49 protein-coding genes, 1 tRNA gene and 1 pseudogene (1 of these 51 running past the window's edge) are annotated in these 57,233 nt (G+C 62.8%); 28 read left to right on the top strand and 23 right to left on the bottom strand.

The genetic code is table 11. The annotated features are described in order from the left end of the window. Positions 1–12: the 5' portion of a carbohydrate ABC transporter permease gene (locus NKJ78_RS28595; RefSeq protein ID WP_023672163.1), read on the bottom strand. 849 nt of this gene lie to the left of the window's left edge; only the first 12 of its 861 coding nucleotides appear in the window; it begins with the start codon at positions 10–12; the stop codon falls past the left edge of the window. A gap of 203 nt (positions 13–215) precedes the next feature. Further along, positions 216–1,484, bottom strand: coding sequence for an ABC transporter substrate-binding protein (locus NKJ78_RS28590; protein WP_023726709.1), 1,269 nt, complete (start codon positions 1,482–1,484; stop codon positions 216–218). Positions 1,485–1,590: 106 nt separating this feature from the next. On the opposite strand from NKJ78_RS28590, the gene NKJ78_RS28585 reads away from it, so the two are divergent. Further along, the gene (locus NKJ78_RS28585; protein WP_023706782.1) at positions 1,591–2,460 is read left to right on the top strand and encodes a helix-turn-helix domain-containing protein; all 870 of its coding nucleotides are present in this window, start codon (positions 1,591–1,593) and stop codon (positions 2,458–2,460) included. 239 nt (positions 2,461–2,699) lie between these two features. Here NKJ78_RS28585 and NKJ78_RS28580 read toward each other — a convergent pair whose 3' ends face one another. The 5 genes from NKJ78_RS28580 to NKJ78_RS28560 all read right to left on the bottom strand — a co-directional run bounded on the left by NKJ78_RS28580 (position 2,700) and on the right by NKJ78_RS28560 (position 6,681). Next, on the bottom strand, positions 2,700–4,088 hold the full coding sequence (locus NKJ78_RS28580) for a HAMP domain-containing sensor histidine kinase (RefSeq protein WP_352460940.1): 1,389 nt from the start codon (positions 4,086–4,088) through the stop codon (positions 2,700–2,702). Positions 4,089–4,144: 56 nt separating this feature from the next. Further along, entirely contained in the window at positions 4,145–4,816 is a 672-nt protein-coding gene (locus NKJ78_RS28575; RefSeq protein ID WP_023740151.1) for a winged helix-turn-helix domain-containing protein, read from the bottom strand. Positions 4,817–4,936: 120 nt separating this feature from the next. Continuing rightward, the gene (locus tag NKJ78_RS28570) at positions 4,937–5,557 is read right to left on the bottom strand and encodes a cytochrome b (RefSeq protein ID WP_245261217.1); all 621 of its coding nucleotides are present in this window, start codon (positions 5,555–5,557) and stop codon (positions 4,937–4,939) included. Then, positions 5,558–6,358: a COG4705 family protein gene (locus NKJ78_RS28565; protein WP_031195614.1), complete on the bottom strand. Its 801-nt coding sequence runs from the start codon at positions 6,356–6,358 to the stop codon at positions 5,558–5,560. Positions 6,359–6,423: 65 nt separating this feature from the next. Beyond that, a complete protein-coding gene (locus tag NKJ78_RS28560) occupies positions 6,424–6,681 on the bottom strand; it encodes a hypothetical protein (protein WP_352460938.1) in 258 nt (85 codons plus the stop codon). A 229-nt stretch (positions 6,682–6,910) separates the two neighbouring features. On the opposite strand from NKJ78_RS28560, the gene NKJ78_RS28555 reads away from it, so the two are divergent. Continuing rightward, a complete protein-coding gene (locus tag NKJ78_RS28555) occupies positions 6,911–7,543 on the top strand; it encodes a methyltransferase family protein (RefSeq protein ID WP_352562759.1) in 633 nt (210 codons plus the stop codon). Here NKJ78_RS28555 and NKJ78_RS28550 read toward each other — a convergent pair. Together NKJ78_RS28550 and NKJ78_RS28545 are read right to left on the bottom strand one after the other, a co-directional pair. After that, the gene (locus NKJ78_RS28550) at positions 7,537–7,752 is read right to left on the bottom strand and encodes a hypothetical protein (protein WP_023672157.1); all 216 of its coding nucleotides are present in this window, start codon (positions 7,750–7,752) and stop codon (positions 7,537–7,539) included. The two genes, NKJ78_RS28555 and NKJ78_RS28550, sit on opposite strands and share 7 nt — an antisense overlap. Next, positions 7,749–8,504, bottom strand: coding sequence for a COG4280 domain-containing protein (locus NKJ78_RS28545; protein WP_352460934.1), 756 nt, complete (start codon positions 8,502–8,504; stop codon positions 7,749–7,751). The genes NKJ78_RS28550 and NKJ78_RS28545 overlap by 4 nt, the downstream gene beginning before the upstream one ends. Before the next feature lie 59 nt (positions 8,505–8,563). Here NKJ78_RS28545 and NKJ78_RS28540 point away from each other — a divergent pair. Next, a pseudogene (locus tag NKJ78_RS28540) lies at positions 8,564–8,750 on the top strand (ABC transporter permease); the annotation flags it as partial. Between the two features lie 90 nt (positions 8,751–8,840). Next, a complete protein-coding gene (locus NKJ78_RS28535) occupies positions 8,841–9,842 on the top strand; it encodes a LacI family DNA-binding transcriptional regulator (RefSeq protein WP_023740149.1) in 1,002 nt (333 codons plus the stop codon). A 6-nt stretch (positions 9,843–9,848) separates the two neighbouring features. Here the strand turns inward: NKJ78_RS28535 and ocd are convergent, their stop codons facing one another. Continuing rightward, on the bottom strand, positions 9,849–10,910 hold the full coding sequence (gene ocd / locus NKJ78_RS28530; protein WP_023740148.1) for an ornithine cyclodeaminase: 1,062 nt from the start codon (positions 10,908–10,910) through the stop codon (positions 9,849–9,851). Then, on the bottom strand, positions 10,907–11,842 hold the full coding sequence (rocF, locus tag NKJ78_RS28525; RefSeq protein WP_023740147.1) for an arginase: 936 nt from the start codon (positions 11,840–11,842) through the stop codon (positions 10,907–10,909). Before rocF ends, ocd begins: the two co-directional genes overlap by 4 nt. Positions 11,843–11,988: 146 nt before the next feature. Here rocF and NKJ78_RS28520 point away from each other — a divergent pair, with 146 nt between their 5' ends. From NKJ78_RS28520 to NKJ78_RS28505, 4 genes are all read left to right on the top strand, one after another. Then, the gene (locus NKJ78_RS28520) at positions 11,989–12,429 is read left to right on the top strand and encodes an Lrp/AsnC family transcriptional regulator (protein ID WP_023685065.1); all 441 of its coding nucleotides are present in this window, start codon (positions 11,989–11,991) and stop codon (positions 12,427–12,429) included. A 589-nt stretch (positions 12,430–13,018) separates the two neighbouring features. Then, the gene (locus NKJ78_RS28515) at positions 13,019–14,233 is read left to right on the top strand and encodes a glycosyltransferase family protein (protein WP_023740146.1); all 1,215 of its coding nucleotides are present in this window, start codon (positions 13,019–13,021) and stop codon (positions 14,231–14,233) included. Between the two features lies 1 nt (position 14,234). Beyond that, positions 14,235–15,479, top strand: coding sequence for a glycosyltransferase (locus NKJ78_RS28510; RefSeq protein ID WP_023740145.1), 1,245 nt, complete (start codon positions 14,235–14,237; stop codon positions 15,477–15,479). Continuing rightward, complete coding sequence (locus NKJ78_RS28505; protein ID WP_023740144.1) at positions 15,476–16,624, top strand: glycosyltransferase family protein; 1,149 nt, start codon at positions 15,476–15,478, stop codon at positions 16,622–16,624. Before NKJ78_RS28510 ends, NKJ78_RS28505 begins: the two co-directional genes overlap by 4 nt. On the opposite strand, the gene NKJ78_RS28500 is transcribed toward NKJ78_RS28505, so the two are convergent. Continuing rightward, positions 16,602–17,273 carry a class I SAM-dependent methyltransferase gene (locus NKJ78_RS28500; protein WP_081726163.1) on the bottom strand — a complete coding sequence of 224 codons (672 nt, stop codon included), beginning with the start codon at positions 17,271–17,273 and terminating at the stop codon, positions 16,602–16,604. The genes NKJ78_RS28505 and NKJ78_RS28500 overlap by 23 nt on opposite strands. Positions 17,274–17,539: 266 nt before the next feature. Here NKJ78_RS28500 and NKJ78_RS28495 point away from each other — a divergent pair, with 266 nt between their 5' ends. The 3 genes from NKJ78_RS28495 (at position 17,540) to NKJ78_RS28485 (ending at position 21,719) form a co-directional block, all read left to right on the top strand. After that, positions 17,540–20,254: an ABC transporter transmembrane domain-containing protein gene (locus tag NKJ78_RS28495; RefSeq protein WP_023706793.1), complete on the top strand. Its 2,715-nt coding sequence runs from the start codon at positions 17,540–17,542 to the stop codon at positions 20,252–20,254. Between the two features lie 34 nt (positions 20,255–20,288). After that, positions 20,289–20,756 carry a cyclic nucleotide-binding domain-containing protein gene (locus NKJ78_RS28490; protein ID WP_023672144.1) on the top strand — a complete coding sequence of 156 codons (468 nt, stop codon included), beginning with the start codon at positions 20,289–20,291 and terminating at the stop codon, positions 20,754–20,756. 111 nt (positions 20,757–20,867) lie between these two features. After that, positions 20,868–21,719, top strand: coding sequence for an MBL fold metallo-hydrolase (locus NKJ78_RS28485; RefSeq protein WP_023706794.1), 852 nt, complete (start codon positions 20,868–20,870; stop codon positions 21,717–21,719). Position 21,720: 1 nt separating this feature from the next. On the opposite strand, the gene NKJ78_RS28480 is transcribed toward NKJ78_RS28485, so the two are convergent. Further along, positions 21,721–22,479, bottom strand: coding sequence for a polysaccharide deacetylase family protein (locus NKJ78_RS28480; RefSeq protein WP_352460931.1), 759 nt, complete (start codon positions 22,477–22,479; stop codon positions 21,721–21,723). After that, the gene (locus tag NKJ78_RS28475; RefSeq protein WP_352460930.1) at positions 22,476–23,564 is read right to left on the bottom strand and encodes a glycosyltransferase family 4 protein; all 1,089 of its coding nucleotides are present in this window, start codon (positions 23,562–23,564) and stop codon (positions 22,476–22,478) included. The genes NKJ78_RS28480 and NKJ78_RS28475 overlap by 4 nt, the downstream gene beginning before the upstream one ends. A gap of 74 nt (positions 23,565–23,638) precedes the next feature. Between NKJ78_RS28475 and NKJ78_RS28470 the strand changes: the two genes are divergently transcribed. The 7 genes from NKJ78_RS28470 (at position 23,639) to NKJ78_RS28440 (ending at position 33,209) form a co-directional block, all read left to right on the top strand. Continuing rightward, the gene (locus NKJ78_RS28470) at positions 23,639–24,817 is read left to right on the top strand and encodes a DUF3095 domain-containing protein (RefSeq protein WP_031196755.1); all 1,179 of its coding nucleotides are present in this window, start codon (positions 23,639–23,641) and stop codon (positions 24,815–24,817) included. 303 nt (positions 24,818–25,120) lie between these two features. Next, complete coding sequence (locus tag NKJ78_RS28465) at positions 25,121–26,461, top strand: adenylate/guanylate cyclase domain-containing protein (RefSeq protein ID WP_352562758.1); 1,341 nt, start codon at positions 25,121–25,123, stop codon at positions 26,459–26,461. 151 nt (positions 26,462–26,612) lie between these two features. After that, the gene (locus tag NKJ78_RS28460) at positions 26,613–28,508 is read left to right on the top strand and encodes an ABC transporter ATP-binding protein (protein WP_023710305.1); all 1,896 of its coding nucleotides are present in this window, start codon (positions 26,613–26,615) and stop codon (positions 28,506–28,508) included. Beyond that, positions 28,505–30,403, top strand: a complete 1,899-nt coding sequence (locus NKJ78_RS28455) for an ABC transporter substrate-binding protein (RefSeq protein ID WP_352562757.1) — start codon at positions 28,505–28,507, stop codon at positions 30,401–30,403. Before NKJ78_RS28460 ends, NKJ78_RS28455 begins: the two co-directional genes overlap by 4 nt. Positions 30,404–30,405: 2 nt before the next feature. After that, the gene (locus NKJ78_RS28450) at positions 30,406–31,404 is read left to right on the top strand and encodes an ABC transporter permease (protein WP_352460926.1); all 999 of its coding nucleotides are present in this window, start codon (positions 30,406–30,408) and stop codon (positions 31,402–31,404) included. Further along, positions 31,401–32,582 carry an ABC transporter permease gene (locus NKJ78_RS28445; RefSeq protein WP_031198424.1) on the top strand — a complete coding sequence of 394 codons (1,182 nt, stop codon included), beginning with the start codon at positions 31,401–31,403 and terminating at the stop codon, positions 32,580–32,582. Before NKJ78_RS28450 ends, NKJ78_RS28445 begins: the two co-directional genes overlap by 4 nt. Before the next feature lie 147 nt (positions 32,583–32,729). Further along, on the top strand, positions 32,730–33,209 hold the full coding sequence (locus tag NKJ78_RS28440; protein WP_023672134.1) for a class I SAM-dependent methyltransferase: 480 nt from the start codon (positions 32,730–32,732) through the stop codon (positions 33,207–33,209). A gap of 15 nt (positions 33,210–33,224) precedes the next feature. Here NKJ78_RS28440 and NKJ78_RS28435 read toward each other — a convergent pair whose 3' ends face one another. Continuing rightward, positions 33,225–34,640, bottom strand: coding sequence for an adenylate/guanylate cyclase domain-containing protein (locus NKJ78_RS28435; protein WP_023685078.1), 1,416 nt, complete (start codon positions 34,638–34,640; stop codon positions 33,225–33,227). Between the two features lie 226 nt (positions 34,641–34,866). Here NKJ78_RS28435 and NKJ78_RS28430 point away from each other — a divergent pair, with 226 nt between their 5' ends. From NKJ78_RS28430 to NKJ78_RS28420, 3 genes are all read left to right on the top strand, one after another. Then, positions 34,867–35,763 (top strand): hypothetical protein, encoded by an 897-nt coding sequence (locus NKJ78_RS28430; RefSeq protein ID WP_352460924.1) that lies wholly within the window; start codon positions 34,867–34,869, stop codon positions 35,761–35,763. A 136-nt stretch (positions 35,764–35,899) separates the two neighbouring features. Continuing rightward, on the top strand, positions 35,900–36,418 hold the full coding sequence (locus NKJ78_RS28425) for a GNAT family N-acetyltransferase (protein WP_023698122.1): 519 nt from the start codon (positions 35,900–35,902) through the stop codon (positions 36,416–36,418). After that, positions 36,418–37,791: a hypothetical protein gene (locus NKJ78_RS28420; protein WP_352460923.1), complete on the top strand. Its 1,374-nt coding sequence runs from the start codon at positions 36,418–36,420 to the stop codon at positions 37,789–37,791. Before NKJ78_RS28425 ends, NKJ78_RS28420 begins: the two co-directional genes overlap by 1 nt. Before the next feature lie 20 nt (positions 37,792–37,811). Here NKJ78_RS28420 and NKJ78_RS28415 read toward each other — a convergent pair whose 3' ends face one another. Next, on the bottom strand, positions 37,812–39,575 hold the full coding sequence (locus NKJ78_RS28415) for an adenylate/guanylate cyclase domain-containing protein (RefSeq protein WP_023702561.1): 1,764 nt from the start codon (positions 39,573–39,575) through the stop codon (positions 37,812–37,814). Positions 39,576–39,865: 290 nt separating this feature from the next. On the opposite strand from NKJ78_RS28415, the gene NKJ78_RS28410 reads away from it, so the two are divergent. Together NKJ78_RS28410 and NKJ78_RS28405 are read left to right on the top strand one after the other, a co-directional pair. Next, positions 39,866–43,150 (top strand): adenylate/guanylate cyclase domain-containing protein, encoded by a 3,285-nt coding sequence (locus NKJ78_RS28410; RefSeq protein WP_023672128.1) that lies wholly within the window; start codon positions 39,866–39,868, stop codon positions 43,148–43,150. 19 nt (positions 43,151–43,169) lie between these two features. Beyond that, on the top strand, positions 43,170–43,850 hold the full coding sequence (locus NKJ78_RS28405; RefSeq protein ID WP_023672127.1) for a redoxin domain-containing protein: 681 nt from the start codon (positions 43,170–43,172) through the stop codon (positions 43,848–43,850). A gap of 20 nt (positions 43,851–43,870) precedes the next feature. Here the strand turns inward: NKJ78_RS28405 and NKJ78_RS28400 are convergent, their stop codons facing one another. Both NKJ78_RS28400 and NKJ78_RS28395 read right to left on the bottom strand, forming a co-directional pair. Beyond that, positions 43,871–45,898, bottom strand: coding sequence for an SAM-dependent methyltransferase (locus tag NKJ78_RS28400; RefSeq protein ID WP_352562756.1), 2,028 nt, complete (start codon positions 45,896–45,898; stop codon positions 43,871–43,873). Positions 45,899–46,222: 324 nt separating this feature from the next. Next, positions 46,223–46,297: transfer RNA gene (locus NKJ78_RS28395), tRNA-Gly, on the bottom strand. A gap of 216 nt (positions 46,298–46,513) precedes the next feature. Between NKJ78_RS28395 and NKJ78_RS28390 the strand changes: the two genes are divergently transcribed. From NKJ78_RS28390 to NKJ78_RS28375, 4 genes are all read left to right on the top strand, one after another. Next, positions 46,514–47,011, top strand: a complete 498-nt coding sequence (locus tag NKJ78_RS28390) for a prolyl-tRNA synthetase associated domain-containing protein (RefSeq protein ID WP_023672125.1) — start codon at positions 46,514–46,516, stop codon at positions 47,009–47,011. Between the two features lie 80 nt (positions 47,012–47,091). Then, on the top strand, positions 47,092–48,099 hold the full coding sequence (trxA, locus tag NKJ78_RS28385; RefSeq protein ID WP_023736734.1) for a thioredoxin: 1,008 nt from the start codon (positions 47,092–47,094) through the stop codon (positions 48,097–48,099). A gap of 111 nt (positions 48,100–48,210) precedes the next feature. Beyond that, on the top strand, positions 48,211–48,882 hold the full coding sequence (locus NKJ78_RS28380; RefSeq protein WP_023685086.1) for an LON peptidase substrate-binding domain-containing protein: 672 nt from the start codon (positions 48,211–48,213) through the stop codon (positions 48,880–48,882). A 30-nt stretch (positions 48,883–48,912) separates the two neighbouring features. Next, positions 48,913–49,155 (top strand): Trm112 family protein, encoded by a 243-nt coding sequence (locus tag NKJ78_RS28375; protein ID WP_023687636.1) that lies wholly within the window; start codon positions 48,913–48,915, stop codon positions 49,153–49,155. A 121-nt stretch (positions 49,156–49,276) separates the two neighbouring features. Here NKJ78_RS28375 and NKJ78_RS28370 read toward each other — a convergent pair whose 3' ends face one another. From NKJ78_RS28370 to NKJ78_RS28360, 3 genes are read right to left on the bottom strand one after another with little or no spacing between them, the layout of a single operon-like run. Then, positions 49,277–52,549 (bottom strand): error-prone DNA polymerase, encoded by a 3,273-nt coding sequence (locus tag NKJ78_RS28370; protein WP_023740132.1) that lies wholly within the window; start codon positions 52,547–52,549, stop codon positions 49,277–49,279. Continuing rightward, on the bottom strand, positions 52,546–54,024 hold the full coding sequence (locus NKJ78_RS28365) for a DUF6504 family protein (protein ID WP_023740131.1): 1,479 nt from the start codon (positions 54,022–54,024) through the stop codon (positions 52,546–52,548). The genes NKJ78_RS28370 and NKJ78_RS28365 overlap by 4 nt, the downstream gene beginning before the upstream one ends. After that, positions 53,966–55,003: an ImuA family protein gene (locus tag NKJ78_RS28360; protein ID WP_023740130.1), complete on the bottom strand. Its 1,038-nt coding sequence runs from the start codon at positions 55,001–55,003 to the stop codon at positions 53,966–53,968. The genes NKJ78_RS28365 and NKJ78_RS28360 overlap by 59 nt, the downstream gene beginning before the upstream one ends. A 229-nt stretch (positions 55,004–55,232) precedes the next feature. Between NKJ78_RS28360 and NKJ78_RS28355 the strand changes: the two genes are divergently transcribed. Further along, complete coding sequence (locus NKJ78_RS28355) at positions 55,233–55,655, top strand: metallopeptidase family protein (protein ID WP_023702572.1); 423 nt, start codon at positions 55,233–55,235, stop codon at positions 55,653–55,655. A 163-nt stretch (positions 55,656–55,818) separates the two neighbouring features. On the opposite strand, the gene NKJ78_RS28350 is transcribed toward NKJ78_RS28355, so the two are convergent. Together NKJ78_RS28350 and NKJ78_RS28345 are read right to left on the bottom strand one after the other, a co-directional pair. Further along, on the bottom strand, positions 55,819–56,025 hold the full coding sequence (locus NKJ78_RS28350; protein ID WP_023673921.1) for a DUF1737 domain-containing protein: 207 nt from the start codon (positions 56,023–56,025) through the stop codon (positions 55,819–55,821). 63 nt (positions 56,026–56,088) lie between these two features. Further along, complete coding sequence (locus tag NKJ78_RS28345; RefSeq protein ID WP_023740129.1) at positions 56,089–56,985, bottom strand: HpcH/HpaI aldolase/citrate lyase family protein; 897 nt, start codon at positions 56,983–56,985, stop codon at positions 56,089–56,091. Positions 56,986–57,233 lie beyond the last annotated feature (248 nt).

Raw genomic sequence — 57,233 nt, 5'->3', positions numbered from 1 at the left:
CTGGTAGCGCATGGTTTCCTCCTCCTTCCTCTTTCCCGGTTGATATCCGGCGTGTTGTTAGCCGGCGGACGCCGCCGGCAATTGGCGAACTGTTGGGCGAGAGCGTCCCTTTCCCCGCCACTATACGGGGAGAGGATGCCGGCAGGCAGGTGAGGGGCAGCGCCAACAGTCCGGCAAATTGCCCTATATCTGGCCCGCCAGCATCACCGCCTTGGTCACTTGATCGGCAGTCCCGTCGCCGAAGCGATCTGGCTGGCGGCGTCGTCGAGGGCGGCCTTGGCATCGGGATAGCCGCCGCCGAGATATTTGGTCTGCACGGCGCGCATGATGATTTCGGCGTCGCTCTGGAACGGCGTGCCGCGGCTCGGCACCACCTTGGGCAGCGTGGCGAGAATGTCCTTCCACACCGCCTGGCCGCCCCAATAGGGCAGGCCTTGCGAGACGTAGGGGTCGTCGAGGGCCGAGATCAGTGACGGCACCAGGCCGAAATCCCTGAGCATGGTAATCTGGCCTTCATTGGTCTCGAGCGTGTATTTCAGATAGGCGTAGGCGGCCTCCTTGTTCTTCGAGGCTGAGGTGATGGCGAGCGACGAGCCGCCGAGATTGGCCGCGCGGGGGCCGTCGGCGGTCAGGCTCGGCATTAGGTAGACACCCCATTTGCCGTTTTCGCCGGCGGATTCGGTGCGGATGGTGCCCTCATACCAGCCGCCATAGACCTGGGTGGCGACGGTGCCGGCGGTGTTGTTGGTGATCTTGGTGCCCCAGTCGGCCGACGAGATGATGCCGGCGTCCTTCATGTCCTTGATCTTGGCCAGCGTGTCGACGCATTTCGGCTGGTTGACGGTGATCGACTGCCCATCGGCGGCGAAATAGCCGCAGCCCTGTTCGTTGGAAATCATGCGGAAGAATTCGGTGTCGCCGTTGAAATCGGCATTGGTCATGGTGACGCCGGGATTGGCGGCCTGGACCTTCTTGCCGGCGGCGATGAAATCGTCCCAGGTCTTGATCGAGGCTGGATCGACGCCGGCCTTCTCGTAGAAGTCGCGGCGGTAGAAGGCGGCGACTGGGCCGGAATCCCACGGCATGGCATAGGCCTTGTCGCCGACCTCCAATTCGGTGCGCTTGAAATCCGGGAATTTCTTCTGGTCGTCGGCGGTGTAGCCCAGCGTGTGCAAATCGACGAAGCAATCGGGGAACTGGCTCCAGTAGTTCTCGGCCTCGCCGTTTTCGATCGAGACGATATCGGGCAGGCCGACGCCGCCGGCCGCACAGCCGGCGATCGACTTGTCATAGGTCGGCTGGTTGCCGAGATCCTGAACGGTGACCTTGACGTCGGGATACTGCTTGTTGAAGCCGGCCACCGTGGCCTTCAGCGACGAAGCCGCGATATTCCAGCTCCAGATCGTGATTTCGCCGGACTGCGCCAAAGCTGGGGCTGAGCCCAGGCCAAGCGCCAGCGCGGCACAGATCAGTGTCGTGCGCATTGAAATCCTCCCATTTCATTTGCTCTCTCTTCGCGAGCATGGCTAGACTAGGCGGCGCGGAAGGCTTGTCCCTGACAACGGGAATAAAAGATGGGCGGAAAGTAAGATGCCGGAACGGCCGTTTTACCAGCCTGGCGCCAGCAGCGTCGAAGGCCTGCCGATGGCTTTGCAGATGTTTCACAACCATCCGCTGGTGATGCTGAAGCCGCATTGGCATGCCCAGGTCGAGGTCAATTTCATCGTCCGCGGCAGCGTGCACTACCGCATGAACGAGCACGAGATCGCGCTCACGGCGGGCGACATGTGCCTGTTCTGGGGCGGGCTGCCGCACCAGATGGACGATCTCTCCGACGACGCCATCTATGCCGGCGCGCATCTGCCGCTGGTGCATTTCTTCCGCCTGCACCTGCCGACGGATGTCCGCCACCGGCTGATGACCGGCGCCACGCTGGTGACATCGGCGACCGACCAGGCCGACCATCACAATTTCGAACGCTGGAACCGCTATTTCCGCTCGGGCGATCCGGCGATAACCGAGCACGCCGTGAACGAGCTGCTGCTGCGGTTGGAGCGGGTGCGCTTCGAGCCCTACCGGCTGGTGCCGGAAACCGCCATCGGCCAGGAACCCGGCGGCCCGTTCGACCAGCAATCGCTGCGCAATGTCGGGCGCATGTGCGACTTCATCGCCGAGAATTTCCTCTACGACATAGACTGCGTCGACATTGCCGCTGCCGCCGACATCCACCCCAAATACGCCATGAGCATTTTCAAGAAATCGACAGGCATGACGCTCAACGAATATATGAATCTGCTGCGGCTGAGCTACGCGCAGGCGCTGCTGATGCATGAAGACGCCAATGTGCTGCGCGTCGCCATGGATTCAGGCTTTGGCTCGCTCAGCGCCTTCAACAAATCCTTCCGCAAGCTGGCAGGGATGTCGCCCTCGGATTTTCGCCGGGGTGCGGTGGGCCGATAGGTTCGACGGTCATCTTGATCAACCCGCAGCCGTTCCGGGTTGAAACATGTGCAAGGCTAATCGCGACCGCCTTTGTCGGATGCGATCATCAACTTGGAGAAAGTTGTCAGCGACTTCGCGTTTCATGAGCGCCTTCCCCCACTCCGTCGCTGCTTCGCAGCGCCACCTCTCCCCCGTCGATCGGGGGAGAGGTGTCGAGCGAAGCTCGACGGAGTGGGGTCGACCTGGCTCTGGCGTTGTCATTTCAAGCCGGGACCGGTGCCCTCCGCCCGAGGAAACCCGACAATTACCGCCAGCCCAGGCCGGCGATCCTCCAGCGCAATCGTTGCACCATGCAGGTCGGCGATGGCCCGCACCAGGCTGAGGCCAAGGCCGCTGCCGGGCGTGGTGCGGCTGGAGTCGAGCCGGTAGAGCCGCTGGAACACTTTTTCGCGCTCCTGCGCCGGGATGCCGGGGCCATTGTCGGCGACCTCAGCCAGAATGCGGTCGCCTTGCCGCCGCACCGATAGAAGGATCGCCGTGCCATCGGGGCAATGCCGCAGCGCGTTCTCAACCAGATTGGCAAACAATTGCGTCAGCAGGTCGCGATCGCCGTGAACCAGGCATGGCCTGCCGTGAACGATCGTGGCCGACAGCGACTTGCCGTCATCCTCGGCGACACCGGCATAAATTTCGGCAATGGCATCGATGACGCCGTTGAGGTCGAGATCGACAAAGCGCGCCTTGCGGGCGCCGGCCTCGATCTGGGCAATACGCAACAGCGCATCGAAAGTCTCGTTGATCTGCAGGCTTTCCCCTCGTGCCTCCGCCAGCTCATCGGCAACTGCCTCACCCCGCGCCGTCCTGTCGGCGGCAGCCTCCAAAATCATCTGCAGCCGGTTGAGCGGCGTCTTCAGATCATGCGCGATGTCGGCGCTGACCTGGCGCATGCCGTCGACCAGGGCCGCCAGCCGCTCCAGCGCGGCGTTGACCTGGCGCGAGACGCCGTCAATGTCGTCGCCATTGCCGAGCAGTGGAATGCGGGCGTCGAGCCGGCCGTTGGAGACATCGTCCATGGTGGCGGCTATGCCGTCGAGGCGGCGCTGCACGCGCGACGCCAGCAGGGCGCCGCCGGCCACCCCAAGGCCGGAAATGATCAGGGTGGCCCAACCGAAGCTCATCAGCACGATGTTTTCCAACTCCCTTATCTCAGACAGCGAGAAGGCGACGGTCAGGCTGTTCGGCCCGACCGAACCGGACCAGGCGCGGTACATGGTACCGGGCGTCACATCGGGCAGGGACGCTGCAAAATCGGAAAAGCCATCCGGAAGGTCGGCGGCAGTGAAATTCCCGGCCAGATGATTGCCGGCGGGATCGGTGAGCGAGAACAGCTGTTCCTTGCTCGGGCTGAGCGCGGCGTGGCTGTCGACTGCCGAAACCAGATCCTCCCGGTCGTTTCCGGCATAGGTCACCGCCACGACCGAATAGGTCTCCTTGACCGACTGGTCGAGCTGCTCGGCAAGATCCGCGCTCATCAGCTGGTAGACGATGGCGCCTGACAGGATGAAGGCGAGCACGAACAGCAAGGCGAAGGTCAGGGCCAGCCGAAACGGCGTGCTGCGCAGCAGGCGAGAGCCTGTCTCAGTCATAGTGCGTTTCAGTCATGGCAAGCTTCAGTCATGGCAAGTTTCTGTCATGCCGCGCCTCAGTCGTGAACACTGTAGCCAGTGTTGCGCACGGTGTGGATCAACGTGGTTTCGAACGGCCTGTCGATCTTGGCGCGCAGCCGGCTGATATGGGTTTCGACGACGCTGGTCTTGGGGTCGAAGTGAAAATCCCAGACGCGTTCCAGAAGCATGGTGCGGGTGATGACGCGGCCCTCGCCGCGCATCAGCACTTCGAGCAGGCTGAATTCGCGCGGCTGCAGGTCGATCGCCTGGCCCTGCCTGGTGACGCGGCGCTGGATCAGGTCCATTTCGAGGTCTGCGATGCGCAGCGTCGTCTTCAGCTCCTGCACCGCAGGGCGACGGCCGAGCGCGTTGATGCGGGCGAGCAGTTCGGAAAAGGCGAATGGCTTGACGAGATAGTCGTCGCCGCCGGCCTCAAGCCCTTCAACCCTGTCGTCGACGCCGCCGACCGAGGTCAGAAAGATCGCCGGCGTGCGCACGCCCGCCGCCCGCACCGCCTTGATCATCGACAGGCCGTCGAGGCCGGGCAGCATGCGGTCGACGACGATCACGTCATAGGCGTCGCGTGTCGCGGCAAACAGCGCGTCATGCCCGTCGCGCAGCAGATCGCAGACATGCCCGGCTTCGCTCAGGCCCTTGACGACATAGTCTGCGGTCCTGGGGTCATCCTCAACAAGGAGAAGTCGCATCTCTGTTCCGGTCTGTTGCCGAGGCTTTGCCAGAGCGGCATGCTAGCACCGGCGGCGGTCCGTTCCTAGAATATCCGCCGGCGCCTGGTCGCTCGTGGTCGTTGCACATGTCCATAAGTGTCATCCGACCGGATCGCGCGCAGGGACAAGCATCCTGCGCAGCACGGCGTCTTTCAGAATAAAATGATGGAAGAGTGCCGCACCGGCATGAATGCAGATCAGAACGATGAATACCGGCTTTGCCCAAGTATGGACATCGCCCATCCAGCTCCAAACATAAAAGGCCAGAAGCCCGGAAACAGGAGCGGCAACGAGAAGGCCATAGAACAGCGCATGCGTTGTGCGTGAGGCGAAAGCCATCCATTTCGGCATTGTGGATTGCGGCTTGGGCGCACCGATGAAGAGGCGGACGGCCAGTCGCACGAACACCAGCAACAGGATCGCCAGGCCTACCCAGTAATGGGCGGACCCCATGGTCTGCCCGTAGGACGACAGTTGGCGTCTGTCCGCTGCCGCATCGACATAGATTGTCATGTTTTCGCCGAACAGGAGCTGGAACAGGACAAGCGCCGCTATCATCCAATGCAGGCTAATTTGGAGGCCGCTATAACCGGATTTCCTGGAGTTCATTCTTCCGTCCATGAGGTGAGCGCGATAGCTGCCCAGGGCGACCCACGGCAGGGATCCATTGACGTTTTGGCGCGTTCTCGTCGCGTCAAGCGGGCGTGCAGGTGCTTGCATCTACTCCGATTCAAGCAGGATTTTGTCGGCCTCGCCGGTGCCCTTCTTCAGACTCATATAGAGAACGAGGGCGACGATGCAGCCCAGGAAGATCATGCTGGTGAAGGTGGTGCCGAAGCCGAGGCCGCCATATTCGACCGGCTGCGACAGCAGGTCGCCGAACGAGGCGCCAAGCGGCCGCGTCAGGATGTAGGCCAGCCAGAAGGCGAGGATGGCGTCGAGGCCGAAGGCGAAATAGCCGAGGGCGATGAAGACGATGACCGCGCCGAACAAGAAGCCAGTCGTGAGATAGCCAATGTCGAACGTCTCGGCGACAAGGTCGCCGGCCGCGGTGCCGAGCGAAAAGGTGAACAGGATCGCCAGCCAGTAGAAGATCTCGCGCCTGGTGGTGACGATCGTATGGATGGAGAGCGTTCTTTCGCTGGCGTACCAGACCGCGAATGTCGCGGCGAGCAAGACCGTGAAGGCGATCGTGGTGGTTTGCAGACGGACGCCCAAATTGTCGACCAGATTGTCGGTGATCAGGGTGCCGACGACGCTGATCAGCACCACCGCCAGCCAATAGGCCCATGGCACATAACGCTTCTGCGCGAATTGCAGCGCCAGCGCGACGACAAGGATGCCGGTCATGATCAGCGAGGTGACGGTCAGTCCGAAGCCAAGATTGACGGCCAGATAGTCGGCCGCCGTCTCGCCCATGGTGACCGCCAAAAGCTTGATTAGCCAGAATTCGACGGTGACATCGGGGACCCTGTTGGGTGATGCCAGTGCGGCGGGTGCAGTGCTTGCAGACAAGAGCATGATGGGATCCTTGTCGTTTCGGCGGGGACGGGCCTATTCCCCGGTACGTGCGGCGAGGCTTGGCCTTACTTCCCCATGATCTTCATGGCCTGAGCGAAGAAGTCGTCGGCGCGCTTGTCGTCGTCGGCATTGCAGCGCTCGACGCCTTTGGCCTCGAGATCGGATACTTTGGTCTTGTCCGCGGCGCTCAGCGCCGCCAAGGCTTCCGCCGCGCGCAGGTCCTTCAGAGCGTCTTCGCAAAGCGTCGCAGCGGAAGCGGCTGAAAAAACCGGGTTGGCGATGGCAATGGCGCAGAGCGAGAAAGCGAGGGCTAGCTTTTTCATGCTGGTGTTCCTGTCTTGCGCCGGTATCCAGGCGGTGATGAAACGATGTCCGGCAGGTCGGCCGGCACAAGGACTATGGGCAGGCGACCTCGCCGCAATCTGTCCGCCCGCTTACAAATTCGTAAGAATGGCTGAAATTCCTGCCGGTTGCCTCGCCATCGCCGCACGGAAGCGCTAGTGGGTGGCGAGACACCGGCGCTATGAGCCCTGCCGGGGTGCAGGAACTATGATGAGCTACGCTCCCCCCAAGCCGGCAGCTAAGGCGTTCGACCAGCACAAGCGCCTGCTCGTCATACAAGTGGCGGCAGCCCTCACCGTCATGCTGTTGCTGTTCACCAAGCCCTTTCTCGTCGAAGGCTCGGACGGGCACGAATACATTGAGGCGCTGGGCATCGGCTTCGTGCTGGTCTGCTTCCTTGGCCGTCTGTGGAGCATTCTCTATGTCGGCGGCAGGAAGAACGACGAGCTGGTCACCATCGGCCCGTTCTCGATGAGCCGGAACCCGCTCTACTTCTTTTCCACGGTCGGCGCGGCGGGCGTCGGGTTGATGTACGGCTCGGTGCTGGTGGCGGCGGCGCTGGCTCTGGTGAGCTACCTGGTGTTCCGGGTGACGGCGCGCAAGGAAGCCGAGTTCCTGTTTGGAAAGTTCGGCCCCGCCTACAGCGTCTATGCCGAACGCACGCCGCCTTTCTGGCCGAACCCGCTGCTGTTTCACGATCAAGCCGAACGCCGGTTCTCGACAAAGGCGTTGCGGCGGACATTCACGGACGGGCTCTATTTCCTGGCGCTGTTCCCGGCCATCGAGACGATTGAGCAGTTGCGGATCAGCGGCATGCTGCCGGTGTTTTTCACCCTCTACTGACCGGAGCGCCGTGCCGCGCGGCGCACGCTGTAGAGCAGGATGACGAGGCAGCCGGGCAGAAGCAGGACGCCGCCGGCAAGCGGCGGCAACGCCAGCAGCTTCACTGCCGCGGCAATCGCTACGATCAACAGCAGCGCCAGCGTCGCAAGGCTGCCGTCGTCGATGAACATCCCGACGAGCTCCTTTAGAATGAGGCGGACGACGTTCATCGAGCAACTCCTTGTGCAGCCTTGGGGTAGCTGGCGCGCAACCAGCGCACCATGGCGAAGCACGCGACGGCGATGATTGCGAAGATGGCCAGCAGCGCCAGATCGGCGCCCGGCCAGTCGGTACCCAGGCCTTCGCCGGTCCAGAAAATGCCGAAGCTTGTCAACATCAGGCCGACGGCGAATTTGAGCGCGTTTTCCGGCACCCGCGCCAGCGGCCTGTGCACCGCAAGGCCGATGATCGTTACCAGGACGAAAGCCGCCAACGCGCCAAGGCTGGCATAGAAGGTCTGTGCATGCGCGGCGCCGACGGCAATGACGATGAACACCACCTCGACACCTTCGAGCAGCACCGCCTTGAAGGCCGCGAGCCCGGCCAGATAATCGGCGCGGCGGTCATTGGCCTGCTGCTGCAAAGCGGCGGTTTCCTTTGAAAAGGCCGCGTCCTCCTCATGCAGGGCGATGACGCCGACACTGCGCAAAATGGCCTTTCTCAACCAGCGCATGCCAAACAGGACCAGGAGCACGCCGACGACGAACTGCAGCACCGCAATGGGAATCAGCGCCAGCAGCGGTCCGAAGGCCAGCACCAGAGCCGCCAGCACCGCCAGCGCCAGCGCCGCGCCTGTCAGCGCTGGCCGCCAGCTGCGGGTGACGCCGACCGCCAGCACGATGGTGAAGGCCTCGACCACTTCGACGAAGGAGGCAAGGAACGAGGCGGTCACGGTGGAAAGTATGGGCGTCAGGCCGTTCATGAAGGTTTCCTGTCTGCGGGAATCACTAGCCTGAGAAGGATACAGCGCTCCGGCGGAAGGGAGAACGCGCCGGCATCGTCGCCATGGTCTATCTGTTACGTCAACATCGGTGGCCCGGTCGCCGGCGTTCGGTACGAGCTGCTCGGCGTCGGCGACAATTTCAAGCCGATCGTGCTAGGCCTTGTCATTGTGCTCGCCGTCATTCTGGATGCCTATCGGGAAAAGCTGTTGAGGGTGATCCGATAAAGCGCGTCGCGCTTTTTGGTTTTTGTTTTATGGATGTCATTTTCCCAGATCCGCCGGACACTCCGGGCGACATGCACTAGGGGACAAGAAATGACGACGATTGCCGATGTCGCGCGCCATGCCGGAGTGTCGGTCGCAACCGTCTCGCATGTGATGAACCGCACGCGCCATGTCGAGCCTGAGACGGCCGAGCGCGTGCATTCGGCCATCGCCGCCTTGCGCTACAGCCCGAACACGCTGGCGCGCAGCCTGAGGCGCGGCGAGACCAAGACCATCGGCCTGCTGCTGCCGGACAATTCCAACCCGTTCTTCGCCGGCGTGGCGCGCCAGATCGAGGATGCCGGCTTCCTTGCCGGCTATACTGTGATCCTGTGCAACTCCGACGGCAGCGCCGAGAAGGAGGAGCGCTACCTCCAGGTGCTGATGGCCAAGCAGATCGACGGGCTGATCTTCGCCGGCTCGTCGGATCATGCGCGGGTGTTCTCCAGCCTTCTGCCCGGCGTGCCGGCGGTGCTGATCGACCGCGAGATCCATTCGGTCAATGTCGATTCCGTGCTGGTCGATCACGATCATGGCGGCTATCTCGCCGGCCGCTATCTGGCCGGGCTCGGCCACGAGAAGATCGGCGTCATCGGCGGCCCGCGCGATTCCAGCTCCAGCCCCGCCCGCCTGCGCGGCTTCGCCATGGCGCTGCAGGAAGCCGGCCTCGACCTGCCGCCGGCCTCGGTGGTGGATTCCGACTACCACTTCGCCGGCGGCCGCATGGCGATGGAGCGGCTGATGGCGCAGGCGCCGGGGATCACGGCGCTGTTTGCCTGTAACGATCTGATGGCCATGGGCGCGCTGACAGTGCTGCGCGGGCGCGGATTGCGGGTCCCCGGCGACATGTCGATGATCGGCTTCGACGACATACCCTATGCCGTCACCACCTGGCCGCCACTGACGACGATCGCACAGCCGGTCGAGAAGATCGGCACGCGGGCGGTCAGCCTGCTGCTCGAGCGGGTTGCCGAGCCGGCGGCGCATTCGCGCCGCGAAGTGCTCACCCCGGTGCTCGTCGAACGGGAGAGCTGCGCGCCGTTGCGCGGCTGAAGCCCCTCAGGCGGCTGCCGGCTGCAGCGCTGCCCTGAGCAGCATGCCGAAGAGGTCGCGCGGCTCGTCGGGATCGGCGAGCAGGTCGAGCTCCTCGTAGAGGCCGGTGGCCTGAAGCTGGTCTCTGATATAGCGCAGTGCGGAAAAATCCTCGGTGGCGAAGCCGACGGAATCGAACAAGGTGATCTGTTCCGCCGTCTTGCGGCCTTCCGCCTTGCCGGTCATCACCTGCCACAACTCGGTCACCGGATGGTCGGCGTGGAGCTGCTGGATTTCGCCCTCGATGCGCGTCTGCGGCGAGAACTCGACGAAGATGTCGGAGCGCAAAAGGATGTCGCGGTGCAGTTCCGTCTTGCCGGGGCAGTCGCCGCCGACCGCGTTGATGTGCACGCCGGAACCGACCATGTTGTCGGTGAGGATGGTGGCGGACTGCTTGTCGGCGGTCACCGTGGTGATGATGTCGACTCCTTCCACAGCATCCTGGCCGGTGGCGCAGATGGTGATGTCAAAGCCTTTGCCGGCGAGGTTGCGGGCGCATTTTTCCGAAGCCGATCGGTCGATGTCGTAGAGCCGCAGCCGGTCGATGCCGAGCAGCGCTTTGAAGGCGACAGCCTGGAATTCGGACTGGGCGCCATTGCCGATGATGGCCATTGAGCGCGCGCCCCTGGGCGCCAGATATTTGGCGGCGACGGCGGAGGTGGCCGCGGTGCGCAGCGCCGTCAGGATCGTCATTTCGGTGAGCAGCATCGGATAGCCGGAACCGACATCGGCGAGCACCCCGAAGGCGGTGACGGTCTGGCGCCCCTCGCGCATGTTCTTGGGATGGCCGTTGACATATTTGAAGCCGTATAGCCGGCCGTCGCTGGTCGGCATCAGTTCGATGACGCCGTCATGGCTGTGCGAGGCGATGCGCGGCGTCTTGTCGAACAGCTCCCAGCGGCGAAAATCCTCCTCGATATAGGCGGCGAGTTCGGTGAGGAACCGCTCGACGCCGATGGTCAGCACCAGCTTCATCATGCGGTCGACGCTGACGAAAGGGACGATGGCAAGGCGGGAAGGCTGGGTCATGCAATGCTTCCGGAATGGCTGCGGGTCGGGCGGTCCATGATGCGCCGGCCCATCAGGCTGGCGGCGAGGTCGACAATCAGCGTGGCGGTGCGGCCGCGCTCGTCGAGGAACGGGTTGAGTTCGACCAGATCAAGGCTGGAGACCAGGCCGCTGTCGGACAGCATCTCCATCACCAGATGCGCCTCGCGGAAGGTGGCGCCGCCGGGCACGGTGGTGCCGACGGCCGGCGCGATGGAGGGGTCGAGGAAGTCGACGTCGAGGCTGACATGCAGCAGGCCGTTTGCCTTTTCGACGATGGCCAGGAAGGCGCGCAGCAAAGGTGCGACGCCGTGCTCGTCAATGGTGCGCATGTCGTGCACGGTAACCCCCGCTTCGCTCAGCGCCCGGCGCTCCGCCGGATCGACGCTGCGCAGGCCCATGACGCAGATGTGGGCAGGGTCGACGGCGACAGGCAGGTCCGGGAAATAACCGTTGAAGCCCGGCCGGCCGCTGGCATAGGCGAGCGGCACGCCGTGCAGATTGCCGCTGACGGTGGTATCGAGCGTGTGGAAATCCGGATGCGCGTCGAGCCACAGCACGAAGAGCGGCCGGTCGCGTTCGGCGGCGCGGCGGGCTATGCCCGACACAGTGCCGGCCGATATCGCGTGGTCGCCGCCAAGGAAGATCGGCATGGCGTCTCGCGAAGCCGCATAGGCGGTCTCGGCAATTGCCGCCGTCCAGGCGGAAATCTCCGGTAGGGCCTTCAGCGCGAGATTGCCATGGACGATTGCGCGCACGGCGGCCGGTTGCACTGCGCCCCAGTCCTCGACCTCGTGGCCGAGCTCCGACAGCACCGAGACAAGCCCGGCGGTGCGCAGCGCGCTTGGCCCCATCTCGCATCCCATCCTGCCGGCGCCGTCCTGCACCGGCGCGCCAACGATCCTGCAGCGCATGGCTTTTGTTGTCCTTGTAAATTGATTGGGCGGTTGATGCGTGGAATGAACCATCCCGGCCCGGCAGTATGAACAGGCGAAATTGGCATTTCGAGAAGAATGATTTATCAATTCGATAAGTCAGTTTGGTCAAAGTGGATAGAATCATGGACTTGCTCGACGAAAGGCTGGTCACGCTGCTCAGGCATGATGCCCGGCGCAGCATCTCCGATCTCGCGGTCGATCTCGGGGTGTCGCGCGCCACGGTCAGGGCGCGCATGGAGCGACTGGAAAAAACGGGCGAGATCATCGGCTACACGGTGGTGCTGCGCGCCGACGCGGTCGACCAGCGGATACGCGGCGTGATGATGATCGAGATCGAGGGCCATGCTGCCGACCGCGTGGTCCGGGCGCTTGGCGGCCTCGCCGAGGTTTCGACCATTCACACCACCAATGGCCGCTGGGACCTGGTGGTCGAACTCGGCACGGCCTCGCTCACCGATTTCGACGCGGTGCTTAGGCGGATACGGCTCATCCCCGGGATAACCGGCAGCGAGACAAGTCTGCTGCTGGCAACGCCGAGGACGACAAGGGCTCGGCTGGCTTAGCCGCCGTTCCGGCCGGCGTGTTCACGCAAAGCTTTGTGACGGATCTGGCGAATGGGGCGCCCGGCCTGCGAATCTCATTGAGGGCGAAGCTATCCTCCACATGGCGGAGCAAGCCGGATGACGCGAGATTGCACCAGCTTGAACGGTGCAAGGACCGGACGCTTGCCACAGGCCAAGGCTGATGGCAGGATAAAAGGCCGCAACGTGCGGCCTCTGGCGGCCGTTGTGTTTCGATGGATTATGAAGCATTTTCCCAAGGTGCGGGTTCTCCTCACAATGTGCGGCAGCCTCGTTTCGCCTTGGTCGCCCTTGATTTTTCGCAATGTGCGCTTTGCCTGCCTCAGGCCGCAGGGCATTTAATTCCACGGGGTCAAGCCTCATGACAGAGATTTGTGCTCGGGCCGTCTATCGTCGGCGAAGACAAGGCATGGCGCCACAATCAGCGCCCCTGGCATTCGTGACCTGGTGAAGAATGCCGTTGCGTACCTCTCGCCCCCATGTTTCAAAACAGGTCGATAGACCCGCGAGAATGGTTTCGAAGCCTGCGGGGTTGCCCACGGTCCGGCGAGAATTCTAAAAGACGTTCACAATGACACAGCACGCAAAAGACGCACGAATTCTCATGTACAGCCACGACACGTTCGGGCTCGGCCATTTGCAGCGTTGCCGAACGATCGCTCATTCGCTGGTCGGGGATTTCCGCGGACTTCAGGTGCTAATCATTTCGGGTGCGACCATCGCCGGCGCCTTCGACTACCGCGCCCGCGTCGACTTCGTGAAGATCCCCAGCGTCATCAAGCTACGCAACGGCGAATACACCTCGCTGGAAAAGGACATCGATCTGCATGAGACGCTCAGGATGCGGCAGTCGATTATTCGCCACACAGCCGAGAGCTTCCGGCCGGATATCTTCATCGTTGACAAGGAACCGCTGGGGCTGCGCGGAGAGATCGAGGATACGCTGTCCTACCTCAAGACGCGGGGCACCACGCTCGTGCTTGGCCTGCGCGAGGTGATGGACGCGCCGCATTTGCTCGAAGCGGAGTGGGCACGCAGGGATGTGATGCGCAAGATTGGCCTGTTCTACGACAAGGTCTGGGTCTATGGCCCGCCGGATTTCCACGATCCGTTGACCGGCCTGGACGTGCCGCCGGCGGTCAGGGCAAAGATGAAGTTCGTCGGTTTCCTGCAACGGAGCCTGCAGCAGAACCAGTTGCCCGGCCACCGGCCCGAGGGCGACTATATCCTGGTTACCACCGGTGGCGGCGGTGACGGCGCCGACCTGATCCACAACGTCATCGAGGCCTATCAGCAGGATCCGCGATTGCAGCACCGGGCGCTGATCGTGCTTGGGCCCTACATGCCGGCGCGCAAGCGCAACAAGCTGGTCAGGAAAGGGGCCAAGATCCCCTATGTCAAGATCATCGAATTCGACAACCGCATGGAAGAGCTGATTGCCGGCGCCAAGGCGGTGGTGGCGATGGGCGGTTACAACACCTATTGCGAGATATTGTCTTTCGACAAGCCGGCGCTGATCGTGCCGCGCGTCACGCCGCGCGAGGAACAGCTGATCCGGGCACGGCGCGCAGCCGAACTCGGCCTCATCGAGATGCTTTTGCCTGAGGAGGCCGAGGATGCCCAGCGGTTCGCCGATGCGCTGCAGGTTTTGCCGGGCCGGCCCCGCCCATCGCAGAGCAATGCGCATCTGACGCTGGAAGGGCTGCCTCATATTTCCGAAATCGTCGCGGAACTGCTCGACCGGCGGGCCGGCCATCACCTTTCGGTCATTGAAGGCATGAACTGAGTTGCAACACCGCAAGATCGTCGTGGTTCTGAAGGGCTACCCGCGGCTGTCGGAAACCTTCATCGCGCAGGAGCTGCTCGGTCTGGAGCGTGCGGGGTTCGACCTGATACTTTTCGCGCTCAGGCGGCCGACCGACGCAAAACGCCATCCCGTGCACGATGAGATCAAGGCCCCCGTCCACTATCTACCGGAATATCTGCACAGAGAGCCGCTGCGCGTGCTTCGGTCGCTGTTTGCCTGTCTGCCGCGGCCTGGCTTCTGGCGCGCGCTCAAATCGCTGGCTGCCGATATCCGCCGCGACTTTACCCGCAATCGCGCGCGCCGCTTCGGGCAAGCGCTCGTGTTGGCCGCCGAATGGCCGCAAGACGCGGGATGGCTGCATGCCCATTTCGCGCACACGCCGGCATCTGTGACGCGCTATGCCAGCCAGCTTCGTGGCTTGCCCTGGAGCTGCTCAGCCCATGCCAAGGACATCTGGACGTCGGCGGACTGGGATCTGGCCGGCAAGCTTTCCTCGGCGCGCTGGACGGTCACGTGCACGAAAACCGGCTTCGACCATCTGAAAAAACTCGCCAACGGCAGTTCGTCCGTGCATCTGAGCTATCATGGGCTCGACCTTGACCGCTTCGGCAGTTTCGGCGAGGCGCGAAAACAGCATGACGGCTCGGCGCCGGCCGAACCGGTCATGATCTTGAGTGTCGGACGCGCCGTTGAAAAGAAAGGCTATGATACGTTGCTCGAGGCTCTTGCCCTCTTGCCTGGCGATCTGGCGTGGCGTTTCGAGCATATCGGTGGCGGCGAGGAACTGAAACGGCTGAAAGCGCTGGCGCAAAGGCTCGGGCTGGAGGGGCGCGTCTCCTGGAAAGGCGCGCTGGCGCAGGAGGAGGTGCTTGAGCACTACCGCAGCGCCGACATTTTCGCTTTGGCCTGCAGGATCACCGCGGACGGCGACCGGGACGGCCTGCCGAATGTTCTGGTGGAGGCGGCCAGCCAGCGGCTTGCCTGCGTGTCGACCGATATTTCCGGCGTGCCGGAGCTTTTATCGTCGGATGAAACCGGGCTGCTGATTCCCTCGGAAAACCCGACTGCCCTGGCACAGGCGCTGGAGCGCCTGATCCGCGATCCCGTCCTGCGCGCCCGCCTCGGCGACGCCGCGGAGCGGCGCGTGCGAAGCAATTTCGACCATGTGGCAGGCATTGGACAGCTCAAGGAACTGTTCGAGCGGGAGTGGCGGGTCGCCGAATGAAGCGGCTGCGCGCTTTCTTCTATGTTCAGCACCTGCTCGGCATCGGCCATCTCGCGCGCGCCAGCCGCATTGCGGCGGCTCTGGTCGATGACGGGTTCGACGTCACCGTCGTGACCGGCGGAGCGCCGATCGCGGGATTTCCGGGATCGGGTGTAAAATCCGTGACCCTGCCGCCTGTCACCTCCGGTGACGAAGGGTTTTCCGGACTTGTCGACCTGCAGGGCAAAGCCATCGACGATGATTTCAAGACGCGGCGCTCAGAGATGCTGCTGCAGGCTTTCCGGAATTACAGGCCCGACATCGTCATTATCGAGGCGTTTCCCTTTGGACGCCGGCAGATGCGTTTCGAACTCTTGCCACTGATCGAGGCCATCGAAGCGACATCGCCCAGACCGCTGCTGGCGGCGTCCGTCCGCGACATCCTTCAGGAGCGCGTGAAGCCGAGCCGAAACGAAGAAACGGTCGATCTCGTCAACAGGCATTTCGATCTTGTCATGGTCCATGGCGATCCGGCTTTCGCAACCATCGACAAGACATTTCCGCTGGCTGGGGCGATCAGGGCCGAGGTCGCCTACACCGGGCTCGTTGCCGCGCCGCCGGCGCAAGCGGCCTCAGAGCGCTTCGACGTTCTGGTGTCGGTTGGCGGCGGGGCGGCCGGAAAGAGCCTTGTCAGATCCACCGTCGCGGCGGCGCGAAATGCCGATAACGCCTGGACATGGTGTTTGATCACCGGCCCAAACCTGCCGAAGGACGAGTTTGACGCGATTTCACGCGATGCCTCCCCACGCCTGTCCATCTTCCGGTTCCGCGAGGATTTCGCCAGCCTGCTGACCGGCGCCCGCCTGTCGGTCTCGCAGGCGGGTTACAACACGGTCTGCGATGTCATGCGCGCGGGGTGTCGCTCGCTGCTCGTTCCATTTGCAGCCGGCGGGGAAACCGAGCAGACGCGTCGCGCTCTGATGCTCGAAGAGCTCGGTCTTGCAACGGTGCTGACGGAACAGGACCTGACGCCTGAAGGTCTGGCGCATGCGATCGAGCAGGCGCTTGCCGGACCGCCGCCAGCCGCGCATCGTCTCGATCTGGAAGGGGCGCGGCGCTCGGCGCAAATCCTGTGCGAGCGCTTCAAACAGCTCCGATCAGCATGAAGCGTGTATAATTTTTTGTCGGCAATTCGCCGGAGAACCTGATCTGCCGCAGCGCCGCCATGGCTTCGAAGGCTGCAAGTGACGCCACGCAGTTGATGTGCGTCGGCTCGCTGAAATAATCGTTCGACTGCAGCAGCACGTTCGTACCCCGCGGAAGCAGGGCAAGCCAGGCGCTGAGATCGGCTATGTGTTCGCAGCTCGTATTGACCACCAGGTCAGGCCCGCCGGCGGCATAGTCGAGTGTGTACATATCTGCCGTCAGCGCTTGAAACCGCTCGCCGGCTTGCCGGTTGAGTGTCCGGGCGACCGCGCCGACTTCGGGATCGATGTCGATGCTGTCGATCGCCCCGATGTCGAAGCGGGCGTCATTGAAAAGCATCGCCGGCAATACGCCGTACCATCCACCCAGAACCCATATGCGCTCGAACCGGCCGCCGCAGCTTTCGAACAGCCTGTCGAGCGCCCACATCTTGCAGGCGACCTGCTTGTGGTTGAAGGCATTGGCGATATCGGCCTGCGGATGCTTGGCGATGACGCGCGCCAGCCCGGCCACGAGAGGGTGGTCGACATAGGCGGCAATTCCCCGCGTGAGGTCCAGGGCTTGCTCATGCCCACCCATGCCGGCATTGCGTGGTTGCGTGACATCCATCATATTCGTCTTCTATGTTGGGATTTCGGGCGACACAACGCAATCTTGCCTCTTGCAAGCCTGTTCGACTTGCGGACGCGACTGTGGCGCAAGCCGTTTCGCCATTGACCGGAGGAGGCCGATTGCATTTGTCCGGACCATCGGCGCCCATCCGTCTGGCGCGCAGCTGCCGCTTCGAACTGGTCGATGGCAGCGAAGACATGGCCGATACACCATTCGCCAGCAGGTGCCTTTACATTCCGCATCCTTCAAACTGACAATCGCATATGGAAACCAGCCTAGCCCGCTATATCTGGACGCACACCAGGAAGCAGCAGCTCTGGATATTGATGATCGTCGTGCTTTCGATGGTCCCGTATTTCATGTCGTTCGACCTGCCGAAGCTGATCGTCAACGGCCCGATCCAGGGCAAGGGGTTCGAGCAACCGGGCGCGACCCTGCCATTCATGAGGTTGCACTATAACCTGCCGTTCATCGGCGAGGTGCAGTTCTTCTCCGGTTTTCAGCTCGACCGCACGTCGACGCTGCTTGCGCTCAGCCTTGTTTTCCTCTTGCTGGTCGTCATCAACGGCTTGTTCAAGCTCTACATCAACACTTACAAGGGCCGGCTCGGCGAACGCATGCTGCGGCGTATTCGTTTCGATCTGGTCGATCGTGTGCTGCGGTTTCCGCCGGTTTACTTCAAGCGGGTGAAATCCGCCGAAGTGGCGACCATGGTGAAGGACGAGGTGGAGCCGCTGGGCGGCTTCATTGGCGATGCCTTCCTGCAGCCGGTGCTGCTCGGCGGCCAGGCGCTGACGGCCATGCTGTTCATCATGGTCCAGAACGTCTGGCTCGGAATGATAGCGGTCGTGATCGTGGCGATCCAGATCGTGCTTATCCCGCGAATGCGGCGGCGGCTGCTCGTGCTCGGGCGCCAGCGGCAGTTGACGGCGCGCGCGCTTTCAGGCCGGGTTGGCGAAATCGTCGACGGCATCGGCGCGGTTCACGTCCACGATACGTCGAACTACGAGCGCGCCGACATAGCAGCCCGGCTCGGGCTCATCTTCAAAATCCGCTTCGATCTTTACCAATGGAAATTCATGGTAAAGTTCCTCAACAATTTTCTCGCGCAGCTCACGCCCTTTCTGTTTTACATGATCGGTGGCTATCTGGTCATCCAGGGGAGGTTGGATGTCGGCCAGCTCGTGGCCGTGATCGGCGCTTACAAGGACTTGCCCGGACCGATGAAGGAACTGATCGACTGGGATCAGGACCGGCAGGATGTCCAGGTCAAATATCAGCAGGTCGTCGAACAGTTCACCGTCGAGAATATCATCGCGCCGGAAATCGGAGCACTGACGGTCGACGATCCCGATCCGATGACCAAGCCGCTGTCGGCGGTCAGCCTGTCGATAGCAGACGATGGCGGCGCAATGCTCCTCAATCGCATCTCGCTCGAGGTCAAGCCGGGTGAGACGGTGGCTCTGGTCAGCACCGCAACAGGGGGAGCGGAGGCGCTTGCGGAAGCCTTTGCGCGGCTGACCTGGCCGGACAGCGGAAGGATCGTTTCGGGCTCCGATGACTTGCTTGATCTCCCCGAAGCCGTGACCGGCCGGCGCATGTCCTACGCTTCGTCGGATGTTTTCCTGTTCCAGGCAAGCCTGCGCGACAATTTGCTCTACGGTTTGAAGCATGCGCCGCTGACATCGGTGACATATGACGGCGCAGCGGCGGACCAGCACCGTTGGAATATCGACGAGGCGCGCCGGTCGGGCAATCCGGATCTCGATATCCGCAGCGACTGGATCAACTATGCCTCCGCCGGCGCCACCGGCCCGCACGACCTCTTCGAAGCCGTGCGCCGGGTGCTCGACGCGGTTCTTCTGTCGCGCGACATTCTGGATCTTGGCTTGCGCTCTTCGGCCGACCTCAAGCGCCACACGAAGCTTGCCGAGCGGATCGTCGAATTGCGTGCGGCGCTGCGAACCCGGTTGGAGGAAGAAGGCCTGAGCGCGCTGGTGGTTCCTTTTGAACCGGGCGCCTACAACAAGGAAGCGACGATCGGCCAGAACCTGCTCTTCGGCGCCGCGGCCGGCCCCGAACTGGCTCACAAGGCACTGGCGTCCAATCCCTATTTTGCTTCCGTGCTGAAGCAAGCCGGCCTCGACCGCACGCTCTACGAAATGGGCATGGAGATCGCCGAACAGGCGATCGAGCTGTTTGCCGACCTGCCGCCCGAACACCAGTTCTTCCAGCAGCTCGCCTTCATGAGCGCCGAGGAGATACCCGCCTACGAAACCTTGCTGCAACGGCTCAAGAATCGCCCCTACGATGCGGTTTCGGAGAACGACCGCGCCATGATGGTCACCTTAAGCTTTGCCTATATCGAGCCCCGGCATCGCTTCGGCCTGTTGACCGACGAGCTGATGAGCAAGATCATCGCTGCACGCAACCAGTTCTATGAAAACCTGCCGGCCGAGCTGGAGAAAGCTGTCGAACGGTTTGATCCTGCCAAATACATCGCCGCGGCCACCGTCATGGACAACGTCCTGTTCGGGCGTGTCGGCAACAACCATCCCGACGCGCCGGACCGTATTCGCTCCATCGTCTATGATATTCTTGACGAACTGGGACTTTATGCCGAGCTTCTGGATGTCGGCCTGGACTTCAACGTCGGCGCCGCCGGCAGGCGGCTGACCGGCGGACAGCGACAGAAGCTCGATGTTGCCCGCGCCTTGCTCAAGCGTCCCGATTTCCTCATTCTCAATCGGCCGCTGTCGGCGCTCGACCAGCGCGTGCAGGACAAAGTGTTGCGGAATGTGCTCGACGAAGCCAGACGCGACGGCCATTCGCCGGCAATTGTGTGGGTGGTGACGAATCCGGCAATGGCGGCGATGTTCGATCGGGTTGTGGTCTTTGACTCAGGCCAATTGGTGGAAGACGGAACACACGAGACACTCTTGGCGGGAAACGGTATCTTCAAGGAACTTGTGTCATAGTCTGGCAAACGCGAATTCAGGAAGGTTTGCGACAATGCTGCTCAAGGATGAAGTTGGAATGCTGCAACGCGTTCCCTTGTTCTCTGGCATCGAGCCGACAAAGCTCAAGCTGCTCGCGTTCACGTCCGATCGCGTGAACTACAGTGCCGGCCAGATTCTTTTCCGGCAGGGCGACGAGGCAGACGCCGCCTATGTCATCCTTTCGGGCAGCGCGGATATTCTGGTCGATTCCGACAATGGGCCGATCAAAGTTGCTGAATTGCTGCCAAATTCGATCGTTGGCGAGATTGCCATATTGTGCAACAGCTCCCGTACTGCCACCGTCAAAGCGGCAAGTGAGCTGGAGGCCTTGAGAATCCGCAAGGACCATTTCCTGAGGCTTATGAAGGAGTTTCCCGAAATGACCATCGAGATATTGCGGGTTCTTGCCGATAGGCTAAGCAGTACGACCGCGGACCTGATCGACGCACGAACGGCCGAGAGCGATTCACAGTTGCACTGAAGCGGCGAGCCGCTCTGTTTCTTTGTTTTGATGCAGTTTCCGGAACCGTGTCACACCTTTCCTGGAACGACTCTGGCAGCAGTTGGTTGGCTACGATGGGCGAAAGGGTGCATGGACGACGATTTCTTCCTTGTCAGGTTTTGGGGCGTGCGCGGCAGCATTGCGGTGTCGGGGCCAGAATTTGCTCGCTATGGCGGCAACACGATCTGCATCGAGATGCAATGCGGCAAGCATACGCTTCTGTTCGACGCGGGCTCCGGCTTGCGGCCTGCCGGCAGGACGCTTCGGGCGGCGGGCGTCACCGATTTCGACCTGTTTTTCACCCATTGCCATTACGATCACATCATCGGGCTGCCGGCTTTCAAGCCTATTTATGAACGAGGCATCAAAGTTACGCTTTGGTCCGGGCATCTGGCTGGACGCATGACGACGCGGCAGATGGTCGATGAATTCATTCGGCCGCCATGGTTTCCGGTGACACTCGGTGTCTGCAAGGCGAGCCTCGACTGCCGCGATTTCGCATCCGGAGACCTGCTTCGGCCACGCGAAGGAGTTGTTGTACGAACCGGTAGTCTTACCCATCCGGGCGGCTGCATCGGCTACCGGGTCGAATGGGGGGGCCGCGTCGTGGCGGTCATCACAGACACCGAGCACGAGCCGGGCAAACTCGATCCGGCGGTGCTCGGTCTGATCGAGAATGCCGACCTCGTCATTTACGATTGCACCTACACCGAGGAGGAAATGGAGCGCTACCGCGGCAACGGGCACTCGACATGGCAACAGGGCGTCAAGCTCTGCGAGGCGGCCGGCGCGCGCGGGCTTGCGCTGTTTCACCACGATCCGGCACGCACAGACGATGAGCTGGACGAGATGGAGAAACTGGCCAAGGACAGATTTGCCGGCGCTTTTGCGGCGCGGGATGGCCAGACGCTCACATTTCCAGTCTTGCACAAAAAGCGCTGAGCTATTTTCCGGCGCTGCGTTCTGTCAGTGTGCTGATCGGAAGCCATGCGCAGGCTTCTGCCCGCGCGGTGATCGTGAACAGCCGTTCGAGGAAAAGCCAGGCCGATTCATCATGGACGAGATGGTGGGTGAGCAGGCCGACCGGTTCGCCGCCGTCGAATGCACGCTGCAATTGCGCGACGATGGCCTGAACCAACAGACCATGATCGCGGCAGCCGCGCGTGCCATGCCAATCCATGATGTCGACATTGCTGTTGATGACCGCCAGGGAAGCCGGCCTTGCCGGCCCGAACACCGACAATGCCGCAAATCCTATCGATCCGAGGTCGGGTACCAGACCGGCGTCGATCCGGTTCCAGGGCGGCACCAGCATCGGAACCGCACGTGCGCCGTGCAGGCCTGTTACGCGCGACAGCCCGCCGGCCAGCTCATCCAGCACCACCTCGCGTGGCCGATGCGCGCCGAGCTCCTGCTTTTTTTGACCCTCGGGCGCATGATTTCGGTGCGCCCAGCCATGAATGGCGACCGTGGCATGCGGCGCCGCGTCAAGCCGGACGACAAGCGTCCCGTCGGTCCGGGCCGGAATGACGGCCAGAGTGACCGGCACCGCGAAGTCACCGGTGAGGTCGAGCAACCGATCGAGCGCCGGCGTCGGATCCACGGCGTCATCGTCGCGCAGCCAGAACTCTGCCTTGCGGCCCGCCCGTTGCCGGTACGCCAGCTCGTCCACCAGGGGCTGCCAAGTCGGGTCGGATGTCATGACAACGGGATCATCTTGAGAAGTTCCGCCAGACGGGCCTTTGCAGCACCGAGAGAGCGTTCTTCGAGAACGAAACGTCTGGCCTCTGCAGCCATGATGGTTCTTTCATCATTATTGGCCAGAAGCCTTGCAATTGCGGAAGCGAACGCCGCCACATCGCCTGGCGGGGTGAGAAGCCCGGTCTGGCCATGCCGCACGACCTCCGGCACGCCAGCAATGTCCTGAGCCACCACCGGAAGGCCGGCGGCCTGTGCTTCAAGATAGGCAATGCCATAGGCCTCGCCGTAACCCGGCCAGACGTAGATTCCCCCGCGATAGAGGACATCCGGCACGGCGACCGGCTCAATCGCGCCAAGCCATTCGATACGGTCGGCGGGCAAGCCGGCGAATTGCGCCTTTACCTCGTCACGGGCAGGTCCGTCCCCGACGACCGACAGCGTCCAGGGGAGGTGGCCGATTAACCCGAGCGCCTGCGCCAGCATGCGATAGCTCAAGACCTTGTCGCCCGGGCGCATCATGGCGACGGTCACGAGGCGCGTCGGATAATCCAGTACCGGCATTTCGTGGAATGCCGATGTGTCGATGAAGGGTGAAAGCATACCGAGAGCGGCGTGGGGAACAGCATCCGCCAGCCCCTGGCGATCCCTTTGCGTGAAGCAGATGTTCAGCGCCGCCTGCTCGATGGCTCGCGCCACCAATGCCTGGCTATCGGCCCACGAACCGGCGTTGCGCCGTTCGGAATAGGAGGCTTCGGCCGTCACATAGGGGACAGCAAAGGCCAACGCCAGCTCGGGCCCGATCAGGTCGGGCGCCTTGTAGTAGGGATGATAGGAGAACCAGAGATCGGGCTTGCCGTCACGGTCCCAAAGCCTTGTCAGTCGCGCGGCTTCGTCCCGGGCCTCGATCATGAGCGCATCGAAACTTTTCGGTTCCGGCTGGCGTAGATAGAAGCGCAACTCCGATGCCAGTTCGACGCTATGCCCGCCATGCTGCAGCGCCTGGACCAGCATCCGTGCCATCTGGCGGTCGCCGGAGACAACGGGATGATTGGGCGACTTCAGCGGGGCGTAGAAGGCAATTCGCATCGCGCGATCCTATCATCGCAAAGCCTGCCCAAGTCAATTTCGAGGCATGATCGACTTCACCTTCAAGCGCTGGAATGTGCTATCTGATGCTTATGGAAACAGCTGTCGCGTCCGACCCGTTCGTCGCTTCTTTGCCGGTCTTCGCAAAGTTCGAAAGCGTTGCCGATATCGATAACTATCGGCCTCTCCCCGATGGCTGGGCGCTGGCCACCGCCGACATCGTCGGCTCGACCAAGGCGATCGAAGCCGGGCGCTACAAAACCGTCAATATGGCCGGCGCCAGCGTCATTTCGGCGCTGCTCAATGCACTGGGCCGGCAAGATCTTCCCTTCGTCTTCGGCGGCGACGGCGCGCTCGTGGCGTTTCCCGGCTCGGCGCTGGAGATCGCCCGTAACGCGCTGGCTTCTGTCCAGAGATGGGTGGCGGACGAACTGGACCTGACCTTGCGTGCCGCAATCGTGCCGATAAAGGACATAAGAGCGCAAGGCCTCGACGTTCGCGTGGCGAGGTTCCAGGCCTCCGAAGCAGCCTTCTATGCCATGTTCGCCGGCGGCGGCGGCAGTTGGGCGGAAGCCGAAATGAAAGCCGGGCGCTACCGCGTCGACCCCGCCCCGGCCGGCGCGCGGCCGGATCTGACCGGCCTCTCCTGCCGCTGGAACCCGATCGAAGCCCGGCATGGCGAAATTGTCTCGATCATAGCCGTGCCGGGGGCATCGCGCGACTTGCGTGGTTTCCAGTTTCTGGCTTCCGACATCATCGCCCTTGCCGGCAGGCAGGAGCGCGATGGCCACCCGGTGCCGGTGGACGGTCCGGCCTACAGCCTCCTGCCCGCCGGCCTCGATGTCGAGGCACGGGCCACGGCGCCGCCAGGGCGGCGGTGGCTGGCCAAGCTGTGGGTGATCTTCCTGATGACGCTTACGGCCGTCACCGACAAATTGGGCTGGACGATCGGCGGTTTCGATCCGAAGGTCTACAAGCGCGAGGTGGCCAGCAATTCGGATTTCCGCAAGTTCGACGACGGCTTGAAGATGACCATCGACGTCGACGCGGATGTGTTGCAGCGGATCGAGAACCGGCTGAAACAAGCGGAAGAGGCCGGCATCTGCAACTATGGCCTGCACCGCCAGAAGTCGGCCTTGATGACATGCCTCGTCATCTCGCCGCTGCAGCGCGATCATGTTCACTTCATCGATGGCGCCGCCGGCGGCTATGCAATGGCTGCCGCAAGCCTGAAGGCGAAGGCGCCGGTCTGATGACGGCTTGGGGAATCGATTTTCCGCAATGCGCCGCGGCCATGGTTCTTGGGACCCGGCGAGCCCAACGGGGCCTGAGCCGACCAATTATTTGCGCGATGTCAGGATCGGGATTGCACTTCGCCGGCAGCCTCGCCACATAGTGTTGCAGGTGATTTGTGCGGTCGACGTCTGCTTGCTTCCTGCAAGGACAGTCATTCGGGATATTCTTCGCCGGCTTCTGCCCCCGAAGCCGGCTTCATTGACTTCGAGAATTTTGCGGATCAAAGGAGATGGCTCGTCTTCGACGGGTTTCGAGATAGCATGAGCACAGCGCAAGCAGAAATTTCCAACATTCTCATGGATAAGGTTGCCGATTGGCTGACCCAGTCGGCGCTGGCGGGCGACGACCTGGAAACATTGGTCAAGGGTTTTTGTGAACGGCTGGCTGCTGCCGGCCTGCCGCTGAAGCGGGTGCATTTGAGCTTTTCGATGCTGCATCCGCTTTATGACGCGCTCGGTTTCACCTGGATTCGCGGCCAAGGCCTGGAAGTGGAAGGCTTCCGGAGTGAGAACGGCGTCCATTCCGACAGATTCCTGACCAGCCCATACTACCATCTGCTCAGCAACAAGCTCGATCATCTGCGGCGCCGGCTCGACCCGTCGGTGCGGTCGGAGTTTCCTGTTTTCGATGAGCTCAGGCTTATGGGCGTCACCGATTACATGGCTTTCGTCCATCCCTTCAACGGCGATACAAGTCAGGGCATGTTGGGGTCCTGGTCCACCGACAGTGCTTCAGGCTTCAGCGACAGCATGATTTCGGCGCTGCTGCGGATCCAGAACCATCTCGCTATAGCAAGCAAGATGGCGGTGCTCACCAAGCTCGCCGACAACATGATGACCACGTATCTCGGCGGTGACGCCGGCAGGCGCGTGCTGGACGGCCAGATCAAGCGCGGCGAGGGCGACACAATCCGGGCCGCGCTGGTGATGGGCGATATGCGCGGGTCGACAAGGCTCGCCGAAACCTCCGGCCGCGAAGTCTATATCGATACGCTGAACCAGTTTTTCGATGCCATCGCAGCACCTTTCAATCGCAAAGGCGGGCAGATCATGAGTTTCCTGGGGGATGGATTCATTGCCGTCTACCCCTGCGAAAGGCACCGGGCGCAGTCAGAGATCGCCTGCCAGGCTGCTCTTGCGGCTGCGCACAAGGCCAGCATGCGCATGATGGAGCTCAATCTGCGCAGAAAAGAGCAAGGACTGGGCGATATAAAATTTGGTATCGGCCTGCATGTCGGCAATGTGATGTTCGGCAATGTCGGGCTTACCGACCGACTCACATTCTCGGTCTTCGGCTCGGCTGTAAACGAGGTCCAGCGTCTCCAGACCCTGACCAAGAAATATCCGCACAGCGTTCTCGCCAGCAAGGACTTCGCCGGTTATTGCGGGGCCAACAGCTGGCTGACGCTCGGCGAGGAGGAACTGGCGGGCAGCAAGCAGAAGCTGACGGTGCTTTCACCCGATCTGTCGGGTGCTCTCGTACTCGATGAAGACGCTGCGCTGCAGCCGTTTCACGATCGGATATCGGACGCCGAGCAGGTCATGCTACTTCATCGCGATGCCGCGCGGCTGTCGGCGGGCGACCGGAGGAAGCTCCAGTAGTCACCACCATCCGATCTGGACGCCCTGGTATGCTGTCCGGCCGCCGGTCGCCGGGGAATTCGTTTCGAATCCAAGTTGCTCTGCGCTGACAATGCGCTAGTCTTGCTTTTTGGGGCCGGTCGGGAGGCGCCAGATTGGGGCTGGTGTGGGAATGGATGCAGGCGTTGATCTGCTGCGGATCGAGGATGTTGGCATCTCTTTTGCCATTGTCGGGGGACCGTTGCATGCCGTCAGGCGGGCAAATCTTCGCGTCCTGCCCGGCAAGGTCACCGCGCTTGTCGGTGAGTCCGGTTCCGGAAAATCGGTTCTCAGCCAGGCCGTGATGGGCATCTTGCCGAACACGGCCCATGTTCGCGGCCGTATCCTGTTTTCCGATCCCAAAAAGCCCGGCACGACGCAGGATATCCTGCAGATGCCGCGAGACGGACCCGAAATCCGGGCGTTGAGAGGCAGCCGCATCGGCAAGATCTTTCAGGAGCCGATGACATCGCTGTCGCCGCTGCACACGATCGGCAACCAGGTCAGCGAATCCCTGCAGATTCATACGCACATGGACCGGACGGAGCGCAAGGCACGGACCGAGGAAATGCTCGGCCTCGTCGGGTTTCCCAATCCCAAGCGCGCCTACGACATGTATCCGTTCGAACTTTCGGGAGGATTGCGGCAACGCGCCATGATCGCCATGGCGCTTATCTGCCGGCCCGCTCTGTTGATCGCCGATGAGCCGACAACGGCGTTGGACGTCACCATCCAGGCGCAAATCCTGCAATTGCTTCGTGGACTCCAGACCAAGCTCAACATGGCAATGCTGCTGATCACACACGACCTCGGCGTGGTTGCCAATGTCGCCGACGAGGTGGTGGTCATGTACCATGGCGAGATCATGGAAGCGGGCCCTGTGGAGGCAATATTCCGCCGGCCAGGCCACCCTTACCTGAAGGGCCTGATGGCAGCCGTCCCGCATTTCGACCTGAAACCTGGCGAAAGGCTGAAGGCGCTCCGCGAGGTGCCGGTGAATGTCGGGACCCTGCTGGGCAAGCAGACGGCGCCGGAAGCGAAGGGGCCGGACGACATTCTGCTGTCGGTCAGGGATCTGAAAAAGGTCTACACCATCCGCAACTCCGGATGGTTCGGCGGGAGCCATCAGACCTCAGTTCGCGCCGTGGACGGCGTCAGCTTCGACATCAGGCGAGGTGAGTGCCTGGGCCTGGTTGGCGAAAGCGGCTGCGGCAAAACCACCGTCAGCAAGATCCTGATGCGGGCCGTCACCCCTACCGGCGGCTCCGTGATCTTCAACGGCCGCGACGGACCGATCGACGTCCTGGAAGCCGAGGGAGACGCCCTGCGCTTGCTGCGGGCGAAACTCCAGATGGTTTTCCAGGATCCGGTCTCGTCGCTCTCGCCTCGCATGACCGTGGAAAACATCTTGAGCGAGCCGCTGGAAATCCATCAACGTGGCAATGCCGCGTCCCGGCTAGCCACAGTCAAGAGCCTGATGCAGGCAATCGGGCTCGATCCGCGCTTCATCCAGCGTTATCCCCACAGCTTCTCCGGCGGGCAGCGTCAGCGTATCGGCATTGCGCGCGCCTTGGCGCTGGGGCCTGAACTGCTGATCTGCGACGAGCCGGTTTCGGCGCTCGATGTCTCCGTGCAGGCGCAGATCCTGAACCTTCTGAAGGACCTGCAGAAGGAACTGGGCCTGACCTACCTGTTCATATCCCACAATCTGGCGGTGGTGGACTACATGGCGGACCGCATCGCGGTGATGTGCGGCGGGCGTATCGTCGAGCTTGCACCGCGCGAAATTCTGCTCAGGAAACCGATCCACCCCTACACGCGCTCGCTGCTCGCCGCAGTCCCCTTCCCCGATCTCGACCGGCCGATGGATTTCAAGACGCTGAAGCTCGGCGGCGCTTCCGACACCAGCGCATGGGGCCCGCAATTCCGCGACGAGGGCGAAGAGGATATGCTGTCGCCGCTCGATCTCGGCGGCGGCCATCTCGTGCTGGCCCGACGTTCGGCCGATGTCAGCGAGTTACGCCATTGATCAGCCGCCGCACTGTCCTTGGTCTCATGGCTTCGGCATTTCTGCCGGGCACGGCGCGCGCCGGCGATCTGGAGCCGGATTTTCTTCAGCCGCAGCTGAAAGCCAGGGCTCTGCCGCCACTCGCGGAGCGCCTGCCCAAAAGCCCGCGCGCGTTGAACCTCGCGGCGATGGGCCGGCAGCCCGGCCAGTATGGCGGCACGCTGCGTACGATCATCGGCAGCCAGAAAGATATCCGGATGATGACGATCTACGGGTATTCCCGGCTGGTCGGCTATGACGAAAAGCTTAACTTTCAGGCCGACATTCTCGAAAGTTTCGACGTAAAGGATGATCGCGTCTTCACGTTCAAGATTCGTGAAGGCCATAAATGGTCAGACGGCAGCCTGCTGACGCCGGAGGATTTTCGTTATTGCTGGGAAGATGTCTGGCTGAACGATGAGCTTTCGCAAGGGGGGCTCGCCCCTGCCCTGCTGGCGGACGGCAAGCCGCCACGTTTCGAGATCGTCGATCCGTTGACGGTGCGCTACAGTTGGGACGCGCCCAATCCCGACTTCCTGCCCAAACTTGCCGCTGCTTCGCCGACACCGCTTGTTTTGCCAGCCGCCTATCTCAAGCAGTTCCACAAGAAATATCAGGATCCATTCCGGCTCGCCGGCCTGATGAAGGAGAACCGGACCGCAAAATGGACGCTGCTGCACATCCGCATGTCGCGGCAGTATCGCCCGGAGAACCCGGATCTGCCGACACTCGACCCCTGGCAGAACCGGACCAAGCCGCCGGCCGAGCAGTTCATCTTCGAGCGCAACCCGTTCTTTCATCGAACAGACGAGAACGGCCGGCAACTGCCCTATGTCGACCGGATCATCATGAATGTCAGCTCGTCGGCGATCATCTCCGCCAAGACCGGTGCGGGCGAGAGCGACCTGCAATGCATGGGAATCGACTTCAGCGATTACTCCTTCCTGAAGGACGCGGAGAAGCGCTACCCGGTGAAGATGCATCTGTGGAAACGCACACAGGGTTCGCGGCTGGCGCTCATGCCCAATCTGAATTGTGCCGACCCGGTGTGGCGTGGCCTTTTGCGTGACGTGCGCGTGCGCCGCGCACTTTCGCTCGCTGTGGACCGGCGCGAGATCAACATGGCCGTCTTCTACGGATTGGCGCAGGAAAGCGCCGATACGGTCTTGCCGGAGAGCCCGCTCTACCGGCCGGAATTCGCGAAAGCCTGGGTCGCCCACGATCCCGACCAGGCCAATGCACTGCTTGACGAGATCGGGCTTCAGGCCCGTGACGATGACGGCCTGCGGCTACTTCCCGATGGACGCCCGGCGCAGATCATCGTGGAAACGGCCGGCGAAAGCACGCTGGAAACCGATGCGCTCGAACTCATCACCGATCACTGGCGCAAGATCGGCATCGCTTTGTTCATCCGGACTTCGCAGCGCGACATCTTCCGCAGCCGCGCGCTGGGCGGCCAGATCCTGATGTCGATGTCGTCGGGCATCGACAATGGCGTGCCGACCGCCGACATGAATCCATACCAGTTGGCCCCCACCATCGACGACCAGCTGCAATGGCCGCTCTGGGGCGCTTACTATCTGTCGCATGGCAAGATGGGTGAGGCGCCCGATGTTCCTGAAGTGGTCGAGTTGATGGCTTTGCTCAAGCGCTGGAACGGATCGACCCAATCCAGCGAGCGCGCCGAAATCTGGAACTCGATGCTGTCGATCTACACCGATCAGGTGTTCTCTATCGGTACGGTGAACGAAACACTTCAGCCGATTCTGGTATCCTCGCGGCTGCGCAACCTGCCTGACAAAGCACTCTACGGCTACGACCCGACCTCCTATTTCGGTGTCTACATGCCGGACACATTCTGGCTTGGAGGCTCCTGAGCGTGCTTCGATATCTTGTCTGGCGCATCGCCGTGATGGTTCCAACGCTGCTGGTCATATCGGCGCTGGTGTTCACCATCATCGAACTTCCGCCGGGGGACTATTTCGACAGCTATGTCGCTGAGCTTCGGGCCCAGGGCGAAGCGGTGGATTCCGACCGCATCCGGATGATGCGCAAGGAATATGGTTTCGACCAGCCGCCGGTCATTCGCTACTTCTACTGGGTGGGCGGGATGCTGCACGGCGATTTCGGCTATTCCTTCGAATATGAGCTGCCGGTTCGCGACGTCGTCGGCGACCGAATGTGGCTGACCGTGCTGGTTTCCTTCGTCACGATCATCTTCACCTGGCTCATCGCCTTTCCGATCGGCATGTACTCCGCCACGCATCAATACAGCTGGGGCGACTACGGCCTGACTTTCTTCGGCCTTCTCGGCCTTGCCATTCCGAATTTCATGCTGGCGCTGATCCTGATGTATTTCGCCAACATCTGGTTCGGCACCTCCATCGGCCATCTCATGGACCAGCAATATCTCGGCGAGCCGATGAGCTGGGCCAAGGCGAAGTCGATCCTCGCCCATCTCTGGATCCCGGTCCTGATCATCGGCACCGGAGGCACGGCGAGCATGATCCGGCGGCTGCGCGCCAATCTGCTCGATGAGCTGCACAAGCAATATGTCGTGACCGCGCGCGCCAAGGGCCTGCATCCGTTCAAGGCGCTGGTCAAATATCCGCTGCGCATGGCGCTCAATTTCTTCATTTCCGACATCGGCTCGATCCTGCCTGCCATCATTTCCGGCGCCGAAATCACGGCTATCGTTCTGTCATTGGAAACGACCGGGCCGATGCTGATCAAGGCGCTGCAAAGCCAGGATATGTATCTGGCAGGGTCATTCCTGATGTTCCTTGCCTTCCTGACGGTTATCGGCGTGCTGATTTCCGACCTGGCGCTGGCGCTGCTTGATCCACGAATTCGTTTGCAGGGTGGCAGCACCAAATGAAGCAGGACTCGCCGCTGCCCGCTCCGGGTGCTCCACTGCAACACTACATTTCCGGCGCGCCCTTCGACCTGCAGTCGGTCGAGGCGATGACGCCGGAGCAATCGAAGGTCTTTCAGGCATCGCAGTTGCGGCTGATGTGGTGGAAATTCCGCAAACACCGGCTTGCGCTTATATCCGGCATATTCCTGGCAGTGCTGTATTCCGGGATACTGATCTGCGAGTTCCTGGCGCCCTACAATCTGCACTCGCGCAACATGGACTACATCTATGCGCCGCCGCAGCACGTGCACCTGTTCCACAATGGCGAGTTCGTCGGGCCGTTCGTCTATGGCCGCCAGATGACGCTGGATATGGACACGCTCAAGCGGAACTACATCGAGAACCACGACGATGTTCAGCGGCTCCGTTTCTTCTGCAAGGGCGACACTTATCGGTTCTGGGGCCTGATCGAAGGTGACAGGCATTTTGTCTGTCCTGCCGAGAACGGCCAACTCTTTCTGGCCGGCACCGACAGGCTGGGGCGCGACGTGCTCTCGCGCATGATCTATGGCGCACGCATTTCACTGACTATCGGCCTCGTCGGCATCAGTTTCAGCTTCCTGCTCGGCATCGTCATCGGCGGACTGGCCGGCTATCACGGCGGTATCTTCGACCTGATCGTTCAACGAATAATCGAAGTCCTGCAATCGATTCCCAGCATTCCGCTATGGCTGGCCCTGGCGGCGATCATGCCGATAACCTGGAGTCCGATCCTGATCTATTTCGGCATCACCGTCATCCTCGGGCTGCTCGACTGGACCGGACTGGCGCGGGCCGTGCGTTCAAAGCTTCTGGCCTTGCGCGAGGAGGATTACGTTCTGGCGGCGCAGTTGATGGGCGCCGGAAGCAGCCGCATCATCAGGCGGCATCTCATTCCCGGCTTCATGTCGCATCTGATCGCGACGGCGACGCTCTCCATCCCTGGCATGATCCTGGGCGAAACGGCGCTGAGCTTCCTCGGGCTCGGCCTGAGGGCGCCGATAACCAGCTGGGGCATCCTGCTCACCGAGGCGCGCAGCGTCAGCGTGATCGCGTTCTATCCATGGCTGCTTTTGCCGATGCTGCCGGTCATCCTCGTTATCATGGCGTTCAACTTCCTCGGCGACGGCTTGCGGGACGCCGCAGACCCCTACAAGTGATATCGCTGTTCCACCGCGCGGCCTGCCGAACACTCCACCCGGTATGACGCTTGTCGGCGGCCGGTTGCGTTATTGCAGGGTTCGTCGTTCGCCTTTATATGCAGCAAGCCTCGATCGGGGCTGCTGGTTCAGGACACACAATCGCATATGAGTCGCCTCGATAATTTCATCAGCAGGATGACCGCGCAGCGCGACATTCTCAATCGAATCTGCCCCGAGGTGGCGAAGATGGAGGGGCTTGTGCTTGAGCTCGGCCTCGGCAATGGCCGGACATTCCACCATCTGCGCGAGCTTCTGCCCGGGCGCCGGATCGTGGTGTTCGACCGCGAAGTTGGCGCGCACACTAGCTCAATTCCCGAAGCTGAAAACCTCGTGCTCGGCGAAATACGCGAGACGGGCCGCAAGTTCATTGGCATCGAAGCCGCCCTTGTTCATGCCGACATTGGCACCGGCTATGACGATCGCGATGCAGTGACCGCTACCTGGCTTCCCGATCTGATTGCGAGCCTGCTTCGCGTCGGTGGCTTCGCGGTCAGTGGCACGCCGCTCGATCACCCGCTGCTGCAACACCTCCCGGCGCCCACTTCGGAGCCCGCCGACCGTTATTTCCTCTGCAAGCGCGTGTGAGCGGTAGAGAACTCTTCAGGGGATCGTATAAACCGCAATCTCCCGCTCGATGCCGCGCAGCGAGACCTCGTGCGGCACGGGCGTCAGCGCGTTCCTGTGCAACAGATCGGCGGTGAGATTATCGTCGACCACCGCACGCGTGGCGAAGATCGCCTGTGCGTTGGCGAGGTTCTGGACCCGCGAAGCAATGTTGACCGTCTGGCCGAAATAATCCTGCCGCTCGTTCATGGACACGGCTATGCAGGGGCCGGCATGAACACCGATCTTGAGCAGAAGGTCCTCGCGCCCGCTTTTGTCATTGAGCGCCCGCATGGCGTCGCGCATCCGCAGCGCCGCGGCAATCGCACGGTCAGGCGTCGCGAAGGTCGCCATCACCGCATCGCCGATCGTCTTCACAACCGCCCCTGCCTCCGCCGCGACGATCTCGTGCAGAACCTGGAAGTGCTCGCGTACGAGATCGAAGGCTGAAAGATCGCCCACCCGCTCGTAAAGCTCGGTCGATCCGCGCAGATCGGTGAACAGGAAGGTCAGGCTGGTGATCTTCAGGCGCTGGTTGATGTCGAGCGTATCCGTGCGATAGAGATCCCGGAACGTCTGGTTGGTGAGCAGGCGCTTGGCGGTCACGAAGGGCCGGCGCTTGCCCAGGAAATCATGCAATACCGGGCAGGCGATGAAGACCGTCGGCAGCACGCGCGTGTCGGTCCTGTTTTCCAGCGAAATGCGCAATGGGCCGGGTTGCATCTCCAGCGTCTGGCTCTGGACATGGTCGCGGTCGAAGGCCAGAGAGAGGTTTCGCCGCTCTTTTGCCGGTTCGCCCTTCGCGTCGATGAACTGGGCCGAATGCGTGACCGGCTCGAAGACGATGATGAATTGGGGCGGAAGCTGGATGTGCAGAACCGCCTTTTCACCGGGCGCAAGCTCGATATCTTCCAGCGAGAACGCTTCCATCTTTTCCGCCAGATCCTCGTCCGGCAGATCGGCCCCGGACGCCCAGTAGATCTGGCGGTAATATTCCACCAACGGCAGTTCGTGTGGATTGTGGGCGGCAATCCTGCGCACGCGGGGACTGACGGTGAATGTCACCTCGACCATCTCGTCGAGGGTCGGCGAATAGCCCTGGGAGCACAGCGCGCAGGTGTATTCGTCCTTCTGCATGGTTTTCAGCGTGGCGTTGGTGTCGAGCACGCCGCCACAGCCGGGGCACAGAACATTCCAGGAAATGTCGAAGATGCCCACCCGCGCCGCATGGAGAAAGGCGCTTATGGTGCGTTCCTCGTCGAGGCCATGCTTGCTGGCGAAGGCCAGCGCATTGATGCGGCAAAGTTCGCGGTCCTTGCCCTCGGCGATGGTTTGCCGGATTGCGTCGATTGCCTGCGGATCGACATCGGTCGATTGCCGCAGAAGCGAGAACAGATCCTGAGCTTCGGTCATCGTGCAGGCTCCGGAAATTGCGCCGCTAGAGCATGATGCCGAAAAGTGTGAAGCGGTTTTCGGACGACATCATCCTCTATTTCCTGATTTAGAGGCGGATTCAGATTTCAGGTCGGACAGACCTGAAATCATCCGGCTCTAGGCGTGTTGGCCGGACCGATCTTCGACCCGAACGCTCCATCATACTGCGAAATGGACCGTACGGCCATTCGAATGGACAAGCCTGGTGACAGGTCAATTTCCATTTGTTGAATTCCAAACTATGATAGCCCATGGGGCATTCATCTCTGGGGTTTTCTCCATGCCGACACGCGACAACCCGCCATTTCCGGCGGCCCTGCGCCTTTTCTCGGCGGGGGTCATCATCGTCCTGATCGTCGGGGCCGGCCTGTTTTTCGCGCCCGGGCTGGTCAAGCCGCGCTGGCCCTGGGCCGTCACGCCGTTCAATGCCCGCTTCCTCGGCGGCTTCTACACCGCCGAAATGGCAGTGATGGCGGCGCTGCTGGTCTGGAATCGCTGGTCGCCCGGCAGGCTCGTGCTGGTCATGGCCTTCATCTTCACCGTCATCGTGTCGGCGGCTTCGTTCATCAATCTCGGTTATTTCAACTTCGAGCGCAAAGCCCCCTGGCTCTGGTTTCTGGTCTATCTTGCGTCAGCCGCGGTATCCGGGCTGTTCCTGTGGCGGGCAAGGGCCCGCCCTTCTGCAAAAGGCGTGATCTTAAACCCCGCATGGCGCGCCTACCTACCGGTGGAAATGACGATCCTCGGGGTGTACGGCGTCGGCCTGTTGCTGTTTCCCCTGACATTCGGTGGCTTCTGGCCATGGCCGATCGATGCTTTTCACGCCCAGGTCTACAGCGCTATCTTCCTCGCGGGTGCAGGCGGCACCTATCTCGTCTGGAGAAGTGCGCCGCGTGAGGAACTGCTGGTGCTCGGCCTGGCGCAGTTTCTGGTTGGCCTGCTTGCCGTCCTTGGCCTCGTCATCACCGATGCTGCCGTGCACCGGATCGACTGTACGGCGGCCGGGACATTGTGCTGGCTTGCCCTTTTCGGCTGGATCGGCATCAGCGGTATCCTCAAACTCTGCGCCGCCCCCCGGCATTTTGCCGCGCAATCGGCATAGGTCGCAGAGACGGCTGGATTTTCAGGTGACGTCCGGTGCATCGTGCCGGGCATATTGCCTCTGTCCTTTGTTCTGACGCAATTCCGGACGGAAAACCGCTCACACTTTTCCTGGAATTGCTGTAGCCGGAAAAGCCATGACCAGCACGCCACCCCTAGAGAAAATCCAGCCGCAGCTCCGGGCCGTCCGGCCAAGCGATGCCGAGGCGCTGTGCGCTATCTTCAATATGCCGGGCTTCCGCTGGGGCACGCTCAGGATGCCGTTCGAGATGGTGGAGCAGGTGGAGCGGCGCATCGCCAAGTCCGGCCCGGAAACCACCTGGATCGTTGCGGAGCTGGACGGCAAGGTTGTCGGCCATGGCAGCCTGGTCGCGCAGGGTTCGCCGCGCCGCTCGCATATCGGCGAGATCAATATCGGCCTTGACGATGGCTTTGTCGGCAGAGGCATCGGCTCTGCCATCCTTGGCGCGCTGCTTGACGTGGCCGACAACTGGCGCGCCCTGAAGCGGGTCGAATTGAGCGTCTATGCCGACAACGAACCGGCCATCCGTCTCTACACAAGCCACGGCTTCGAGGTCGAGGGACGGCATGTGAAGGCCGGTTTTACCGACGGGCAGTACCACGACCTCCTGAGCATGGCCCGGCTGCGGTTCTGATGACCACCGTCCCTTCCCTTGCCCCTCCGGTGGACATTTTGGCCGTGCTGTCGCTGCTCTGCCCGGAGGTCGTGCGTGACATCGAGCAGAACTGGAATGCACCGGTTTCCGATTATGCCCGCCATCTGTGGCGGCCGGTGGCAAGGCCTGGATCGGCCCCGTCGATCGCTGCCCGCTCGATCCTGCGCGACGTCCTGCAGCAGCGCCTCGGTGCGATCATGCAGCCTGAAGCGATCGGCAAGGCCCTCGACGAATTCGACCACAGACCGGTTATCCAGTCCGGCCTGCACTGCCTGCTTCTGATGGATCGCATCACCTTCGATGCCCTGCTGCTTGCCTGGCTCGGCGCGGTCGAAAACGGGCTGTCGGCTTTTTTCGGCTTCATGGGAACGACGATGACCATGGAGACAACCGGCCGGGAGGGGCCGGGATGGCTCGATGTCGGCGACGACAAGGTCAATTTGTTTGGCATGGGCCGCCACAAACTGTGCCGCAAAAGCGCCTGCGCGGCCGGTCCCGTCGCCCTCAACGGGCGCGCGCTCGAAACGGTGGGCAATGAGACGGATGCCAGAAGCTGGCTCGGCACGCTGCTTGCCAGCCAGGACAAGGTATTTGCAACAGCCGCCGATGCGCTGACAGAACTCAACGAGCATCTGGTCGCCGATTGGGATCGTTCCGGCATGGCCCGGCCGGTTTTCATCGATGATAGGCTGGCCGCGACTGTCGTGGCGCGGCATCTGGAAGATGAAGGCAGTCTTCTTTCCAGGCTGCTCCTCGAGCCCGCAAGGCGCCGGCGTCTCGACCATGCCTTGCAAGAAGCCGCATCGGGCCCATTCGGCAGGTTCCTGCCCAATGCCACGGCCTATTTCTGGGGCATCCGCGAGCAGCGCGTGCGCAAGCTCGTCCTCGAGAACGGGCGGCTGATCGAGCCTGACAGGCCGCATGGTCTTTCCATCCCGTTCGAGCGGCCGCATCTCCAGCAGGCACTGCTGGACGGCCTGCTTTTGCCGGACTTGTTCCTGATGTTCCTTGCCCTTGCCATATTGCCGCGCGTGCGGGTTGTGGGCGGCCTGAGACAGATTGGCTATGTCGCGCTTTTCCACTCGATCCTGCTGGCTGCGCTTGATGAAAACGCGCCAGAAGAGCGCGATCTGGCCGCCGAGCTGCAGGTTCGGGAAAATGCCTGGGGCATGCGGGTCATCGATGAAAAGATCTCGGTCCGCGAGCAGCTTGCCGGACTGCCGGAAGGGGCGCTGTTCCCGGACCTGCTGCGGCAATACCGGTTGCGGACATTTGCCGAGACGACCGACGACCTGAAACCGGTCCGCGAAAACGCCCGATGGCGCAAGATCGGCCGGGCCTCAGGCCTCTGACCCGGCCGGGCTTTAGCCCGTCATTGCACCACACCGGCCTTGCGGAGCCCCTCGACCATGAGTTCGAAATCGGCAGGGTTCTTGTAAGGCAAGACCTTGCGACGGTGTTCCAGCGAATAGGCGGGATTGACGCGAAGCAGGTCCTGCCATGCCGTATGGGCCTCCTCCAGACGGCCCAGATGGCCGTAGGTGGCGGCCAGAAGCGCGCGCGAGAGGTCGGTGACAGCGTTGCGAGCCAGCCGTTGCAGCAAGAGGTCGACCGCCTCTTCGTACCTTCCCAGTTGAAACGATGCCAAAGCCTGGAAGTGCAGAAGCACATCCGGGAAGTATGGATTCAAGGTCTTTCCCCGGGCGAAACTCTCTAGCGCCTCCGCGGGTCTACCCGAATAATACAGCGCCTCGCCGCGGGCGACGTGCGCTTCGGCGAAGTTCGGATTGAGGGCTATCGCGCGCTCCACCTCGCCGATGGCCTCATCGTGCCGCCGTGTGTAAAGCTTGGCCGATGCCAGCGCCCAGTGCGCCCAGGGATCGCTGTCATCCAGCGTTACCGCTCGCGTTGCTGCCTCTTCCGCTTGCGCCATCGAGTCCGACGCACCCCACCTGTTGAGGTAATCGAGCCCGTACGTGAGGGCTAGGAAAGCGTGGGCAGAGGCAAATTTCGGGTCCAGTTCGATGGCCCGCTGCAAGAGCTCGCGGGCCGCGACGTTCGTGTCCTTCGTCAGCCGGTGCCACAGCTCCCGGCCCCGCAGGAAACAGTCATACGCCTCCGGGTTGCGCTGGTGTTCGGGCGCCAGCCGCAGACGGTCATCCTCGGTCAGATTGAGCGCCAGCGCACCGACGATGTGCTGCGTCACGTCATCCTGCACGGCGAATATGTCGGTCAGATCGCGATCGAACCGCTCCGCCCAAAGATGGCCGCCTGAGATTGCATCGATGAGCTGCGCGGTGATGCGTACCTTGTTCCCCGACTTGCGTACGCTGCCTTCAAGGACATAGCGCACGCCGAGCTTCGTGCCGACATCCTGCACATGGACGTTCTGGCCCTTGAAGATGAACGACGAATTGCGAGCGATGACGAAGAGCTGTGACAGTTTGGACAGCGCCGTGATGATGTCTTCGGAGATGCCGTCGGCGAAGTAGTCCTGTTCGGCATCACCGCTCATATTGGCGAACGGCAGCACGGCGATCGACAGTTTCGGCGGCGCTGCCGCAGCCGGAGGGCTCGTCGGGGTTTGCGAGGTCACGGCCACCTTGGCCCCGGCGCCGACCTGCAGCGAATACACCCGGATCGGCTCGGCGATGTTCTTGAGCTGTGTGCTGCCGAGATCGCTGACCGAGAGGTCAAGCCTGGCCTTGACCTGGCGATAGGCATCCTCGGACAGGCAGATGGCGCCGGGCGCCGCAACGCCCTCCAGACGCGAGGCGATGTTGACGCCGTCACCCATCAGGTCGCCATCGCTCTCTTCGACCACGTCGCCCAGATGGATGCCTATCCTGAACTCGATGCGGCGCTCCTGCGGTACGCCGGCATTGCGCTCAACCATACCGTTTTGAATCTCAACGGCGCAGCGCACGGCATCGACCACACTGCGAAACTCAACCAGTGCCCCATCTCCGGTACGCTTGATAACCCGCCCGTGGTGCACTGCAATGATCGGATCGATCAGGTCGCTGCGCAGTGCCCGCAACCGCGCCAAGGTACGATCTTCGTCCGCGCTCGCGAGCCGGCTGTATCCGACCACATCTGCAGCCAGGATTGCGGCCAGCTTACGGTTCTCGCTCATGGGTCGCCTCCTCATCTCCATCATAGCAGGAAGACGGCGGGACGAGGGAATTTTCGCAAATCACGGCCACGCAGCCGCCCGTATCGGCAGTGCTCCACCGCCGAACCCAGACCGATGCCCATTTGCGCTGCCGCTTGCCGGTTGACGACTATCGGTTCATCCTTGTGAATACCCCGGCCGTGACGAGCGTGGCGAGATCACGCGTCATGGCCCAAGGTCAAAGAGATAGAGCATGATGTCGTCCGAAAACCGCTTCACACTCTTCGGCATCATGCTCTGGTGAGGTGTCCATGAACTGCTCGGGCTGCGGTTTCGAGATCGAGGGCGGTTACGCCTTCTGTCCGAAGTGTGGCCGCCGCCAGCCCGTGCCATGCGCCAGTTGCGGCTACGCCTGCGCACCTGATTTCGAGTTCTGTCCTAAATGTGGGGCAAGCGTCGGTGCGTCCGCAAAAGCTGCCGAACGGCCTGCTCCGACACCAAGCCGCACCATTGCGCAGCCCTCTCGAGCTCCATCGCCGAACATCGAAAGCGAAGAGGGGCCGCATTCCGTCTCCGACGCCGATCGACGAACGGTAACGGTGCTGTTCGCCGATCTCTGCGGCTTCACGACACTCAGCGAGCAGCTCGACCCCGAGGTCATGCAGGCGCTGCAGAACGAACTGTTCAAGGAATTGACGGCGGCCGTGCAAGGCTTTGGTGGTTTCGTCGACAAATTCATCGGCGACGCTCTGCTCGCCTTGTTCGGTGCGCCGGTCGCGCATGAGGACGATCCGGAACGTGCGCTTCGAGCCGCTCTCGACATGATCGCCCGGACGGCGCGGCTCGGTGAAAGCACCCGCCACTCCGGCTCGCCGCTGCTGCTCCACATAGGCATAAACACGGGTCCGGTCGTTACTGGCGGATTGGGCATCGGCACCGCCAAATCCTATTCGGTGACCGGCGACACGGTGAATACGGCGCAACGCCTGCAATCGCTGGCTGCACCGGGTGAGGTGCTGGTGGGCGAACTCACGCACAGGCTGACCCGGCATGCCTTCTCGTACGAGTCGCTGGGCGATGTCGTCTTTCGCGGCAAGGCTGGCAGTGTGCTCGTCCACCGACTGGATGCACCGCTTGCGGCGCCGCGTGCAGCGCGCGGGCTCGAGGCGCTCGGCCTCAGTGCGCCCATAATAGGTCGTGATGCGGAGCTCAACAGAATGCTGGCGAGCCTTGACTTGGCGTGCGGCGGCTCGGCCCAGCTTGTCCGCCTCGTCGGCGAAGCCGGTATCGGGAAGTCGCGGTTGGTGAAGGAGTTCGTCGCCCGCGTCGGCGACGAGGATCGTTTTCGCAACGTCGCCGTGCGGCAGGCCACGTGCTCACCGCTGGGTGAACAATCATTTGGCGCCCTGGGTGCAGTGGTGCGCAGCGCTGCCGGGATGATGCAAAACGACAATGGGGACGAAATGCGGGGCAAGCTCGCAGCCTTGCTTGCCGATCTCGGCCTGCAGGGCGAGGAGGCGAAGCGGCTGATGCCTTTGCTCTACCATGTGCTTGGCCTCGGCGACCCCGATGCCACCTTGCAGCATGTCGAGCCCGAGCAGCTGCGGCGGCAAATTCTCTACGCGGTCCGCACAATCATGGAACGGCGGCTTGCGTTGTCGCCGCTATTGATTGTCGTCGAAGACCTGCACTGGGCCGACTCCGTCTCGCTCGAGGCACTGCGTTTCGTGATGGACAGACTGGAACGCACGCGGCTGATGTTGCTGGTCACGCATCGTCCGGCGTCGGACAACGACCAACTCGACTCAAGTCGGGTCAGCCACACAGCGCTCAGGCTTTCGCCGCTCGACAGCGATGACGGACGCCGCCTGGTGGCGGCGCTTTTCGGCGAGAGCTGGGTAAACGCCGCAGGAGGGCTTCTCGACCAGATCCTCGAGCGCGCGGGCGGCAACCCGCTTTTCTTGGAGGAGATCGTTCGCGGCCTTATCGATCGCGGTGTATTGGTGCGCGAGGGCCAGCAATGGCGGACCGTGGCAGGCGAAGTCGCAACCGGCATCCCCGCCACGATCCAGGCAATGTTGCTTGCTCGCGTCGACCGGCTGCCGCAAGAGGTGCGCCGGTTGGCCCAGGAAGCCGCGGTAATCGGCCCGCGCTTCGATGCCACGCTTCTGAAAGCCGTGGCAGCCGACCCCGGCCGACTGGAAGCGGGCTGCGAACTGCTTTGCGATGCGGAAATCATCGAGGAAGTTGCCGGATCAGGCTCGGTCTCGTCGCAAAGCTACCGCTTTACGCAAACATTGCTGCAGGACGTGATCTACCAGAATCTGCTCCTGCAACGCCGGACCGACATCCACCGCCGGGTAGGTGCCGCCCTGGAGCAACTGTGCGGCGACAAGCCGGAACGGTTCGAGGATCTGGCCGTGCTCGGGCATCATTTCGCTCAGAGCGCCGAGCGGGAGAGGGGCGCGCATTACCTGCAGGCGGCGGGAGATCGCGCTCGCATGATATACGCCAATGACGACGCCCTTCGTTTCTACGAGCGAGCACTGACTGCGTTGGGCGCGATCGGGCAAACACCGCTCAAACTGGCAATTGCAGAGCGCATTGCCGATTTGAGCGGCCCGGCAGGCCGCCGCGAGATTGCACACCGCCACTACGAGGCGGTGCTGCAGGCCTATCGCGAGTCAGCCGATCGTGTCGCGGCGGCGCGCGTTTTGCGCAAGATCGGTCGGCTGTTTTGGGACGTGGGCAAGCGGGACGACGCGGAATCGCGCTACGCTGAAGCGGCAGCGCTCCTCGATGGAGCGGATGCCCCGATCGAGCAGGCGCATCTCTGGCAAGAACGTGGCCGACAGGCGTTCCGCAGCGGAGATCACACTCTCGCGGCAAAATGGGCAGACGCGGCGCTGGATTGCGTACGCTCTCTGACAACGGAACATGTCTCCGATGATGCCACCCTCGTGACCGCCGAGGCACTTAATACCAAGGCTGTTGCGCTGGCTCGCCTTGGGCGAAACCATGAAGCCGTGCGTGAGGTTGAGCGCAGCATTGAATTGGCCGAAGCCGCCGGTCTGCTGGGCGCGGCCTGCCGCGGCTACACCAATCTCGGGGTGCTCTACACGACCATCGATCCGGCGAAGGCGATGGAGGTCTGTCGGCGCGGTCTTGAAGTGGCGCGCCGTATTGGCGATTTGGGTTTCCAGGCGCGCCTCCTCGCCAATCTGGCGGTAGCTTGTTGTACTTTCACGGATCGCTGTCCAACGGAGGGCGTGCCTGCTGCCGAGAAGGCCATCGAAATTGACCGGGCGCTCGACCAGCGCGAGCACCTGCCAGTGCCGTTGATCGTGCTTGGGCAGATCCACCAGTGCAACGGCCATCCGGAACTGGCGATCGGCTTGTTCCACGAAGCACTGGAGGTAGCCCGCGAAACGGGCGAGCCCCAACTGCTGTTTCCGTGCTATGATGGACTCGCAACGCTTAATCTCGACCTCGACAATCTGGCCGAGGCCGAACGCTACTTTTCCCTGGCGCAGGGTATATGCGCCCAGCACGGGCTCGACCCGGAAGCGCTTGTGGTGCTGCCTTTTCTCGACTAGCCGGGATAGGGGGTTGGACATGTCCGCGCCTAGTGGATTGATACCGCTTCAACCGGGCGACCGGGCGCCGAACCTGATACTCGACGCCATTACCCAGGAAGGCAAGATTGCGCTTGACGACTTTCGCGGGCAAAAACCGGTGCTGGTCGGCCTGTTTCGAGGTCTGCATTGTGCGTTTTGCCGGCGCCACATCGCCGCTCAGGCGCGTCTCGATCCGGAGCTGCGCGAAAAGGGCGTGGAGAGCCTGACGGTGGTCAACACGCCGATCGAACGGGCGCGGCTCTATTTCCGCTACCATCCAATGCCGAACCTGCTTGCGGCGTCGGACCCGGAACGCGCTTCACATCGTGCTTTTGGACTGCCCAATCTCGAATTCACCGAGAACGAGACGAACTGGCCGTACAAGGTCGCGATGGCAGCGGCACAGGACATGCGGGTCGACATACCTGGCGAATTGCCCGGTCCCATGGATCCGATGACAGCCGCCGCAATCCTCGACAAGAAGGACCACTACGAACTGACCGAAGCCGACGAGCAGATGATGGCCACGGGACACGGACAACTGGTTGGTCAGTTCCTGCTGGACCGGCAGGGGATCGTCCGCTGGAGCTTCACGGAGGTCCCGGAGGGTGGGCGATACATGTTTGGCGCCCCAAACCCGAAGGAGCTGATGTCAGCCGTGTCGCAAGTCGCCCAATAATGAACTGACAAGTTCACCGTTTATCCGAGCACGGCCTCGACAGTGGCGACAAAGTCATCGAGCGAGCGGTCGCCGCGAATCTCGATGCGCGGAAGGTCGATGAGATCGCTATGGAGGTCCGCCGGCCCGTGCCTGCGGCCGAAGCCTACTCGATAGCCGCACTCCCTAGCCAGCCGGCCAAGCCGTCGGTCGGTGACGGAGAAGGGGGCCGCGAACGCCCTGGTTGGCCGGCCGGTCCAGCGTTCGATGAACAGACGAGAGCGCAGGAGCTCGGCGGCCAGGTCAGCGCTCGACAGACCATCTATGGCGCGATGCGTCGCCATGTGGCTGCCGAAGAAGGCGCCTTCGGCAGCGAGGCGTCGCACCGTCCCGGCGCCCATAAGCGGCGTCGGCGGACCGATGTCGGTGTCCCACTTTGCACTTTCGCCCACCAGGTCCGTCACCAGGAACACTTCCGCGTTCAGGTCGTTGGCGCGCAAGATCGGCCAGGCATGGTCGGCGAAGTTCTGGAAGCCGTCATCGAAGGTGATGAGCACCGGGCGGCCGACGAAAGGCTGACGGTTGGCGATGGATGCTTCCAGCTGCTCGGAGCCAATGGCGTGAAAGCCATTGGCGCGCAGCCATCCCATCTGGCTGGCGAATGCGGCGGGCGTGAGCCGAAAGCGAGCGAGCGCGGCCGGACCTTCATCGGCAACGCCGTGATACATGAGGACAGGGATATGCTGGCGCTGCTCGTTACGTGCGACGTCGCGGCGCAAGGCTCGCGCCCCACCCCAGACGATATTTCGCGCGACGCCGATTTCGATGGGCGCGCGGATCGGCACATGATCGATCACCGGGTCCGTCGCCACATCGCCCGGCGATAGGCGGCGGAAGCGGTCTATGCGGTAGAGCTCGGTCTGGATCGATTGCTCGAGCACCAGGCCTTCGGTCGCTGCCAGCGTCTCGGAGATCGCCTGGGCACCGAATGTGTTCCAGTCGAAGCCCGTCTTTTCGACATTGTCACGCAGCACGAATGCGTGTGCGCTGATGAAACTACCGCCAGGCGCCAACGCCTCGGCAAATTTCTTGGCGATGCGCCGCAACTCGGCGAGATCGTCCAGATAGTAGAGCACCTCCGAACAGAAGATCAGATCCATCTCACCCGGCAGCGTGTCGGCAGCGAAATCGAGTACGCCGAACTCGACATTCGCCTGATTGTTGCATCGGGCGCGGGCTCGCTCGATGGCTATGGCGGAGATGTCGGTTGCGGTCAGATGGCCCACGCGCGGCGCCAGCTGCCGCGTGAAATGGCCCTCCGCACAGGCCAGCTCAAGCGCCCGGCCGATGGGACCGGCAGGCAGGATCTCGATCTGCCGCTCATATTTTTCCTGCTCATAGAGCGAGCTGTAGTTCCAGGGATCCTCGGTCGCGAAATAGCTGTTCCAGAACGCCGTGCGATCCTTGTCGTGCTTGTCCGCGACCCGTGCGCGGCGCGGCGTAACAGGCTCTGACGGTTCAGCGCTCGACCGAACCAGGTCATGCGCCTGTGCGGCCAATTGCGCGAGTTTGCCGAAGTGGCTGTCCTGATCGGGCTCGCTTCCCGCCATGGCAAACGATACCTCGGCTGCAGGCGTGTTTGACGTGGTCGCGCCGGCGCCCTTTTGCGGTGCAGGCGATCCTCCCGCAAGCCGCTCAGCAGGCACTACATCCAGGATCAATTCAATCCAATGATCGCTCGTCACCGTCCCGAGTGCACCGAACTGCACGACAGCCTCGATCCGGCCATCCAGCATCAGATGGGCATAGATCTGATCGATGCCTTCCGGCAGTTCGGTCGCGGTCGGATTGCGAGCGTCGACGCGAATTCCGAGCGTTCGCGCCAGCCTGCGCGGCGTGGCAAGATCGTCGGGTTCGAGAAGCATTTGCTCAAGCTGGTACTGGACGCGGCGAGCCGCTGCGGGATTGTCCCAGATCTTGCCGAGTTCGATGATCAACGCGGTGGTTGCGCTGCCGAACCTCGCCCATCCGGCAGCCAATTGCGCCGGCACCGACAGGCTTCCTGCCATGAGGCCATCGAAGATTACCTTGGCAATCTCATGCGCCCACTTGCGTCCCGCCGGGAGTGCGCGCAGGGGCTGCGGGTCGATCAAGCGCGAGCCTGAGCCGCATTCGGACGCGGCGTTCCGCAACGCCAGCCAAGCAAGCGCTTCAGATGCGGTGCCGCCTTTCGCCGAAATTGAACCCGAGGGATTGTGCGCCACGCCGTCTTACCTGCGCCTGGTTCTGAGGGAGAACAAGTGTTCCGCAACGCGCTTACATCGCCGGTCTGGAAAAAGCAAAAGGCGCCCCGAAAGGCGCCTCTTCATCGCTTGATTCCCCCTAGAGGAAACTGGAGCGGGTGAAGCGATTCGAACGCTCGACCCCAACCTTGGCAAGGTTGTGCTCTACCCCTGAGCTACACCCGCTCACACGGCCCTTTGGCCGCAAGCCGGGCCTATATGGCTGAAGAGCGCGGCGATTGCAACAGGGAAATGACGGGCTTTTTGGTCGCGCCAAATCGCTTGGCGGAACCTTGTCGGCCACGCGGGTGGTTCATCGACTTCCCGCATGACGGTCTTGTCTCGGCGGCATCATTGGCCGTAAACGGCTTTGCCGCGCGCCGATACAGGGGAAGACCACCAATGCCGAAGACCGAAGCCGAGCTTTTCGCCTTTCTTGCCGATCTCGGCATATCAGTGTCGACCGTGCGCCATCCGCCGCTCTATACGGTGGCCGATTCGCAGTCGCTGCGCGGCGAGATACCGGGCGGGCACACGAAAAATCTGTTTCTCAAGGACAAGAAGGACAATTTCTTCCTGGTCAGCGTCGGCGAGGAGGCGGTCGTCGACCTGAAGCAGATCCACACGATGATCGGCGCCGCCGGCCGGGTGTCGTTCGGCAAGCCGGAGATGCTGATGGAGCTGCTCGGTGTCATTCCGGGCGCGGTCACCGTGTTCGGGCTGATCAACGACACCGAAAGACGGGTCAAAGTGGTGCTCGACCAAGATTTGATAGCACATGCGACAGTCAACGCGCATCCGCTGACCAATGAGGCGACGACGTCGATCGCGTCCGCCGACCTCATCAGATTCGTCGAGGCAACCGGACATGATGCTGCTATCTTGAAAGTCTCGGCTTGATCGCCACATGGATGGCGAAAACTGACCTCTAGTTAAGGACGTCGCGCTGCTCCGCTGGGCGCGATCGGAAGGGCGACGACATGAGCGACAACAACAATCCGTTTGGCGGCCAATTCGGCGGCAATTCTGGCCAGTACACCACGTCCGTGCAATATGGCGGCGCCGAGCCGGCCAAGTCGGCACTTGGCCCGACACCCGGCGCAGCACCTGCCGCTGGCGAGCTGATCAAGGACACCACGACCGCCACTTTCGCCGCCGACGTCATCCAGGAATCGCGCAAACAGCCGGTACTGGTCGATTTCTGGGCGCCGTGGTGCGGGCCCTGCAAGCAGCTCACGCCGCTTCTGGAAAAGGCGGTCAAGGCCGCCGGCGGCAAGGTCAAGCTGGTCAAAATGAACATTGACGATCATCCCTCGATCGCCGGCCAGCTCGGCATCCAGTCGATCCCGGCGGTCATCGCCTTCAAGGACGGCCAGCCTGTCGACGGCTTCATGGGCGCCATCCCCGAGAGCCAGATCGCCGAGTTCATCACCAAGGTCGGCGGCAAGGGCAATGGCGCGCCGCCGGTGGCCGAAGCACTGGCCGCGGCGGCGGAAGCGCATGCGGCGGGCGATGCGCAGACCGCAGCCGACATTTACGACGCCATCCTGGCGCAAGCGCCGGAGACGATCGAGGCGATTGCCGGGCTGGGCGAGCTTCTGTTCGAGGCCGGCGACAGCGACGGCGCCGAGGCGCTGCTGGCAACGGCGCCGGAGGCCAAGAAAAATGCGCCGGCACTTGCCGCGCTGCGTGCCAAGATGACGCTGGCTGCGGAAGCGGCAGCACTTGGCAATCCAGCTGAATTCGAGCAGCGACTGGCCGCCAATCCCGGCGACCACCAGGCGCGTTTCGACCTCGCCATGATCCAGAACGCCAGGGGCGAGCGCCATGCGGCGGCCGACAATCTTCTGGCGATTATAAAAGCCGACCGGACGTGGAACGAGGACGGCGCCAGGGCGCAGCTGCTGAAACTGTTCGAGGCCTGGGGCATGACCGACGAGGCGACGCTGGCGGCACGGCGCAAATTGTCGTCGCTGCTGTTTTCCTGAGCCGTTTGCCGGCCAAATTGCCGGGGCGTGGCTGTCGGGCCTTGCGGTCGGCGGCCGCCGCGCCAGATTAGGCCGATAACATCGCGCCCGAAGCGGGTCGGAGGAGTGAAGGTGCAGGTCGGAAACGCATTTTACCGGGTCGGCAAGGATCTGCCGGCAACCATTCCGGTGTTTCCGCTTGCCGGCGCGCTGCTGCTGCCGGGCGGGCGCATGCCGCTCAACATCTTCGAGCCGCGCTACCTGCAGATGGTGGATGAGGCGATCGCCGGCGCGCGGCTGATCGGCATCGTCCAGCCCAGCCTCAATGGCGCGTTGCGCGCCGACGGGGAGCCGGAACTGTGCAATGTCGGCTGCGCCGGGCGCATCATCTCGATGGCCGAGAGCGGCGACGGCCGCTATCTGGTTTCGCTGCAGGGCGTCTGCCGTTTCCGCATCACCAGCGAATTGCCGGTGAAGACGCCTTTCCGGCAATGCAAGCTGGCGCCGTTCCTCACCGATCTTGCCGAAGACCAGGCGGCAAGCGAGGTCGACCGGCCGGCGCTGTTGAAAGCGTTTCGCGCTTATCTGCAGGCCAACGATCTCGAAGCCGATTGGGAAAGCGTCAGCCGCGCCGAGAACACCATGCTGGTCAATGCGCTGTCGATGATGGCGCCCTACGGACCGGCCGAGAAACAGGCGCTGCTGGAGGCGCCCGACCTGAAAGCCCGCGCGGAGACGCTGATCGCCATCACCGAAATGGCGCTGGCGCGCGAGAATGAGGACTTTGGCTCCAGCCTGCAATAAGGGCTGAGCCGATGGCTGAAGGGGGATCCAATGGCTGCGGATGGGCGTGACGGCAAGTCGGTCAATGTCGATCCAAAATTGCTGGAGCTGCTGGCCTGCCCGCTGACCAAGGGGCCGCTGGCCTGGGACCCGGTGCGCGGCGAGTTGATCTCGCGGATCGCCAAGCTCGCTTATCCCGTGCGCGACGGCATCCCGATCATGCTGCCCTCGGAGGCGCGGACGATTTCGGCGGAAGACGTGCTGTCGCCGCCGCGATTGGGTGGGCCGGGCTGAGGGACCAGGGGTGGTTCAAACGGACCTCAGCCTAAGAAGCCATTCTGTTGGCGATCCTTCGCGCCCCCCTCTGCCCTTGCCGGCATTAATGTCATGGGCTCCCGACCGCCCTGCACTTGCCCTACTGAAAATTCCGCCCCTTGGGCATGACCCTTTCAGCTTTGTCCGAGAGGGTGGCAATGTCGGGCCGGGCAGCCGGCGTCATCTCTTCCAGCAGCACCGTCAGCCACGGTGTCAAATCCTCGATCTTTTCGGCGACGATGTGGATGACGTCGGATTCCGACTGCAGCTTGCCGGTGACCTTGACGAAGCGCGCGCCCATGACGATGGGCCGGAAACGGGTAAAGGTCCGCTCCCAGAAAATGACGTTGGCGACGGCCTTGTCGTCTTCTAGCGTCAGGAAGATCGCATTGCCCTTGCCGGGCCGCTGCCGCACCAGCACCAGGCCGGCGACCGAGACCCGCCTGCCGTCGCGCACCGAGCCGAGATTGGCATTGGGAATGACGCCGGCGCGGTCGAGCCGCTCGCGCAGAAAGGCGACCGGATGCGCCTTCAGCGACAGGCCGAGCGCGCGGTAGTCGTGGATGACGTGCTCGCCGAGCGGCATTGTCGGCAGTTTTGTCTCGGGCTCGAGTTCGCGCAGCCGGATCGCCGGCTGGTCGAACAGCGGCAGCCGTTCGGCGGCGCTCTTGCCATCCAGCGCGCGCACCGCCCACAAGGCTTCACGACGATCGAGGCCGAGTGAGCGGAAGGCGTCAGCCTGCGCCAGTCTTTCGATTTCGCCGACATCGAGGCCCGAGCGCAGCCAGACATCCCTGACGCTTGTATAGCCGGCGCCGCGCCGCGCGGTGAAAGCTTCCATACGCTTCTCGGCCAAGCCCTTGATCTGACGGAAGCCAAGCCGGACGGCGTACCGGGTCTTGATGACACCGCGCATTTCGGCATGGCGCGCCAGGATGCGGCCCGGATCGAATTGGGCTTTCTCCAGGGTGCAGTCCCAGTCGGAAAAATTGACGTCGACGTCGCGGATGTCGACGCCATGGTCGCGCGCGTCGCGCACCAGCTGGGCCGGCTGGTAAAACCCCATCGGCTGCGAATTCAGGATCGCGGCGCAGAACACGTCGGGATAAAAGGTTTTGAACCAGCAGGAGGCATAGACGAGCAAAGCGAAGGAGGCGGCGTGGCTTTCGGGAAAGCCGTATTCGCCGAAGCCTTCGATCTGCTTGAAGCAGCGCTCGGCGAAGTCCTTGGTGTATCCCTTGCCGACCATGCCGTCGATCATGCGCTGGCGGTAATTGCCGATGGTGCCGGTGCGCTTGAAGGTGGCCATGGCGCGGCGTAGTTCGTCGGCTTCGCCGGGTTTGAAACCACCGGCGACGATTGCAATATTCATCGCCTGTTCCTGAAACAGCGGCACGCCGAGTGTCTTCTTGAGAATAGCCTCCAGCTCTGGCTTTTGATATTCAGCCGCTTCCTTGCCCTGCCGACGGCGCAGATAGGGGTGCACCATGTCGCCCTGGATCGGGCCGGGCCGCACGATCGCCACCTCGATGACCAGGTCGTAGAATTCGCGCGGGCTTAGACGCGGCAGCATCGACATCTGCGCGCGCGATTCGATCTGGAAGACGCCGAGCGTGTCGGCGCGGCAGATCATGTCGTACACGTTGTTCTCTTCCGGCGGCAGGGTGGCCAGCACATAGGGTCGGCCGTAATCATCCCGGGCCTTCGGATAATGGTCGGTGAGCAAGGTGAAGGCGCGCTTCAGGCAGGTCAGCATGCCAAGCGCTAGAATATCCACCTTCAGGATCTTCACCGCGTCGAGATCGTCCTTATCCCACTCGACCATCTTGCGCGCCTCCATCGCCGTCTTGACGATGGGGACGATCTCGTCGAGCCGGTCGCGGGTAATGACGAAGCCGCCGACATGCTGCGACAGATGCCGGGGAAAGCCCATGATCTCGTTGGCGTGGGCGATCACATGCCTGGTCGAGGTCTCGTTGCGGTCGAGGCCGCCGGCATGGGCCTCCTTCTCGCCGAGCTCCGAGGTCGACCAGCCCCAGATCGAACTGGAGAGCGCACTGCGGACATCGTCCGACAGGCCCATGGCCTTGGCCACCTCGCGCAGCGCCGAGCGGCCGCGATAGCTGATGACGGCGGCCGCCAGCGCGGTGCGCTTGGCGCTGTATTTGGAGTAGATGTACTGGATCACCTCCTCACGCCGCTCATGCTCGAAGTCGACGTCGATGTCGGGCGGCTCGTTGCGTTCCTCGGAAATGAAGCGCTCGAACAACGTGTCGATGCGCTCGGGGCCGACCTCGGTGATGCCGATGCAGTAGCAAACGATCGAGTTGGCGGCCGAGCCTCTGCCCTGGCACAGAATGCCCTCATTGCGGGCGAACTGGACGATGTCGTAAACGGTCAGGAAATAGCGCGCATAATTCAGACGCTCGATCAGAGCGAGCTCCTCACTGATGCGCTGCAAGACGGAAGCGGGGACGCCCGCCGGATAGCGCGTGGCGGCCCCCTCCCTGGCCAGACGCTCTAGCTCGGCCTGCGGCCCAAGCCCTGATTGCGTCGGCTCGTCGGGATAATTGTACTGGAGGTCGCTGAGCGAGAAGGTCAGTTCGCCGGCAAAGCGCAGCGTCTCGGCCAGCGCCCGTGGATGGGGGCGGAAGAGACGGGCCATTTCCAGCGGCGGCTTCAGATGGCGCTCGGCGTTGGCCGTCAGCTCCACCCCGACCTCGGCGACCGGCAAATTGAGGCGGATGGCGGTGAGCACATCTTGCAGCGAGCGGCGCTCGGCGCTGTGATAAAGCACGTCGTTGGTCGCCATCAGCGGCACGCCGACGATGTCCGCCATGCCCGCCGCCTGCTCGATGCGGAAACGGTCATTGCCGCGATAATCCGGCGCCATGCCTAGCCGCAAATTAGCGCCGAAACGGTCTTTCAGTTGACGGACCAATGCCAGGGGATCGTCGGCATTCGCCGAGAGATCCGGCAGCACCGCCAGCGACAGCAGGTCGCCCCATTCGAGCAGGTCGCTGCGCTGGAGAAGGGTCGCGCCCTTCTCGTTTTCATCGCGCAAATTGGCTTGCGTCAGCATGCGGCAGAGATGGCCCCAGCCCTTGCGGTTCTGCGGATAGGCGAGAATGTCCGGCGTGCCGTCGCCGAACACCAGGCGGCAACCGGGGTGATAGGCGAGCTTCTCGACCTTGGCCTGCTGCCAGGCGCGCACGACGCCGGCCACCGTGTTGCGGTCTGCCAGTCCGATCGAGGAAAAGCCGAGGAATTTGGCCGCCACCACCAGCTCCTCCGGCTTGGAGGCGCCGCGCAGGAAGGAGAAGTTCGACTGGATGCCGAATTCCGCATAGGGGATGACGGTCAGCGCGTTCATGCGAAGACCCCATGCATGAACCAGCGCGGCGGCACCTGCGGGTTGCCATAGAGGCCTTGCCGGTAGAGCCAGTAGCGGCGGCCGTCGGCATCCTCGATCCGGAAATAGTCACGCGTCGATGTGAGCGGATCGCTTGACGTTTCACGCCACCATTCCGGCGCGATGCGTTCCGGCCCCTCGGCGCGCGCGACCCGGTAGAGCGCGCGGCGCCAGCGGAAATTCATCGGCGGACCCTCAGGCATTTCGGTGGCCGGCACCTCGATCGGCTCGGGCGAACGGAACAGCCGGATCGGCCGTTCCGGCGGGAAGATGGTTGCGCGCGGCGCGTCTTTCGAGCCCGGCTTCCTGAGCGGTGTTTTGCGTTGTGGCGCTTCCGAGAACGGGATGGTGGCGATGGCGCGCTCCGGCAGATGGCTCTCGAGGGCGACCGGTTTCAGCACCGCACTGTCGCCGAGCCTGGCGCGGATGCGGTCGGCAAAGAGTGCCATGTCGGCGCCGTCATCCTCGGCCTCGCCGGTCAAATCGGCCTGCTGCATGTCGAAGCCGGCGGCCGCCAGCACCGAAAGCCGAACCAGGTCGAAGCCGTAGCCGGCATCGATGTCCTGTTCGAGCGCGGCCAGCCGCTCATGGAACAGGCGCTGGATCAGCTTCGGTTCGCGCAGCGGACGCGAGGTGCCGACAGCGATGCGGCTGACGGCGCCGTCGACGCGAAACAACAGCAGCGCCAGCATCCTTGCGCCCTCGCCGCGGCGTTCGAGATCGGCCTTCAGCGTCACCGCCAGCAAGAGCACCAGCCGTTCGATCTCGGCGGTCAGCACGACCGGCTCGGCCAGGTGGCGTTCGACCGAAAGCGAGGCCACCGGCAGGCGCGGCGATACCGCCTCGTCGAGGCGGCCGAGCGCCTGGTCAAGACGCAACAGCAAGGTCGCGCCGAAACGGCGGGCGAGCGGCGCTCGCGGCGCTGCCATGACCGCGCCGGCGGTGCGCAGACCGACGCTTTCCAGGCTGGCGCGGATATCGGCCTCGATGCGCAGTGCGGCCAGCGGCAAGGGGGCGAGCAGCGCTTCCTCCTCGCCGGAGACAACGATGCGGTCGCCGCAAAAGCGCGCTGCCGCCCAGGCTGCACCCGGCGTCGCGGCCAACCCGGCGCGGACATCGAAACCCTGCTGGAAAAACCGCGCAAGGATGTCGTCCAGCATGGCGCGCTCGCCGCCGAACAGGTGGGTACAGCCGGTGACGTCGAGATAAAGCCCGTCGACGCCGTCAAGCGCCACCAGCGGCGTATAGCGGTCGCACCAGTCGGCGAGGCCTTCGAGCAGCCGGCGGTCGGCCTCCGGATCGGCCTCGACAATGTCGATCGAGGGATGCATGGCACGGGCGTCGGCAATGCCCATGCCAGGCTTCAGATGCAGCGCCTCAGCCCGCTCGTCGAGGGCCGATATGCGCTGGGCGTTGCGGTCGCGATGGCTGATCACGAGCGGGAAATGATCCGAAGGCCGGGAACGCCACGACCGTCCCAGGCGCTGGCGCAGGATCCGTTCGGCCGCCAGATGCGGGAACCACAGCGACAGAATTCTCTGGCCGTTTTTCGCGGGGCTTTCTTTCTTCGAATGCGTGTTCATCGGGGTTCCACTCCAGTGTGAATTGTCCAGGCAGAGCGGTGCGGCTCTTGCCGATGCTGACGGTGAAGGCAGGGTGGCCGATCGACCCGGCAAGCGGCCCGGCGATCGTCCGGCGCGATGTCGCTGGTGCAGCCGACACGATGAGGCGCACCGGGGCGGCGGTCGGCTCGGCTTCGCCGGCCTGGCGCAGCAGGAATACCGGCCGGCCGGCGTTTTGGGCGCGCGCGTGCAGCCGGCGCGTCGCGGTGAGGTCGAGCCGCTGCGGGCTGCCACGGATTTCGAGGATGATTGCGGCGAGCGCCGTCATCTTGGCGGCCTCCTCGGCTACCCACAGCGCATCGGTGAGTTTCGGCGCCTCGGAAAACAGCAACTGCTCCGGTGCGATACCGAACATGCCCTGCAATCCCCTGGCATAGGGAAAGCCGGCCTCGCGAAAAATCTCCGACGTGCCGATCCACAGCACGGGCAAGGGCTGGCCCTTGAGGATCAGGCTGACAAGCGACAGCACAAAGCCTGCGACGGCCCCGGCATTGCGGGTCTCAAGGCCATGGATTTCGCTCAAGGCAGCTTTCGGAAGGCCGCCGCTGAGGGCCGCATCGAGGCGTTCGATGCCGGTGGCCAGGAAAGCATCCGGCGAAGCTGCGGCAAGCCCGCGCCGGATGATGGTAACATCGGAATCGGGTTCAGGCGCGGCGTGGAGACAGCCCTCAGCACGCGCACGAGGTCGCTCGCCGGCCGGCACGGCCAGGCGCTCGGGCAGCGTTCCCTCGATCTTCGCGATCTGGCGGCGCAGGGCAAAAACAGTCTCCCGCGCCACGGCTGATGTCGCCATGACGGTCAATTTCTCTCATAATTGTTCCTGTTATGTTCCTATAGATTCCAGAGGGTGCCGAAAGAGTCAAGCGGAGTCAGAAGGAATTTATTCCTTGATCAAAGGTGGCGAGGCCAACCTTGGACTTTGGTCGCAGCCATTCGGCGCAAAGAAACAGTCATCGGCCAGGTACCCGTCCATTTGCCGAGTCCGGAGGGAAAGCCTATATGCCGGGATCAAAGGACAAAGCATGGCCCGCATCTACAAGACCCGCACCTGGCACGATGAACTCTCGCCCTCGATCGAGGAGATGGAGTTTCTGGCGCTGGAGGCGTACGCGCATCTGCCCGACGATTTCCGCAAGCTGACCGGCGAGATCGTCATCATGATCGCCGAATTCCCGACCGACGAGATCATGGACGATCTGTCGCTGGAGACGCCGTTCGATCTGCTTGGCCTGTTCGAGGGCCGCGGCATCGCCGAGCGCTGGAACCCGCAGACCGGCGAAGGCCCGAACCGCATCACCCTCTACCGCCGCGCCATCCTCGACTACTGGGCCGAGAACGAAGAGACGCTGGGCGACATCGTCACCCACGTGCTGATCCACGAGATCGGCCACCATTTCGGCCTGTCGGATGATGATATGGAGAAAATCGAAGAGGCGGCGGAGTGAGGCTGCGCCGATATTCAGGTGAAGCCGGCCTGCGAACGGCAGCTTCCTGCGCTTCCGGTGCTCGCGTACTTTAAGTACGCTCCGCTCCGGTTCTCGGAAACCACTGTTCTCGGCTCGGCCTGACCTGAATCTCGACACAGCCTGCGTCCGTGCCTGGCAAAGCCTACCAGTCGCTCAGCTTGGTATCCGGCCCGTATTCCTGGCCGTCGATATCCTTCACCACCGCCTGGCCGCAGCGCATCGATTTGGTCTTCTTGTCATAGGCGTAGGTCGGCGAGCCGTACAAATGCCAGCCCTTGTTCAGCGCCGCGGTTACCTTGTGACAGAAGGTGGAATCATCGGGGGCGGACAGAAAGCGGTAGAGTCTCATGGGTCAGGTCCTGTCGTAAGTTCTGTCTTGTAGGGCGGGGTATTCCGAAGCCGGCTTAGGCAATCATGCGCCGATGGCGGCGGCCTTCGCCAGCAATTTCTCGGCCTGCGCCAGATGCAGCCGCTCGACCATCCTGCCGTTCAGAGCAATCACGCCCTTGCCGGCATTTTCCGGCAAGGCGAAGGCATCCTTCACCGCATGCGCCTCGGCGAGAGCTTCGGGCGCGGGCGCAAAGGCGCGGTTGGTGGTTTCGATCTGGGCGGGGTGGATCAGCGTCTTGCCATCGAACCCCATGGCAGCGGCTTCCGTGCATTCGCGCGCAAACGCGTCGAGGTCGCGAAAATCGTTGGAGACGCCGTCGAGCATGTCGATGCTGCCGGCCCGCGCCGCCAGCACCATCTGCATCAGCCAGGGCACAAGATAGCGGCGGTCGGGCGTCGCCAGAATGCCGGTTTCCTTGACCAGATCGTTCGTTCCGGCAACGAAACAAACTAAGCGCGAGGCCGGGTCGCGGCCGAGTTCGGCGATGGCGCCGATGTTGAGCATCGCCTTGGGCGTCTCGATCATCGCCCAGAGCTTGACGCTGTCGGGGGCAAAATTATCGTCGAGCACGTCGCCGACTTCCAGAATGTCGCGCGGCGTGGCGACTTTGGACAACAGGATGCCGTCGGGCTCCAATTTTGCCGCGGCGAGCAGGTCTTCAGTGCCCCATTCGCTGGACAGCGCGTTGACGCGCACGATCATCTCGCAACGCCGCCCATGGTGATTGGCAACTGGCCGGCTGGCGAAGATGCCGGCCAGTTTGTCCCGCGCCGCAATCTTGTCGGCGGGCGCGACGGCGTCTTCGAGGTCGATGATCACGGCGTCGCAGGCCAGCGTCGCGATCTTGGCCAGCGCCTTGTCGTTGGAGGCCGGGACGTAAAGCACCGAGCGGCGCGGGCAGTAGAGTTCGCTTGTCATCGCCGATCTATGCCGCGTGGGGGCGGGTGAGGCAAGAGTGCGGACGACCGGTTCCTGATATCGAGCCAACCGCGAAAGCTTGCGCTTGCCCCGCCCGTCCCGCAGCAGTTGCGGAAGGGGGCCTTTCCTCTCCCCCGTCGATCGGGGGAGAGGTGTCGAGCGCAGCACGACGCGGGTCGACCCATGGGGGCCACGCGAGCAAAGCGCGCAGTGCCCGTGCGCTGTGCGTTGGCGGCGGTTGCGCGGTG

It is taken from the genome of Mesorhizobium sp. M0037, assembly GCF_040323635.1.
GTDB lineage: Bacteria > Pseudomonadota > Alphaproteobacteria > Rhizobiales > Rhizobiaceae > Mesorhizobium.
The sequence above is the reverse complement of the archived record's forward strand: the minus strand, read 5'-3'. Positions and strand labels throughout refer to the sequence as shown.

Bases quoted from the DNA above. Each gene is read 5' to 3' on its own strand.
- NKJ78_RS28500 (WP_081726163.1), bottom strand. From the start codon at position 17,273: ATGGATGTCACGCAACCACGCAATGCCGGCATGGGTGGGCATGAGCAA.
- rocF (WP_023740147.1), bottom strand. From the start codon at position 11,842: ATGCGCTGCAGGATCGTTGGCGCGCCGGTGCAGGACGGCGCCGGCAGG.
- NKJ78_RS28580 (WP_352460940.1), bottom strand. From the start codon at position 4,088: ATGACTGAGACAGGCTCTCGCCTGCTGCGCAGCACGCCGTTTCGGCTG.
- NKJ78_RS28345 (WP_023740129.1), bottom strand. From the start codon at position 56,985: ATGACAAGCGAACTCTACTGCCCGCGCCGCTCGGTGCTTTACGTCCCG.
- NKJ78_RS28515 (WP_023740146.1), top strand. From the start codon at position 13,019: ATGACACAGCACGCAAAAGACGCACGAATTCTCATGTACAGCCACGAC.
- trxA (WP_023736734.1), top strand. From the start codon at position 47,092: ATGAGCGACAACAACAATCCGTTTGGCGGCCAATTCGGCGGCAATTCT.
- NKJ78_RS28485 (WP_023706794.1), top strand. From the start codon at position 20,868: ATGGACGACGATTTCTTCCTTGTCAGGTTTTGGGGCGTGCGCGGCAGC.
- NKJ78_RS28520 (WP_023685065.1), top strand. From the start codon at position 11,989: ATGGACTTGCTCGACGAAAGGCTGGTCACGCTGCTCAGGCATGATGCC.
- NKJ78_RS28435 (WP_023685078.1), bottom strand. From the start codon at position 34,640: ATGACCGAAGCTCAGGATCTGTTCTCGCTTCTGCGGCAATCGACCGAT.
- NKJ78_RS28410 (WP_023672128.1), top strand. From the start codon at position 39,866: ATGAACTGCTCGGGCTGCGGTTTCGAGATCGAGGGCGGTTACGCCTTC.
- NKJ78_RS28420 (WP_352460923.1), top strand. From the start codon at position 36,418: ATGACCACCGTCCCTTCCCTTGCCCCTCCGGTGGACATTTTGGCCGTG.
- NKJ78_RS28505 (WP_023740144.1), top strand. From the start codon at position 15,476: ATGAAGCGGCTGCGCGCTTTCTTCTATGTTCAGCACCTGCTCGGCATC.
- NKJ78_RS28585 (WP_023706782.1), top strand. From the start codon at position 1,591: ATGCCGGAACGGCCGTTTTACCAGCCTGGCGCCAGCAGCGTCGAAGGC.
- NKJ78_RS28480 (WP_352460931.1), bottom strand. From the start codon at position 22,479: ATGACATCCGACCCGACTTGGCAGCCCCTGGTGGACGAGCTGGCGTAC.
- NKJ78_RS28360 (WP_023740130.1), bottom strand. From the start codon at position 55,003: ATGGCGACATCAGCCGTGGCGCGGGAGACTGTTTTTGCCCTGCGCCGC.
- NKJ78_RS28405 (WP_023672127.1), top strand. From the start codon at position 43,170: ATGTCCGCGCCTAGTGGATTGATACCGCTTCAACCGGGCGACCGGGCG.
- NKJ78_RS28570 (WP_245261217.1), bottom strand. From the start codon at position 5,557: ATGCAAGCACCTGCACGCCCGCTTGACGCGACGAGAACGCGCCAAAAC.
- NKJ78_RS28355 (WP_023702572.1), top strand. From the start codon at position 55,233: ATGGCCCGCATCTACAAGACCCGCACCTGGCACGATGAACTCTCGCCC.
- NKJ78_RS28375 (WP_023687636.1), top strand. From the start codon at position 48,913: ATGGCTGCGGATGGGCGTGACGGCAAGTCGGTCAATGTCGATCCAAAA.
- NKJ78_RS28465 (WP_352562758.1), top strand. From the start codon at position 25,121: ATGAGCACAGCGCAAGCAGAAATTTCCAACATTCTCATGGATAAGGTT.
- NKJ78_RS28550 (WP_023672157.1), bottom strand. From the start codon at position 7,752: ATGAACGTCGTCCGCCTCATTCTAAAGGAGCTCGTCGGGATGTTCATC.
- NKJ78_RS28545 (WP_352460934.1), bottom strand. From the start codon at position 8,504: ATGAACGGCCTGACGCCCATACTTTCCACCGTGACCGCCTCGTTCCTT.
- NKJ78_RS28565 (WP_031195614.1), bottom strand. From the start codon at position 6,358: ATGCTCTTGTCTGCAAGCACTGCACCCGCCGCACTGGCATCACCCAAC.
- NKJ78_RS28590 (WP_023726709.1), bottom strand. From the start codon at position 1,484: ATGCGCACGACACTGATCTGTGCCGCGCTGGCGCTTGGCCTGGGCTCA.
- NKJ78_RS28475 (WP_352460930.1), bottom strand. From the start codon at position 23,564: ATGCGAATTGCCTTCTACGCCCCGCTGAAGTCGCCCAATCATCCCGTT.
- NKJ78_RS28490 (WP_023672144.1), top strand. From the start codon at position 20,289: ATGCTGCTCAAGGATGAAGTTGGAATGCTGCAACGCGTTCCCTTGTTC.
- NKJ78_RS28495 (WP_023706793.1), top strand. From the start codon at position 17,540: ATGGAAACCAGCCTAGCCCGCTATATCTGGACGCACACCAGGAAGCAG.
- NKJ78_RS28415 (WP_023702561.1), bottom strand. From the start codon at position 39,575: ATGAGCGAGAACCGTAAGCTGGCCGCAATCCTGGCTGCAGATGTGGTC.
- NKJ78_RS28425 (WP_023698122.1), top strand. From the start codon at position 35,900: ATGACCAGCACGCCACCCCTAGAGAAAATCCAGCCGCAGCTCCGGGCC.
- NKJ78_RS28535 (WP_023740149.1), top strand. From the start codon at position 8,841: ATGACGACGATTGCCGATGTCGCGCGCCATGCCGGAGTGTCGGTCGCA.
- NKJ78_RS28575 (WP_023740151.1), bottom strand. From the start codon at position 4,816: ATGCGACTTCTCCTTGTTGAGGATGACCCCAGGACCGCAGACTATGTC.
- NKJ78_RS28560 (WP_352460938.1), bottom strand. From the start codon at position 6,681: ATGAAAAAGCTAGCCCTCGCTTTCTCGCTCTGCGCCATTGCCATCGCC.
- NKJ78_RS28445 (WP_031198424.1), top strand. From the start codon at position 31,401: ATGAAGCAGGACTCGCCGCTGCCCGCTCCGGGTGCTCCACTGCAACAC.
- NKJ78_RS28390 (WP_023672125.1), top strand. From the start codon at position 46,514: ATGCCGAAGACCGAAGCCGAGCTTTTCGCCTTTCTTGCCGATCTCGGC.
- NKJ78_RS28400 (WP_352562756.1), bottom strand. From the start codon at position 45,898: ATGGCAGGAAGCCTGTCGGTGCCGGCGCAATTGGCTGCCGGATGGGCG.
- NKJ78_RS28370 (WP_023740132.1), bottom strand. From the start codon at position 52,549: ATGAACGCGCTGACCGTCATCCCCTATGCGGAATTCGGCATCCAGTCG.
- ocd (WP_023740148.1), bottom strand. From the start codon at position 10,910: ATGACCCAGCCTTCCCGCCTTGCCATCGTCCCTTTCGTCAGCGTCGAC.
- NKJ78_RS28460 (WP_023710305.1), top strand. From the start codon at position 26,613: ATGGATGCAGGCGTTGATCTGCTGCGGATCGAGGATGTTGGCATCTCT.
- NKJ78_RS28470 (WP_031196755.1), top strand. From the start codon at position 23,639: ATGTGCTATCTGATGCTTATGGAAACAGCTGTCGCGTCCGACCCGTTC.
- NKJ78_RS28440 (WP_023672134.1), top strand. From the start codon at position 32,730: ATGAGTCGCCTCGATAATTTCATCAGCAGGATGACCGCGCAGCGCGAC.
- NKJ78_RS28350 (WP_023673921.1), bottom strand. From the start codon at position 56,025: ATGAGACTCTACCGCTTTCTGTCCGCCCCCGATGATTCCACCTTCTGT.
- NKJ78_RS28555 (WP_352562759.1), top strand. From the start codon at position 6,911: ATGAGCTACGCTCCCCCCAAGCCGGCAGCTAAGGCGTTCGACCAGCAC.